Source organism: Amycolatopsis sp. NPDC098790 (assembly GCF_044759945.1).
GTDB lineage: Bacteria > Actinomycetota > Actinomycetes > Mycobacteriales > Pseudonocardiaceae > Amycolatopsis.
On record NZ_JBIWAI010000010.1, the window covers coordinates 1 to 57671 of the forward strand.

At 66.7% G+C, this 57671-nt stretch carries 46 protein-coding genes and 4 pseudogenes (1 of these 50 running past the window's edge); 28 read left to right on the forward strand and 22 right to left on the reverse strand.

The genetic code is table 11. From position 1 onward, the window contains the following. Positions 1-644 precede the first annotated feature (644 nt). Complete coding sequence (locus ACIQWX_RS47720; RefSeq protein ID WP_400886236.1) at positions 645-4427, forward strand: tetratricopeptide repeat protein; 3783 nt, start codon at positions 645-647, stop codon at positions 4425-4427. Beyond that, complete coding sequence (locus tag ACIQWX_RS47725) at positions 4420-4788, forward strand: hypothetical protein (RefSeq protein ID WP_400886239.1); 369 nt, start codon at positions 4420-4422, stop codon at positions 4786-4788. The genes ACIQWX_RS47720 and ACIQWX_RS47725 overlap by 8 nt, the downstream gene beginning before the upstream one ends. Before the next feature lie 165 nt (positions 4789-4953). Here ACIQWX_RS47725 and ACIQWX_RS47730 read toward each other — a convergent pair whose 3' ends face one another. The 3 genes from ACIQWX_RS47730 to ACIQWX_RS47740 form a co-directional block, all read right to left on the reverse strand. Next, entirely contained in the window at positions 4954-6300 is a 1347-nt protein-coding gene (locus tag ACIQWX_RS47730) for a hypothetical protein (protein WP_400886240.1), read from the reverse strand. Positions 6301-6476: 176 nt separating this feature from the next. After that, on the reverse strand, positions 6477-6809 hold the full coding sequence (locus ACIQWX_RS47735) for a helix-turn-helix domain-containing protein (RefSeq protein WP_400886243.1): 333 nt from the start codon (positions 6807-6809) through the stop codon (positions 6477-6479). After that, a complete protein-coding gene (locus ACIQWX_RS47740) occupies positions 6806-7876 on the reverse strand; it encodes a tyrosine-type recombinase/integrase (protein WP_400886245.1) in 1071 nt (356 codons plus the stop codon). Before ACIQWX_RS47740 ends, ACIQWX_RS47735 begins: the two co-directional genes overlap by 4 nt. Before the next feature lie 238 nt (positions 7877-8114). Here ACIQWX_RS47740 and ACIQWX_RS47745 point away from each other — a divergent pair. After that, positions 8115-9242 (forward strand): annotated as a pseudogene (locus ACIQWX_RS47745) (DNA ligase D); the annotation flags it as partial. 308 nt (positions 9243-9550) lie between these two features. Here ACIQWX_RS47745 and ACIQWX_RS47750 read toward each other — a convergent pair. Continuing rightward, positions 9551-9919 (reverse strand): hypothetical protein, encoded by a 369-nt coding sequence (locus tag ACIQWX_RS47750; protein ID WP_400886248.1) that lies wholly within the window; start codon positions 9917-9919, stop codon positions 9551-9553. A gap of 277 nt (positions 9920-10196) precedes the next feature. Between ACIQWX_RS47750 and ACIQWX_RS47755 the strand changes: the two genes are divergently transcribed. Together ACIQWX_RS47755 and ACIQWX_RS47760 are read left to right on the forward strand one after the other, a co-directional pair. After that, entirely contained in the window at positions 10197-10727 is a 531-nt protein-coding gene (locus tag ACIQWX_RS47755; RefSeq protein ID WP_400886251.1) for a YrhB domain-containing protein, read from the forward strand. Positions 10728-11062: 335 nt separating this feature from the next. Continuing rightward, positions 11063-11842 carry a class I SAM-dependent DNA methyltransferase gene (locus tag ACIQWX_RS47760; RefSeq protein ID WP_400886253.1) on the forward strand — a complete coding sequence of 260 codons (780 nt, stop codon included), beginning with the start codon at positions 11063-11065 and terminating at the stop codon, positions 11840-11842. Positions 11843-12130: 288 nt separating this feature from the next. On the opposite strand, the gene ACIQWX_RS47765 is transcribed toward ACIQWX_RS47760, so the two are convergent. Then, complete coding sequence (locus ACIQWX_RS47765) at positions 12131-12967, reverse strand: ANTAR domain-containing response regulator (protein ID WP_400886256.1); 837 nt, start codon at positions 12965-12967, stop codon at positions 12131-12133. Between the two features lie 754 nt (positions 12968-13721). Here ACIQWX_RS47765 and ACIQWX_RS47770 point away from each other — a divergent pair. After that, entirely contained in the window at positions 13722-14132 is a 411-nt protein-coding gene (locus tag ACIQWX_RS47770) for an STAS domain-containing protein (RefSeq protein WP_400886258.1), read from the forward strand. A gap of 41 nt (positions 14133-14173) precedes the next feature. Here the strand turns inward: ACIQWX_RS47770 and ACIQWX_RS47775 are convergent, their stop codons facing one another. From ACIQWX_RS47775 to ACIQWX_RS47785, 3 genes are all read right to left on the reverse strand, one after another. Next, on the reverse strand, positions 14174-14407 hold the full coding sequence (locus ACIQWX_RS47775) for a hypothetical protein (protein WP_400886261.1): 234 nt from the start codon (positions 14405-14407) through the stop codon (positions 14174-14176). Positions 14408-14434: 27 nt separating this feature from the next. After that, positions 14435-14671 carry an isoamylase gene (locus tag ACIQWX_RS47780; RefSeq protein ID WP_400886264.1) on the reverse strand — a complete coding sequence of 79 codons (237 nt, stop codon included), beginning with the start codon at positions 14669-14671 and terminating at the stop codon, positions 14435-14437. Positions 14672-14955: 284 nt separating this feature from the next. Continuing rightward, the gene (locus tag ACIQWX_RS47785) at positions 14956-15228 is read right to left on the reverse strand and encodes a DUF1883 domain-containing protein (RefSeq protein WP_400886267.1); all 273 of its coding nucleotides are present in this window, start codon (positions 15226-15228) and stop codon (positions 14956-14958) included. Between the two features lie 598 nt (positions 15229-15826). On the opposite strand from ACIQWX_RS47785, the gene ACIQWX_RS47790 reads away from it, so the two are divergent. Then, positions 15827-16192, forward strand: coding sequence for a hypothetical protein (locus tag ACIQWX_RS47790; protein ID WP_400886270.1), 366 nt, complete (start codon positions 15827-15829; stop codon positions 16190-16192). Between the two features lie 1013 nt (positions 16193-17205). On the opposite strand, the gene ACIQWX_RS47795 is transcribed toward ACIQWX_RS47790, so the two are convergent. After that, positions 17206-17577, reverse strand: coding sequence for a hypothetical protein (locus ACIQWX_RS47795; protein ID WP_400886273.1), 372 nt, complete (start codon positions 17575-17577; stop codon positions 17206-17208). 797 nt (positions 17578-18374) lie between these two features. Between ACIQWX_RS47795 and ACIQWX_RS47800 the strand changes: the two genes are divergently transcribed. Next, positions 18375-18707, forward strand: coding sequence for an SAM-dependent methyltransferase (locus tag ACIQWX_RS47800; protein WP_400886275.1), 333 nt, complete (start codon positions 18375-18377; stop codon positions 18705-18707). 383 nt (positions 18708-19090) lie between these two features. Here the strand turns inward: ACIQWX_RS47800 and ACIQWX_RS47805 are convergent, their stop codons facing one another. Beyond that, positions 19091-20212 carry a hypothetical protein gene (locus ACIQWX_RS47805; protein ID WP_400886278.1) on the reverse strand — a complete coding sequence of 374 codons (1122 nt, stop codon included), beginning with the start codon at positions 20210-20212 and terminating at the stop codon, positions 19091-19093. Continuing rightward, on the reverse strand, positions 20205-20555 hold the full coding sequence (locus ACIQWX_RS47810) for a hypothetical protein (protein WP_400886280.1): 351 nt from the start codon (positions 20553-20555) through the stop codon (positions 20205-20207). The genes ACIQWX_RS47805 and ACIQWX_RS47810 overlap by 8 nt, the downstream gene beginning before the upstream one ends. Positions 20556-21021: 466 nt before the next feature. On the opposite strand from ACIQWX_RS47810, the gene ACIQWX_RS47815 reads away from it, so the two are divergent. After that, positions 21022-22215: a hypothetical protein gene (locus tag ACIQWX_RS47815; protein WP_400886283.1), complete on the forward strand. Its 1194-nt coding sequence runs from the start codon at positions 21022-21024 to the stop codon at positions 22213-22215. A 435-nt stretch (positions 22216-22650) separates the two neighbouring features. Here the strand turns inward: ACIQWX_RS47815 and ACIQWX_RS47820 are convergent, their stop codons facing one another. Further along, positions 22651-23175, reverse strand: coding sequence for a hypothetical protein (locus ACIQWX_RS47820; RefSeq protein WP_400886286.1), 525 nt, complete (start codon positions 23173-23175; stop codon positions 22651-22653). Between the two features lie 177 nt (positions 23176-23352). On the opposite strand from ACIQWX_RS47820, the pseudogene ACIQWX_RS47825 reads away from it, so the two are divergent. Continuing rightward, positions 23353-23775, forward strand: a pseudogene (locus ACIQWX_RS47825) (hypothetical protein); the annotation flags it as partial. Positions 23776-23974: 199 nt separating this feature from the next. On the opposite strand, the gene ACIQWX_RS47830 reads toward ACIQWX_RS47825, so the two are convergent. After that, positions 23975-24370, reverse strand: coding sequence for an Imm7 family immunity protein (locus ACIQWX_RS47830; protein ID WP_400886289.1), 396 nt, complete (start codon positions 24368-24370; stop codon positions 23975-23977). Between the two features lie 227 nt (positions 24371-24597). Here ACIQWX_RS47830 and ACIQWX_RS47835 point away from each other — a divergent pair. From ACIQWX_RS47835 to ACIQWX_RS47850, 4 genes and pseudogenes are all read left to right on the forward strand, one after another. After that, positions 24598-25590: pseudogene (locus ACIQWX_RS47835) on the forward strand (aldo/keto reductase). 402 nt (positions 25591-25992) lie between these two features. Beyond that, on the forward strand, positions 25993-26580 hold the full coding sequence (locus ACIQWX_RS47840) for a TetR/AcrR family transcriptional regulator (protein ID WP_400886290.1): 588 nt from the start codon (positions 25993-25995) through the stop codon (positions 26578-26580). A gap of 241 nt (positions 26581-26821) precedes the next feature. Next, positions 26822-27604, forward strand: coding sequence for a zinc-binding dehydrogenase (locus tag ACIQWX_RS47845; RefSeq protein WP_400886293.1), 783 nt, complete (start codon positions 26822-26824; stop codon positions 27602-27604). Positions 27605-28238: 634 nt separating this feature from the next. Then, entirely contained in the window at positions 28239-28634 is a 396-nt protein-coding gene (locus ACIQWX_RS47850; RefSeq protein ID WP_400886296.1) for a DUF4279 domain-containing protein, read from the forward strand. A 552-nt stretch (positions 28635-29186) separates the two neighbouring features. Here the strand turns inward: ACIQWX_RS47850 and ACIQWX_RS47855 are convergent. Both ACIQWX_RS47855 and ACIQWX_RS47860 read right to left on the reverse strand, forming a co-directional pair. Next, positions 29187-29639, reverse strand: a complete 453-nt coding sequence (locus ACIQWX_RS47855; RefSeq protein ID WP_400886298.1) for a barstar family protein — start codon at positions 29637-29639, stop codon at positions 29187-29189. An 11-nt stretch (positions 29640-29650) separates the two neighbouring features. After that, positions 29651-33421 (reverse strand): hypothetical protein, encoded by a 3771-nt coding sequence (locus ACIQWX_RS47860; protein WP_400886300.1) that lies wholly within the window; start codon positions 33419-33421, stop codon positions 29651-29653. 254 nt (positions 33422-33675) lie between these two features. Between ACIQWX_RS47860 and ACIQWX_RS47865 the strand changes: the two genes are divergently transcribed. From ACIQWX_RS47865 to ACIQWX_RS47890, 6 genes are all read left to right on the forward strand, one after another. After that, positions 33676-36042: an FG-GAP-like repeat-containing protein gene (locus tag ACIQWX_RS47865; protein ID WP_400886302.1), complete on the forward strand. Its 2367-nt coding sequence runs from the start codon at positions 33676-33678 to the stop codon at positions 36040-36042. 221 nt (positions 36043-36263) lie between these two features. After that, complete coding sequence (locus ACIQWX_RS47870; protein ID WP_400886305.1) at positions 36264-38009, forward strand: arabinofuranosyltransferase; 1746 nt, start codon at positions 36264-36266, stop codon at positions 38007-38009. Between the two features lie 434 nt (positions 38010-38443). Further along, complete coding sequence (locus tag ACIQWX_RS47875; RefSeq protein ID WP_400886307.1) at positions 38444-38611, forward strand: hypothetical protein; 168 nt, start codon at positions 38444-38446, stop codon at positions 38609-38611. 370 nt (positions 38612-38981) lie between these two features. Beyond that, entirely contained in the window at positions 38982-39350 is a 369-nt protein-coding gene (locus ACIQWX_RS47880; protein WP_400886310.1) for a hypothetical protein, read from the forward strand. Positions 39351-39656: 306 nt separating this feature from the next. Next, a complete protein-coding gene (locus ACIQWX_RS47885; RefSeq protein ID WP_400886313.1) occupies positions 39657-40007 on the forward strand; it encodes a helix-turn-helix transcriptional regulator in 351 nt (116 codons plus the stop codon). Between the two features lie 149 nt (positions 40008-40156). Further along, a complete protein-coding gene (locus ACIQWX_RS47890; RefSeq protein WP_400886315.1) occupies positions 40157-40507 on the forward strand; it encodes a hypothetical protein in 351 nt (116 codons plus the stop codon). A gap of 90 nt (positions 40508-40597) precedes the next feature. Here the strand turns inward: ACIQWX_RS47890 and ACIQWX_RS47895 are convergent, their stop codons facing one another. From ACIQWX_RS47895 to ACIQWX_RS47910, 4 genes are all read right to left on the reverse strand, one after another. Continuing rightward, positions 40598-40828: a hypothetical protein gene (locus tag ACIQWX_RS47895; protein ID WP_400886318.1), complete on the reverse strand. Its 231-nt coding sequence runs from the start codon at positions 40826-40828 to the stop codon at positions 40598-40600. 304 nt (positions 40829-41132) lie between these two features. Continuing rightward, the gene (locus ACIQWX_RS47900) at positions 41133-43316 is read right to left on the reverse strand and encodes a hypothetical protein (protein WP_400886320.1); all 2184 of its coding nucleotides are present in this window, start codon (positions 43314-43316) and stop codon (positions 41133-41135) included. Next, positions 43313-44734 carry a PrsW family intramembrane metalloprotease gene (locus tag ACIQWX_RS47905; RefSeq protein ID WP_400886323.1) on the reverse strand — a complete coding sequence of 474 codons (1422 nt, stop codon included), beginning with the start codon at positions 44732-44734 and terminating at the stop codon, positions 43313-43315. Before ACIQWX_RS47905 ends, ACIQWX_RS47900 begins: the two co-directional genes overlap by 4 nt. A gap of 3 nt (positions 44735-44737) precedes the next feature. Continuing rightward, positions 44738-45532: a hypothetical protein gene (locus tag ACIQWX_RS47910; protein ID WP_400886325.1), complete on the reverse strand. Its 795-nt coding sequence runs from the start codon at positions 45530-45532 to the stop codon at positions 44738-44740. Positions 45533-47155: 1623 nt separating this feature from the next. On the opposite strand from ACIQWX_RS47910, the gene ACIQWX_RS47915 reads away from it, so the two are divergent. The 7 genes and pseudogenes from ACIQWX_RS47915 (at position 47156) to ACIQWX_RS47945 (ending at position 54816) form a co-directional block, all read left to right on the forward strand. Further along, a complete protein-coding gene (locus ACIQWX_RS47915; RefSeq protein ID WP_400886328.1) occupies positions 47156-47917 on the forward strand; it encodes a hypothetical protein in 762 nt (253 codons plus the stop codon). A 179-nt stretch (positions 47918-48096) separates the two neighbouring features. Beyond that, a complete protein-coding gene (locus ACIQWX_RS47920; RefSeq protein WP_400886330.1) occupies positions 48097-48717 on the forward strand; it encodes a hypothetical protein in 621 nt (206 codons plus the stop codon). Positions 48718-48803: 86 nt separating this feature from the next. Further along, on the forward strand, positions 48804-50300 hold the full coding sequence (locus ACIQWX_RS47925; protein ID WP_400886332.1) for an ATP-binding protein: 1497 nt from the start codon (positions 48804-48806) through the stop codon (positions 50298-50300). Between the two features lie 373 nt (positions 50301-50673). Then, positions 50674-52710, forward strand: a complete 2037-nt coding sequence (locus ACIQWX_RS47930) for a ParB/RepB/Spo0J family partition protein (RefSeq protein ID WP_400886334.1) — start codon at positions 50674-50676, stop codon at positions 52708-52710. Between the two features lie 147 nt (positions 52711-52857). Beyond that, positions 52858-53814: a PP2C family protein-serine/threonine phosphatase gene (locus ACIQWX_RS47935; protein WP_400886337.1), complete on the forward strand. Its 957-nt coding sequence runs from the start codon at positions 52858-52860 to the stop codon at positions 53812-53814. Further along, a pseudogene (locus tag ACIQWX_RS47940) lies at positions 53811-54281 on the forward strand (bifunctional DNA primase/polymerase); the annotation flags it as partial. The gene ACIQWX_RS47935 and the pseudogene ACIQWX_RS47940, both read left to right, overlap by 4 nt. A 115-nt stretch (positions 54282-54396) precedes the next feature. Further along, complete coding sequence (locus ACIQWX_RS47945; protein WP_400886626.1) at positions 54397-54816, forward strand: hypothetical protein; 420 nt, start codon at positions 54397-54399, stop codon at positions 54814-54816. A gap of 162 nt (positions 54817-54978) precedes the next feature. Here ACIQWX_RS47945 and ACIQWX_RS47950 read toward each other — a convergent pair whose 3' ends face one another. From ACIQWX_RS47950 to ACIQWX_RS47960, 3 genes are all read right to left on the reverse strand, one after another. Then, a complete protein-coding gene (locus tag ACIQWX_RS47950; protein WP_400886339.1) occupies positions 54979-55404 on the reverse strand; it encodes a hypothetical protein in 426 nt (141 codons plus the stop codon). Between the two features lie 520 nt (positions 55405-55924). Next, positions 55925-56188, reverse strand: a complete 264-nt coding sequence (locus ACIQWX_RS47955) for a DUF397 domain-containing protein (RefSeq protein ID WP_400886342.1) — start codon at positions 56186-56188, stop codon at positions 55925-55927. 149 nt (positions 56189-56337) lie between these two features. Next, the gene (locus tag ACIQWX_RS47960) at positions 56338-57198 is read right to left on the reverse strand and encodes a helix-turn-helix domain-containing protein (RefSeq protein ID WP_400886345.1); all 861 of its coding nucleotides are present in this window, start codon (positions 57196-57198) and stop codon (positions 56338-56340) included. Positions 57199-57431: 233 nt separating this feature from the next. Here ACIQWX_RS47960 and ACIQWX_RS47965 point away from each other — a divergent pair, with 233 nt between their 5' ends. After that, positions 57432-57671 carry the start of a hypothetical protein gene (locus tag ACIQWX_RS47965; protein ID WP_400886347.1) on the forward strand. Its footprint extends 1404 nt past the window's final position, so the window shows 240 of its 1644 coding nt (coding positions 1-240); its start codon is at positions 57432-57434; its stop codon lies beyond the right edge, outside the window.

The following is a 57671-nucleotide window of genomic DNA, read 5'->3' on the forward strand; positions in this document are numbered from 1 at the left end:
CCAGCGCAAACACGGCACAATTGGGCCAGTCGGGTTACCGTCGAGCCAGGCGACGATCCCTCGACCTCGGGAGGCCGGCCATGGCTGCGCGTGCCGTCTCTCGCGTGCCCGACTGGGTCACGCCGATGCTGGCCAAGCCCGACGGCGGCCAGCTACGAGCCGGGCCTGAGTGGGCGTATGAGTACAAGCTGGACGGAACCTCGTAGGTTCATGGATTCCTGGAGGGCGATCCTCTGGAACCCGGTCGCAATGACCGCAGGACTCTGGCACCGGCACGCAGGTTCGCCTGTCTAGTCGACAGCGAGCGAGATCATTAAGAAACTTCGCGGTCTTAAGACATTTCGCGCGCGTCAGCGCTCGGCGAGAACGAAGACCTCGCTGCGCCAGACCTCCCTGGTCGCGGGGTTCGTAGGCCAGGCGCCCGGAGGATGTCCGGCTGCTCAACATGTTGCGTCGACCGGGATCAGCTCCGGCTCACCGGAATCGCGCCATTTGGCATGAGCAGAGAGTGCTCTACGCTCAGCTGGGCGTGTGCCAGAAGCAGACGATGATCACGTTCCCAGCCTCCCGGGCGGAGCAGCCGACGGACGTGCGCAAGGTAGCGATCGGCGCCTTCCGCGCGATCAGCGGCATAGACAGCGTGTTTGCCTGCCGATGCCGATGCCGATGCCGACGCCGCGGCCAGTATATGTTTGAAGCTGCCGGCCGAGGTAACGCAGCGTGGATCACAGGCGACTGCACGCTGTGAGAGGGGCTCTGATGTCACGATGGCGAACCGCCTGGTGGTCGACCTTGACGTAAACGGACGCGTGGCGGTGTCCACGTGGTTGGAAGGTGAGCTTCCCAGCGCAGCTACAGAGTCCGCAGAGTTTAGGTGGCCGCTGGATGCCGATGACTCCGAAGATCTCCGCTGGTACCTAGAGGATTACCTTCGAGCACCGTTCGGCGTTTACGAGGACCGGGGCAGCCAGGTCGCCGATCGTCTACCGGAGTGGGGCGAGGCGATGTTTTCTGCTCTGTTCGGGACGGGTCCGGCACGTGACGCCTACTTCGCCGTTCGTAGCCGCGCTGTGCGACCGGGTGCAATGGAGATCATTCTGAGATCAGCCGCGCCCGCTTGGTTGGGTTTACCCTGGGAGCTGTTGAAGGACCCCGGCTGGCCCACGCCAGTTGCACTGGACGGGGTCGCGATCAGCCGCAGTCTACTGGTCGCGCAATCGGCACGTGCCTTCGCCGCGGAAGGTTCGAAACTGCGGGTATTGATGGTTATTTCCCGGCCACGCGGAACCGACGATGTCGGCTATCAGATGATCTCTCGTCCCCTGCTAAGTCGGCTAGCTGCGGTTCATGGCGACATCGACTTGGCGGTGCTGCGCCCACCGACACTGGAAGCGTTGGTCGAGACGTTGCGAGAGGCCCACGCGGCGGGCAGCCCCTTCCAGATCGTGCATTTTGACGGCCATGGTGTGTCCGCCGACGCTCTCGCCGGAGTCGGCGCGCCGGGGCGCGACAATCAACGGGCGCGCGAGGGTGCGTTGTTATTCGAGAAGCCCAATGGTGGCGCCGCTATGGTGCCAGCGGCGCTAATCGGGCAAGTGCTGGGCGAGGCCCAGGTACCGGTGGTAGTGCTGAACGCCTGCCAGTCTGGCGCGGTCGGAGAACAGCTTGAGGCGACGATAGCAACTCGCCTCCTGGCAGGAGGTGCATCGGCGGTCGTGGCGATGGCCTACAGCATCTATGCGGTGGCAGCAGCCGAGTTTATGACTGCATTTTACGAGCGACTGTTCGCCGGCGACACGGTCAGCGAATCGGTAGTGGCCGGCCGTGCTCGGATGGCACGTCGCCCCGACCGCCCCAGTCCGAAGGGGGAGTTACCGCTCGCGGACTGGGTAATCCCGGTACACTATTTACGTCGTGAAGTTCACTTTCCGGACTTGCGAATCCAACCTGCAGCACGCGTCGGGGAGTCCCTGGATGTCGCGCTGGACGCGTTACGCGTCTCGCGCGCCAGTCATCAAGATGAACTGCTCGCGCCGGTGGGTGAATTCGTCGGCCGGGACGGGTTGTTCTACAGCTTGGAAGTCGCTGCCCGTACTCAGCGAGTAGTGATCATGCATGGTCCAGGCGGAACCGGCAAGTCTGAGTTGGCCAAGGCATTCGGGCGGTGGTGGCGCGATACCGGCGGTGTAGATCGCGCGGAGTGGGTGATCTGGCATTCGTTCGAACCTGGTGTCGCTTCGTTCGGATTGGACGGGGTAGTCTCGGCGATCGGATTTACCGTTTATGGGTCGGAATTCGCCCTTCAGGACCCTGCTACACGCCTGGCGTTGGTCCACCAGTTGCTGCGGGAACATCGGTTGCTAATAGTGTGGGACAACTTTGAGTCAGTCTGCTCGATGTCCGACTCCACCTCAGCTACGCCACCGCTGGACGCCGCGGCCAGAAATGAGCTTCGCGAGTTTCTGCATAGAGTTGCGGCCAGCGGTCGCAGTGCCCTGCTGGTCACCAGCCGTACTCCCGAGGCCTGGCTGGGCGACCTGCGCCGCATTGAGCTGGGCGGCCTTAGTCCCAAGGAAGCGGTGGAGTACGCCGATCAGGTACTGAGTCCGTTCCCGGCGACGTTACCACGGCGTGCGTCTCGTGCATTCGCAGAGCTACTAGAACAGTTGGAGGGGCATCCGCTGAGCATGCGGTTACTGCTCCCGCACCTCGACAACACCGATTCGGCCGATCTCTTGGCCGGTCTCCGCGGATCTCAGCCACTGCCCGCAGGATTCGATGATGATCGCACGACGTCCCTGTCGGCATGCATCAAATACTCCATCAACCACCTCGATCTCACCGCGCGTCGGCTGCTAGCCGCAGTCAGCCTATGTATCGGCGTCGCCGATGCAGACATCTTAAGCCGGTTTTCTAGTGATGACCAAGTTCCCGACCGTTTTCGTGGTGTTGACGCTCACGGCTGGACATTTCAACTACGACGGGCAGCCGCGATTGGAATTCTTACAGAATTGGGAGAGGGTATGTATGGCATTCATCCTGCCCTGCCTGCTTACTTGGCCGAGCAGTGGCACTCGGAGGACTCCGGCGACTACTCGGCGAATCGTACGGCAGCCGAACGTGCTTTACTCAAAGCCTACACTGAACTTGGGGCCTGGCTGAGTCAGCAGGTAAAGTCGGGTGACGCCGCACTGGCATACCAAATCATCGGTCGTCAGCGGAGAATGTTGGGGTACATGGTTGGACTTGCGCTGGAACAGGGCCGGTGGTCAGAAGCGCAGGCTATTCTTGAGCCAATGAACAGTTTTTGGATGCGTGGCGGCCTGACTGTAGAGGCCCGCGGCTGGTTCGACCGTACCCAGCTTGCCTTAGAAGAGGTCGAAGGAAACTCGCCCTCACTCAACCAGCCCGCTGGTGCACTTTGGCTATTCGCGACCACTGCGTATGCCTATCATCTTCAGATAGGGGGAAACCTAAAGGGCGCTGAGGCAAGTTACATCGAGATCCAGAAAAGACTACTCGCAAAACCTGACTCGCATCAGCAGCGTTGGCGGCTTGCAAGCATCTACTATCAGCTTGGCATGGTGACGCAGTTGCGTGGTCAGTTGGATGAAGCTGAGGAGTGGTACCGAAAGTCCCTAGCCATTGCGGAGGACTTGGATGATCGAAGTGCGAAGAGTTACGCGTATCATGAACTCGGCATGGTGGCACAGTCGCGTGGTCGGTTGGATGAGGCCGAGAACTGGTACAAAAAATCCCTCATCCTCAAAGGTGAGCTGGGTGATCGGCCTGCGATGAGTAGCTCGTATCACCAGCTCGGCACGGTGGCGAAGTCGCGCGGTCGGCTGGATGAGGCCGAGCTGTGGTATAGAGAAACGTTAGCAATTGCGGAGGATTTGGATGACAAGCCTCGGATGAGCTACTCGTATCACCAGCTCGGCATGGTGATGCAGAAGCGTGGTCGGTTGGATGAGGCTGAGGAGTGGTACAGAAAATCCCTCGCCATCAAAGGTGAGCTGGGTGATCGACGCGGGTTGAGTAGCTCGTATCACCAGCTCGGGATCGTGGCGCAGTTGCGCGGTCGACTGAACGAGGCCGAGCGATGGTATCGAGAATCTCTCAATATTGACGAGGAGTTAGAGGATCGGCCAAGGATGGCGATGGCCCTTGGGCAATTGGGTCTTCTCGCTGAGCAACGAGGCGCACTCCGGGAAGCGCTTCAGTGGATCGTACGTTGCGTAGCTTTGTTCAACGAGTTTCCGCATCCAGAAACGGGCCCGGGTCCGAAGCATTTGATTCGACTGACAGACCGACTTGGAATACGCACCTTAGTGGAAGTTTGGGCTAGTGTGACCGGAGTAACCCTACCGATAGAAGTTAAGAAGTTCGTTCAAACCAGTGAGTCCGTGAAGGAGAGCAATGAGTGACAAAATGCCCGACATCGATGGACCGGTTGAACGCGCAGCGCACGCTGCAGCACGCCGCATCGCATCGGGTGGTCAAAGACTGGAAGCCGACGTAGCGGCCGCCTTATACGCCCGCGATGCGCGACCGACGCCGGACCAGTACTTCGATCCCGTGACGCTCGGCTCTCTGATCGTCAGTATCGCCACTCTCTCCTGGACAGTCTATAAAGACATACGTGCCAAGGCCTTGGAGCCCAAACACGACACAGTCACTCGACGCGTCCGCATCGAGCTTCCGCCTAGTGAGCAAATTTCACCAACCGACCAGGAGCGAATCCTAGACATCGTCGTCGAAGAAATTCTCAAGGAGACTGACGAATAGGATACTGCTACCCGTCTATCGTTCAGTCGCATACCGCGTCCCCCCGACCCATGCGTCGTTTGCTCATGGGCAGTAGTGGACATCCAGCCTTCGTCGCTGTGATCGGGTTCCGCACCGTAGATCTGGAACATGTTCTCGCGGTGTTCGTGTGCCGGCTGCGCCGTGTCACGCGCTGGTGGGGTCTGCGGCGAAGCGGTCGGGGTGGGCTGCGCGGACGTAGCTCACCGCGGTGGTGACGCCGAGCCCGAATACGCGCATGAGCTGGACGGGGTCAGCAGTGTGGTGGGCCTCGTCGAGGATGCGGTCGGTGCGCAGTTGCCGCGCAGTGATCCCGAGCTGCCGGAACGGGGCACCGAGGCCGTACCGGCTCATCGGGACTTGCTCGTGCGCGGTAAAGCGGGTGATGAGCAGGTGCGGGTTCAGGCTGAGCGGCCAGCGCTCGTGTCGAGTTCGTAGCCACTCGGCCATCAAGCGGGCGACGAGTGCGTCCAAAGTGAACGTGAACGGCAAGCCTCCGCGTTCGACGGCAATCGTGCCGCGTGCGGCGTCGTAGTGGCCTAGTTTTAGTGCGCGTAGATCCTCGATACCCAGCGCGTGGATTGCGACGAGCGCGACAACCAGGCGGGCGCGTGGGTCGGTGAGCCGGTCGAGCACGCCACGCAGCTGGTTGAGCGGCAGCGGCCGCGGCAGTCGTTGCGGCTGTCGTGCGGTAACCGTCTGGGCAGGGTCGGTGAAAATGCAACGCTCCCGCTTCAACCCGCGAAACAGCGACCGCAGGGCGATCCGCACGTTCGCAGACGACTTTCCGCGGTGCTGCCGCACGGCGTCCTCGACGTCTTGGCGGACGACCGCGCGCAAGGTGCCGTAGCAAGCAGCCCACTCGCGCACGGCGGGCTCGGCGAAGTTGAGGTAGGTGGCCACAGTGGACCAGGTCACCGCGACGGAGTGACGGCGGCCTTGTCCGCGCAGCGCTGCGATCCAGACGCCTACGTCGCCTTGTACCCCCTCGGGTAGGTTCGCCAGGCGTGCGTGCACCCAGCGCTCGTGTCCGTCTGGTGTGGCTGCAGCGGTTGCCGGGGCAAACATGCCGTGTTCGGCCAGCAGAGGGAAAAGGCGCCGAGGGCTGACTCGGCCGTGGCACGCTGCGATCGCTCGTAGCTCGGCCTCCGGCACAGCAACACCCGGTCCGAAGTGGAACGTAGCGATTCTTAGCACATGCCGGAAGTACTGACGCGTCTTGGTCGTCCAGCGGTGAGCCTTCGCCTGCTCGACCAGCGCCTGCTCGAGCGCCGGATCGGTGTCCCGCAACTGCGGAAGGGCGCCGAGATCGACGCGCGTCCAATCTCGTGTCAAGCCCGGTAGCTCCAGCTGTAGTTGCCCCGGAGGTGGTGCAGCTGAGGCGATCGGAGGAGTGACGTTGTCGGAGGGGAGCGGGCCGACGGGCTGCTGATGGTGCAACCACAGCTGTTCACCGAGACCGCGCTGGGCCATGTCCAGGCGTTTCTGCAGCATGCACCACCGGCACCGACCATGGTGTAGCGGCTGGCGCCGGCCACAGCGTGAGCAGTCTCCCATCGGATGAACGCTGCGCCACTCAGCGCACGTGCGGCAGAACACGCCTCCGATCCAGACGTGCCAGGCGCCGCAGGTCGGGCAGCTGCGCGCCGCTCTTGCGACTTTCATTGCGCTCAGTTCGGCGGCAGCGGCCGCCGCTGTCCGGCGCCGCGAGGCCTGACGACCGGCGCGCCGGCAGCAGGGCGCTCGCCGGCGGCGCGCGCCTCCTTCTCCGTCTGCGTCGCCACCTGCTCGGCTTGCAGCAGGTCCCCGACCGAGCAGTCCAGGGCCGCGCAGATCTTGTCGAGGTCGTCGAGCCGGACTGTGACCGGTTGGTTAGACCACAGCGCGGCGACCTTGCTCAAGGACGGCTCGAACCCGAATTCGGCGAAGGCTTTCATCAGCTGCGTCGGACGCCAGATGTCCCGTTGTGCGGCGACCATCCTCAGGTTCCACTTCACGGTCATGCCTCCAAGCTCAGCCGCCGGACGGCGCGGTGGGTCGAGTTCAACATGGTCAACTCGGGATCGGAACGGGCGGAAGCCAGGTACCCGACAGTGGTGCTAGCCCAGTCGTGACCGAGCAGCTTCTGTACATCCCACAACGGCATCCCGGCTTCGTAGTTGTGCGTGGCGCACGCATGGCGCAACAGGTGCGGGAACAGATGCTGAACCGGGCCAGAGAGGTAGTTCTCCGACGCTACGCGCAGCGACCGGCGAAATACGTCCGCTCCGACGGCTGGGGCCACTAGGACGTTCAGCGCGGCCACCTGCCGGGCGAGACGCTCCGAGGGCCACATCGGCGCGGCGGGATGGTCGGGGTCATCGGGGAATTCGCCGCGGATGTCCTCGATGTACCACGACAACAGCTCGCGACCCTCGGCGAACAGAAACGCCTCACGCTCTCGCGGACCGGAGCCGCGGGCACCCTTGCCCTGCACGACGAACCGGCCCCACTGGCCGAGATCCCAATGCACGTCGAGGATCTTCATGGCGCACAGCTCGTTCGCGCGCACGCCGGAGATGTACGCGATCTTGGCCATCACGTAGTCGCGCACGGCCACCGGGTACTTGCGCGCTCGCGGCAGTTCCTCTCGCCACGCGGCGAAGAACTCGTCCATGGCGCGGCGTGACGGCGGAATCCGCAGTGCGAAGTCGCCACGGTGGTGCGGCCGGTTGAACTTGTCCACCGGCGACTCGACGGTCACGCCGAATCGTCGAGCGATCTCGCCACGGTAGCGCTGCTCGAGGAAGGCGAAGAAGCTGTCGATCTGGACGATCTTCTTCCTCGTCGTCGAGTGCTTACGCTTCCCGGGCCCGGCGAAGTAGTGGTCCAGCTGCCGTGAAGTAAGCCGCCATGGCACGCAATCGAAGTGCTGGCATACCTCCAGCACCGGGGCCACGAGCCGGTGCAGCGTTCCCGGCGCCAAGCCGGCAACGTCGCGGGCCCAGCTGTACTCGGCAACCGTGTCGTGGAAGAACCCGATCTCGTCGGTGACATCACGCCGCGCCGACGCCCGGCTCTGCAACGTCACGACGTCGCCCAGTTCCGGCGCGCTCGGCTCGTCAGCTTGATCAGCTGTCAGCAGCGTGGACCGCCGAGTACCAGAATTTGACACAAGCAGGCACATTAGAGTAGTTACTCCTGAAATCCAAGAGTTACTGCTGAGATCCGGCGAAGTAGAGCGGACACGGTCGAACCGCTCCGGACCTGCGATACCAGGTCGGGCCCGTCGCTGACGCTCGGCGCGAACCCGCCGGGACTCCACCTGTTACCGGGCCTGCATGCAGATCGCTCCCGACGGCACCACCGTGCTCACCAGCCGCAACGGGATCGACTTCACCCACGAGTTCGCCGACCTCGCCGGCGTCCTCGCCCCCGCCCTCGACGGCCAGGCCGCGGTGCTCGACGGCGAGATCGTCGTCTACAACGACGCCGGGCAGATCGACTTCGGGCTGCTGCAGGAACGCCGCGGCCGCTACCAGACCCACCGCAGCTCACTCCGCCGCGACCAGCCCTTTGACGACGTCCCGATCCGGTTCCTCGCCTTCGACCTGCTACAACTCGGCAGCACATCGCTGCTGCGTTAGCCCTACGAAGAACGACGCGGCTTGCTGGCCGGCCTGGAGATGCCCGACCCGTACCGGATCTCGGTCGTCCGGCAGTTCACCTTCACCGATCTGGCCGCCGATCGCCGCACCCCACAGGATCTGCTCGACCATGTCGCCGCCACTGGCCATGAAGGGCTCGTCGCCAAGCGCTTGAGCGCCCCGTACGTGCCGGGCAAGCGCCCGGACTACTGGTGCAAGCACGCCTTGATCCAGACCACCGAGGTGATCATCTGCGGGTGGCGGCCCGGGCAGAACCGGCTGTCGGGCAGCCTCGGTGGGCTGCTGCTCGGTGGCCACGACCCCGATACCGGCGACCTGGTCTACATCGGCGACGTCGGCACCGGCTTCAGCGAAGCCGAGCGCGCCCGCCTGCTGGCTCAGCTTGAACAGCTCGAGCAGCGCAAGCACCCCTTCGCGACCACCCCGCCTCGGGAGGACACCGCCCGCGCCCACTGGGTCAGGCCCGAGCTGGTCGGTGAGGTCGTCTACCGCCAGTTCACCCGCGGCGCCGGACGGCTGCGCCACACCGCCTGGCGTGGCCTGCGCGACGACCGGGTTCCCGGCGAGGTGCGCGCCCCGCGCGCTCGCGAACGCGTCGTCGCCGAGACAGCGCCAGCACCCACCCACCGGACGGCCGCCGCGCGGAAGCGCTCCTCGACGAGCACGCCGGCCGCGGCGACGGCGTCGATCGGAAAGAAGATTCCCGTGCAGGCCGGGAAACGGCGTCTGACCTTGTCCAATCTGGACAAGCCCTTGTACCCCAATGGGTTCACCAAGGGCGAGGTGATCATTCACCGGACTAGCCATCAAGGTGCCAGAACTCAGGTCGGCAGGCGCGCCTCGCGAGCGGTCATTTCTCTCGAGTTGCCACCCTCCCAGATCGACGACCTGATCTAAGTCGAACGCGCGATAAGCGGCCATGAGAGTGCGTTGCTGACAGACTTCGAAGGCTGGCTTGTAGCACCTTCTTGGCACGACCCTGCGGTGACGTCGAGGTAGTTCTCCCGAGCGCGACTTCGAGCCATTCACCGACCTGCTCCCGTGGAGATGCGACCGGGGGCCGTTGCGTCCCGGTGACGCGCCGCGCGGTGAGGATTTTAGCCGCCGTAGAAGTCTCCGAGCGAAGTGCGCGCGTAGGACACCAGCAGGTCAGTGTGCCCGAAGTCGGTGGGCAAGCATCCTCGGACGCCGTCGAGCAGTTCGCCGAACCCCACGGGCGGGCTCACAGTGTGGGCCAGCGGATGGCGTTCGCGCAGCTCTTTCATCAGTTCGGCGATGTGGATGACGGCCGCGTCGGCGTCAGTCCGCCATAGCCAGGCCAACACGGACCCGAAGGCCTCCGGGGGGCGCGCAACGCCGTTGCGGCCGGCGGTGCGGAACCGGTCGATCAGCTCGGTGGCGGTTCCGGTGATGCTGGCTTGCCTGAGAGCTGTGACGATGGATCGTGGAACCACGACGGTGTCCATGCCCCGATGCTGACATCGCGGCCGAGCGGACGGCGGGAGGCTCGCCGGGGCATCAGCGGCACAGGCGAGAGCCAGCCCGAGATGCCGGCGGTCGTAGGTTTCGATCACCGACTTCTGGATGGCGCGTCCGTCATTGGAGCATCCGCTCTTCGGCATGAGCGAGCACCGGAGGCGATTCTGCGGCGGATGCGCGCACGCCCCGCGTCCACCTGTTGAGCTGCGGGGTTGATTGTGGCCGGGGGCGCGTCGCCCGCGCTCTGTCCCATAGCCTGCTGCCATGGTGTCGAAGGCGTGGGCCGTCCAGATCGTGGAGCGGCATCTGGCCGGGTGGCTGGCACAGGGCCAGCCGAGGATGGTGATCATGGACGTCCGTCCACACCGGCTTGGCTGGCTGATCATCAGCCAAAGTGAGCGCTATGTACGCACCCGCGAGTTCATTGACATGGTGGTGGGCCACGGGCCTTTCCTGGTCGACGGGGTGGACGGCAGCCTGCACACGGTGCATGCGACCGCTGACCTGGAGGGCGGTGAGTGGATCGAGGACTATCTCGAGCAGGTTCGCGGGCTCGAGCGCGACGACTCCCTACGGTCTCGGATCACTGAGCTGCTCGATTCCGGTCAGCGACTCGACGCACTCAGGCTTGTGCGTGCGTCCGCACCCGACCTCGGAGCACAAGGCGCCAAGGCGTACGTCGAGGCTGCCGCAGCCGGCGCGCAGGTCCCCGAGCACGTACGCGCTCACTTACCGCAACCGCCAGTCAGGCGCCGGCTGTGGTGGCGTCTGTCGGACCCGAACCCGGAGCCATGACTCGCGGGATCCTTCCTTGCGTGTGGGTCCCACAGGCAGGGGCGGATGCTCATTGGCAGACCGGCCAAGCTCAGCGATGAGGCCGACTGCGTCACTACGCGGTCAGCGGCATGAGCGGATGTCCGCGCGTCACGAGGCTCGCCTCTGCCATCCAGGGACGAACGTGCTCGGCGCTGCCGGCTCACTCGCCTGCTCGGCGGTTCTGGATACGGGTAGCCAGCCGGTGGCTGGAGGCCGATGCCGGCATCGGAGCGAAAGTGAGCAGGCGTTGTGGCCGTACCAGACGCCGAAAATGGGGTGAGGAGCACACGAGCGCGGGCGTAGCGTTCACAGCCGTGATCAGCGAGGCGAACACGGGAGACGACCCGAGGGACGGCTGGTTCCCTGAGAGTGTGGCCGCGGGCTACGACGCCCCCGGCGGTGCGAACGCACCCGAGGTGGTCACGCCTGCGGTGGACGTCCTCGAAGACCTGGCCGACGGCCCGGTACTCGAGTTCGCCGTCGGGACCGGGCGGATCGCCGCACCAATGGCCGCTCGCGGCGTGGCGGTGAGTGGCATCGAACTGAGCCATGCGATGGCGGCGCGAATCGCGGGCAAGGCGGGCGGCGACGCGGTCGAAGTCACGATAGGCGATATGACGACGACGCGGGTGCCCGGTCGGTTCTCGCTGGTTTACCTGGTGTACAACACAATCAGTAATGTGCTCACCCAGGGTGGGCAGGTCGACGTTTTCCGCAACGCGGCCGCGCACCTGCGTCCGGGCGGATTGTTCCTCGTCGAGGTGGGTCTGCCGGACCTGCGTCGCCTACCGCCCGGGCAGGACACGGTTCCGTTCACGGTGGCGCCCGGCAGCGGCGGCGGGGGCTATGTCGGGTTCGATCAGTACGACGTCGTCACGCAGCAGTTCACGTCGAACCACGTCACCGTGTCACCGGACGGAACGGGGCGCTTCCGCCGTATTCCCTTTCGATATGCCTGGCCGGCCGAGATGGACCTCATGGCGCGCATAGCTGGGATGAGCCTGAAGTACCGCTGGGCGGACTGGGACCGCTCCGAGTTCACCGCTGAGAGCACCAAACACGTGTCGGTCTGGGAGACAGACCTGAGCACGTGATGGCTCGTGCGTGACGGCCGAGTCCGCCGTCGGCGGCCGCGTTCGACGCCACCTCGGCCGTCCGCTCTTCGGCATGACAGGACGTTGGCTTGTGTCCTTCGTTTGGTTGACCGCTGTCGTTCACGGAAGGGACCGGTCTCGCCGGAGCCGAGCGACCGTGTACTCAACTGCTCATCCTGGCGAGTCGGCGATGACCGGCACACCAGGTCAACGGGACCGGCAGGCGGCGATCAGGCAATCCTGTAGGCGACGGCGCCGTTGTGGAGGAATTCGCCTCCGCGTGGGCGATCAGGTTCCAGGCTGCAGCCTCGAGGACTGCTCGGTGATGACAAGGTGCACGAAGTCGGCGGCGACGTCACGGAGTTTGACGTTGGTGTTCTGCGACTGGGTGATCAGCCGTTGCATCGCGGCCTTCTCGTCAAACTTGTGGATGAGCATGAGCATGCCCTTGGCTTGCTCGATCACGCTGCGGTGGCGCATCGCGGCATGCAGGTTCTCGGCGAGGGAGTGTGCCTGCCGGTAGCGGCGGTCGGTCCGCAGGGCCGACTCGACGCTCAAGATGTACAGGCGCAAGGTGGTCGCGTCGAACTGCTGATAGCCGTGCGTTCCGAACCCGAACAGGTTCAGCGCGCCGCGTGCGCCGTCCTCGACCTGCAGCGGTGCAGCCAGGAAGCTGCCGACGCCATGTTCTTTGGCTTCTCGAACGAAGTCGGGCCAGCGTCCGCCGGCTTCGGCGATGGTGACGCGCACGACGTCCTCGATCCGGGCGGCGTCGAGGCAGGGCCCTTCCCCGGTGCTGTACTGGGTGCGGTCCAGCAGGACGGCTCGCTCGTCGGTGCTGGCCGCGGTGGTCGCACGGCCGTCGGTGAGGGTGGTGATGCTGGCCATGTCGGCGTCGGGCACCAGCCGCACCGCCTCGGCGCACACGGTGGTCAGGACGTCGTCGGTGTCCGGCGTGTGGTCGAAAAGTCCGGACAGTTCGGCGATGGTGGCGCCGAGCTCGTCGAGCCGGTGGGCGAGGTCGTCGTTGTCGGCTGCCACGGCGGGCGCCTCCGTCCCTGGACGGCGAGCGCACAAGACGGCCTCGCCAGCGGTGTTGGGGGAAGACAACCGCTGGCCTTTCAACGGGTCAACAGCACCCTACAGCCCCGCCCGCAGAGATCGAAAAGTCGTGTTTGGCTCTTCAGCTGCCGGGTAACGGCAGGACACGGCCGGGAACTCCAGCGGGATGTTCCCGGCCGAGGTCTCGCCGGCTCCAGAAGAGAGGGCCGGCGGGACCGACCTCCAATCGGACTCCGGCATACTCGCCCGGTGACCCCACCGTTGCGCGACGTCGAGCTTCTGTTCTATCGATGCGCAACCGATGACTAATGCGTACCCGGGCTCGTGCGGACGTTCGGCAACGACAAGCTGGGGTGGATTGTGGCAGGCGCGTGCCGCCGTCCGAGCGAAGCCACCGGACGAGCGTCGTTCCCGCATCGGTTGCCGGCTAGGGTATCCGGTGGCTCGGCCATCCCCTCCCCCCTCGGTGGCCGAGCCCCTTCCTTTGCGGCCAGGCACCTTGCGAGGTCGTTATGGCGATCGCACTTGGGGTGTTCAGCGGCGAGCGCTGGATGCATCTGTTCTCTTGGTGGCGTGTCGCGTTCCCCGATTGAGTGGTGCTGCAGTTGGGCACGTCCCACATGTCCGGCGCCGCGCCACGATGCGGTAGGCGGACAACCAGTGATGACGTCTCTGGCGGCCTGCTTGCAGTCACGGGGTGCGAGCCTGGCGCGGTTCAACGCAGCAGCCGCCGAAACCCTCGGCCATGCCTGCCGGCGGTGGTGAGGCGGCCGACGCGATATCTCGGCGTTCCGCCCGTTGGACGAGGAGGGACACCATGTTCGACTCCGTTGCCAACTGCACGGACGCATGCGCCCTCACTCTTGGCCAGCGCACCCACATCCGGACGGTACCGACGTCGGACCACACCACCATCGCGGTCAGCGGCGATGTCGATCTGGCTGTGACCGCCGAGCTGCATGACCAGCCGCACCAAGCCCTGCGCCAGCGTCCCGCATCGTTGCTCATCGACTTCGCCGATGTCGGATTCTGCTCAGCCGACGGGCTGTCGGTGGTGCTCGATCTCGTCACCACCGCCCACGCCGCCGATGTTCCAGTCGCGATCATCACCGATCAGCACGCCGTGCTGCGCCCGATCCGCCTGCTGGAACTGGACCACGTGCTGCCGCTGCACCGCGATCGCGTCGACGTCGAAGCCTGGCTGTCGCTCCTGACCCGACTACGCTGACCGAACCAATCGGCTCTCGCTCCCGAAGTCGCGACGACGAACTACTGTTGCCCTCGAGCGCTGCTGGTCACGTGCCCGGCCCGTCCGAGAGCGTCCTGCTCGCGCTTCTCGATCTCCTCGGTGTGGGTCACCGGCGTGCCGCCGACCGCCGGGTCGGACCCGGTGGCCGTTCGGTCGTCGTGCCGGCAGTGGACGGATCTGTCAGCGCTGGACTGCAGCGGCCCGCGCGGCACGGTCATCTGGTGGGTGACGTTCACCGTCTCCGGGGTCGGCACACTACGGCACCGAGACGGACTCCACCGTCACGGCCGCGTCGCGCCGGGGTCGCCGACCCGGTCAAGCACGTCCGGATCATCGGGATCGTCGAACCAGTGGCCGTTCTCGCCGAGGTAGCGAAACTGGACCGCCACCCCGGCGGCGACCTCCACACTGGCGGAGCGGCGCCCCGTGGTCCGGGGTTCGAGGTGGTGCTGGCCAGGAACCCAGTTGTTGAACGAGCCGACGACGCTGACCCGACCGGGCGGCTCGTCGGCGGGCAAACTGAAGACGATGCGCCTGGCGCCGTTCCCGTCACGGCCCTGACAAATCTTGATCACTCGGCGGCAGCCCTCTCGGTGGTGTCGGCGGAAGACCCAGACACTCGACGCTGAGCACGTCCATGATGCCATCGCGTGCCTGGGAAACGCACCCTCGCAAACTCGGTGATCACCCCATCGATAACCCGCGCGGCTCAGAGGCAGCGGCCTCGACCAACCGACACTTCCCGTGTCGGACACACCAAACGCGCATTGCTGCAGGTGGTCGCGTTCGCAAGGCGAGTGGCTCACGCGACGATCGTGACCTCGGCTTGGAAGCGACTCGCTGTCAAGCCTTCGGTGTCGACAGCGACGTACCAATGCCCATCGACTGGGATGGTGATGTCGAATGGCCGTATTGTCGCGACTCCGCCGATCATGCGGTAAGCGATTCTTTTCGCGTATGCGTCGATGTTGGCTTTCGTCATCAGCCGGACGTTCGCCATGACGTCCAGGTTGACCCGGACGGTGGTGGCTCTGCTCAGCCAGCCGAGATCGAACACTGTCACGTCTGATGCCATGGCAACCTCCGGGAAGACGAAAGTCCTCCTCCGCTCGGCTTTTTCAACCGGAGGCTGGGCGAAAGATCACGCCTCAATAGGGTCGAGTCCGCTGAATCCACTGTTACAGCACCGAACGAGTGGGGAATTCACGGTCGAGTACGGCCACGTCTTCGCCGGACACCCTCGGTGCCTCTTGGGCGTGCCACGACGCTGACCGCGAGTGGTTCGCCGGATCGGGACTCCGCGTTGGTCGACGACGGCCCACTAACACCGATCCATGCGCCCGCTCGGGGCGTGCAGTGCACCGCCGGTCGCCAGACAGCCGCTGTTTGACCGAGTCCTCGCGGATGGTGCTTGGACGCCGTCGGGCTGACCCGGTTCTTACCGGGTTACCAATCTTCGTGGTCAAGCTGCGCGGCTACGGTTGGGCGCACCCTTGAGCCGTCAAGTGTCGCGTGAGCCGGCATGAGGTCCCGTGGCATCTGCTGCCCGCGGCAGTGGTCGGAAGACTCGTACCGCGAGACGGCTCGCAGTGGCTCGACGAGGTCATGATCGGGTTCGGCCGTTCGCTCCCGGCTGCTACCGCAACGAAGGCAGAAGGCGAGATGGTGCTCGGATGGACGACGCCTCGAACGAACCCGGCGCAGCCGCGGGCGAGTCCGCCCACCTCGCCGCCGAGCGCGTGAAACGCGCTTGCCGACGACGAGCGGACTTCGCCGCCCACCAGCGATCCGCTAAGGCCGACGCGCGAAACCAGGGCACAGATTCTGCGCTCCAGGAAGCGCAGCGTCGGGAACGAGCCGCGCATACCCGATCAGAGGCAAGATCAGGTGGCGCGACGAAAGGCTACGATCGGGCCGCTGTCCGACGCGACGACGCCGCGCAGGGCGATGGCGCGGCTGCGCAGAAGCATCGCCGCAAGGCCGAGGAGCATCGATCCGCCGCAACTACCACCCGCCAGCGCCCCGAAGACGTGATCTGAGGCGGCAATTCGCGGGAACCTCACACTGATTGGGTCGCGAGAGCACCGAGCCGGTATCCGTTTGTCAGATCGAGAATCGTCGCGGGCGTCCAAGTCGATCGCAGCCAGCGAGTGCAGCGCCTCAACACTGGCGCCATATCGCGGTCGTCAATGCGCTGACGGGAAATGGAACCGGCGAGACGAGGCCGTCTCCCGGCTGCGGGCTTCGGCTGGATGCAGTCCCACCGGTTCCTTCCCGTGGCGCTCCGTTCCGAGGCCATCGGAAACGAGCCCTGCGCGAAGACTATCGGCCAACCAGGCGCCCTGCTCCCATTTATCGGGTGGTTGCGCCCTGAACACATGAGCGATTACTGTCGTGCGCCCACGCCCACGCCCGCGGGAGTCCGGGCGGCTCCGAGCCTTCCCTGAGATCCGCTGATTCGGAGCCATTCCTGTGTCCGCCGGCTTCTCCACCGGACTGCGTCGCGATCTGCATGCCGCAACGGACACGAAGTCGCCTTGCTGCAACAGATACATCGAGGGCTCGGGCCGGCGCCGTCGGTCCGAGCACACAAGGGCCGGGGCGAAACTGCTTGCTGCGGCCAGCTCGACACAGGAGCGGTCGGCAGGATCTTGCGCGCACATTCATTGCGGCGCGTTCGCCGGCAGGACAGGCGAATCGCCGGCGCGCGGCAGGCTCCGCACGCCAGCGTTGTCCAGTGTCGCGCTGCACGTGCGGTGGCGGACTGGTGATTGCCGCGGTGAGTGTGAGCTACCGGTCGGGCATGGGAGGGATCTTCTGCGGTTATACCGATTCAGTCTCGCAGGAGATGGGACCGGCGCACGTCACCAGGTGCGTGGCCGGTCCCACCCGTGCCGGCGTCGCACGAGGTCGCGGCGTGCCCAGAACGGGGAACCGGAGTGTGCAGCTCGCTCCCGGTTCCGGGCACGCGGTACGACGCTCGTTCGCGACACCGGGTCCGCGCCGCCAGCCGGCTTCCGCACACACAACGGGCGGCCGCGGCGCGGGAACTTCAGTTGCCCTGGCTCGTGCCGCCGTCGGCAACGGCGCCCGAGGCGCAGTTGTACGGGTTCGCACCGTCGGCCTCGTTGGCACCCGGCGAGAGGATCGGCACGCCGATGCCGTTGAGCGAGTGCTGGATCGGGACCTGCACACCGAGCACGTTGACGTTGTTGCCGCAGATGCCCGGGGTGACGTTGACGTTGTGCAGCAGGTCGGTGTTGTTGAGGTTCAGCAGCCCGACCTGGCCGTTGTAGTCGTAGCCACCGTGGTGGTGACCGTGGTGGTGGCTGTGTCCGTCGGGCGTGTCGGCGGCGGCGACACCGCCGGCCAGGAACGCGCCCGCGGCCATCGTGGCCACGACGAAACCAACCTTTTTCAGCATGAGTTCTCCTCGAAATATGCAGTCTTGATGACCAAAGCGGCGGCGAGGTGTGTTCTCCGCTCCGTGCGATCAAAAGATACTGATGAACCGACTGCGACTTGGGATGCGATCCACCATCGTGTAGCCATGTCAAGCCTTTGACCGCAGGGCATATGCCCCATTCGAGTGCCCGTCCGTTTCGGATGCACGACACCGAAGTCGCGTTCCTGAATCTCCCTGCTACGTACCTCGTTGCATCCACGGTGTTGCGCCGGGTGGTCAGCGAAGTCCGGCGATTCGTTGATCGCCGGCTCGACGCGAAAACTCTAAGAGGTCACCGGAACAGGAGAGAAGGGTGATCCATCGCGTCCCGGACTCACCGGAGAATAACAACTTGACCGAGGCGCTCGGAGAGATCGCCCCTGTGCTGCAGGCCGAACCGGATGCCGACACCACATTGGCCGCGATCGTCAAAGCCGCGGTCGACCGCGTCGACGGTGCACCCTGTGCCGGCATTTTACTCGCCCACCGTAACGGTCGGCTCCGCACAGTCGCGGCGAGACAGCGAGCGGTAGTCCATTTCTGTCGCGGTACCGACCGGTGCGACGCTCGGTAGCAGGATCTACACCCAAATGGCCGCACGTTTCCCGGCGCTCACCCTTCTCCTGCTCCTCGAACCCACTGCCTGTGGAAGCGGAGGTCCAGTGAACCATTCTTTCGTGTCACGGGCGAAGTGCTCACAGACGTTACCGAAGTTGTTAGGCTGCCAGCCGGCGCGAACTTATTCTGCTTTTCACGAGATGCCGGAGGTGCTCGGCATGACACTCGCACCACCGCATGGCCTTTTCACCGCCCGGACGTGGCGGTTTCCGGTCGCCTCTCCGGCGCGAATCCACAACGCCGCCCACGGCGGCACCGACAACTACCAACTCGACCGCGAAGCGCTGGCAGCCCTGGAGCAGACCGCGCCCGGCTTCACCGAACTGCTGCGCACCACCCGCGACTGGCACGTCCGGGTCGTGCGCCGCCTCGCCACCAGCGGCATCGACCAGTTCCTCGACCTCGCCGCCGGCCTGCCCCACGCCCGCGACAACACCCACCAGATCGCCCAGCGCCACAACCGCGACGCCACGATCACCGTCCTCGGGTGACCCCGCGTCGGCCACTCGGCCAGATGTCGCTCCACGACCTGGACGGCCCACGCCTTCGACACCATGGCAACAGGTTATGGGAAAGTACGTGGACGCCGCGCCGCCGGTCACAGTCAACACCGAGGCTCAACGAGCGGACGCGGGACGTGCACGCATCCGCCACAGACGCGCCTCCGGTGCTCGCTCATGCCGACGAGCGGGCCCCACATCTCATGAGCTGGCGCTCGACACGCAGACCCACCGGGCCGCCGGTCGAACAGCTCCCACAGGCCCTCACCGCGCACACCACGCGACTGCCGGATCGGCACGGATGCTCAGCTCGTTGCACCAACATCCGCTGCCGACATCAAGTGTACAACCTGACGAAGAGGTGACATGAATTGTCAGAGGCGGTACGCGGCGCAGTCTACACGTAGCTGGTCGTACTCAGTGGTCTGCCGTCCTTCGACCGTCGGACGCGGGCCGAGTGCGTCGCATCCAGGAGGCACTCGGTAGACGATCCGGTAGCGAATCAGGCGGATGGCGGTGTCCAGCCAGTCAGGCCAGTCCCGCCCGGCTATGCCGCATCCCAGAGCGAGGTCCAACCAGAGAGGCAGCACTTTTCCGCCGTCGAGGACGGGATAGAGGTAGGCATCGATGTTCTGGTACAGGTCGCGCTCAGCGTGTTCACCCCGCTCGGCGCGGTGCTGGAGCTCGGTCCTTTTCTGCGAGGCGGTATCCAGGTCGTCCTGTGCCCGGCGCGCATCAGCCTTCACGTGAGGAAGCACTTGAGCGAGACGCGTTGCCTCCTTTCGGTTACCGGTCCACCGCTCCAACAGCTGGGCCAGCGCCCTTCTGCTCGTCGTCGGATCCACTATGGTCATTTGACGAGCGGCCGTGACGGCTTCGCGCAGATGGCGCCGATACGCGGCGTCCTCGTCGCGGTACTGTTTGATCCGGGCCACCGGCTCCTGGGTGTCCGTCTTGCGGCGCAACTGATGCGCTGCCTCCCTGCCCTCGGCCACCAGCACGCCGAGTGCGGCCTGGCCGGCCGCCCAATCGTCGATCTCGGCCCTCATTCCCGGCGCCTGGATCATACTGATCTGCCGTTTCAGGACAACGCACTGGCGCTGTGCGCTTTCCGCATCCTTCGCGACTGAGGTCACCTCTTGCCGCAACGCGGCGAAGTTCTTGTCCACAGAACTGCTTTGCTCGTCGAAGAGCGTCTTCCACGACTTTCCCGTCTTGTCGAGCCTGGTGTCTACCTCCTGGATCCGTTCGCTGACCGCGTCGGCCAGTTTTCGCTGCGATTCGGAGACGAGCGCTCTAGTACTGTTCAGCTCGACCCGCAGTTTTTCCGGTTCAAGCGCGACGACCTGGATCGCGTTCTCGAACATGGCCACGACTTTGATGAAAGATTCCTTGATCGGGCCGGTGATCCTCGGGTCGGAGATGCGCTGGACGCCCAACGCCCATTCGTGCAGACGGCGCATCGTGCTCGTCAGCTCGTCGCGGCCGTCAGACACGTCGGCCTCCCACGGCCAGCAGGACGGCGCCGGACGTCACGGCCACCACTGTCATGACGAGCAACGCCGCGTTCCACCCACCGAAGACCGCCAGCGCCAGGAACACCAGGCCGGCCACCAAACCGGCCCACCCGCCGAGCCGGCACAGCCGGGTGGCACTTGCCTTCGCCCGGCGCCGCTGCAGTTCTCGCAGCGCGTCCTCGAGTTCGTCGGCGACCACGGCGAGGTGACCGAAGTCCTTGGTCTCCTCGTCGATCTCGTCCCAGCGACCGAGGGCCTGCCGAAGTTTTTCCTGCAGTATCCGAATTCTTTCGAAATCTTCATGGGCCTCGTTGAGCTGCATGTGGCGCCCCCGGCTCGTCCTTCAGGGTGAACATCGAAATATACGCCCTGAAGGCGCGGCGCCGGTTTTTGTTGCTTCACCGATCCACTGGTGCAACATTGGTGGCGTGACCCCACCGCGGCGAGGCAGGCCGAACACCGTCCCCGACGACATCGAAAGAGATCTTTTCGGCACCGTGTCCAACCGGAGCGCAGCGCGGTGGCTATTGCGGACGTGCCGGACGCACTCGCCCGATCCGGCTCTGTCGACGGTGCGCGGGTTCGCCACGGCCCTTAACGGGCCCTCCCGCCCGGGCACGGATGCGAGCACGATATCCCGCTGGGAGCGGTTGACCACGAGGATGCCGGCGGCGGCCGTCGCTCGCTACGAAAAACTGTGCAACCTGCCGGCAGGACAACTCGCGGCAGTCTTGACGAGTTTGGGCCAGCAACCGCACCGCGCCGCCTTCGACCGCACGACGCCGGCCGTGCGATCCCGCATGGCGGACCTGCTCGACCGGTGTTTCGGTGCGGACGAACTGAGCGGCGTCGACTGGCTGGAGCTCATCGAGTTCCTGGTCACCTCCCAGAACCTGTTGCCGACGCGGCACTGGCACCTGCTGGCGACGCGGCTGCTCACCGAGATGTCCGTCTCCGTCGGCTGGCACTACCTGCACCGCCTGACCGCCCTCCACCGCCTCCACTGCCACCCGGAAGCCGGCCGCGTGCTCGTGCCGGTGATCGCCGAGTTCATCACCTCGCGGTCCTGCCAGGTGATCGCCGATCCCCTGGCCCTTCTGGCGGCCAGTCCGCAACCGTCGGCCCAGCCGGTGCTCATGCGGCCGCTCCGGTGCCCGCCCGACGAGCACCACCTGCGCGCGGCGATGGTCGCCTGGTCGGTGCGCACCACCCCCACGTCGGACGACGTCGTGCGCCGCATCGCCGCCGCGGCCGCCGGGCACCTGCTCGACCCGGGACAGCCGCCCGCGGTGCGGCGAGCAGCGGCCGACCTCCTCGCCACCTGCCCCGCCGACCGGCTCGACACCGGTGTGCGCCATATCCGCCGGGGGCTGCGGGTGGACCAGGACCTTCGTGCCGTCCTCAATCACCGCGCCCTGATCACCCCCACGTCGAACGCCTCCGTGGTCACCACACTCGCCAAAGCCGTCCAGGACGCCGACGACGACGGCTCAGCTCTCCCCGGTCTCATCCACCAGGCGTTGTACAGCACGAACAGCGACGCGAAGGTCAACGCTGTCAACGTGCTCGGCGCGTCACCGTTCCGCGCGACGCTCGTGGCGGCAGCCTGCCGACACCTCGCGGAGCTGGACAGCACCCGCCGGCCCGACGACGTGGCGGCGCTGGCCGATCTCGTGGGCAGTCTCGGCGACGCCACGCATCGACAGTCCCTGGAGTCCGTGTTGACCACCCCGGCTCCCGGCGCTGTCGTCGCGGCCGCCGAGGGACTGGCACACCTACCCGGTCGTACCGACTCCGCCACCTGGCTGCGGGTCTTGGCACTGCACCAGAGGCCGGACATCGTCAGAGCGGTCGCCTACGCGGCCGGTATGAACCAGGACCGCGCGACCCTCTGGACCCTGCGTGCCGACGCCAGAGTGAGCCAACGAGTGACGTGGTGGCTGCACCTGCCGGTAGCCGCCCAGCGCAGTGCGCGCCGATGACGGCCCGCTACTGCCTCGCGAGCGCCCAAGGCATAAGTTTTCCGGCGAGCGCCCGGCTGAACGGACGCACCAGATCCTGCAGTAACGCGTCTCGTGGGCGACGTGGACCCCCCGGCCTGCCCCTCCACATGAAGCTCGCCAGCGGCACGCTCGTGCCGTTGAGCGGCGGTAGGGTGACTGGATGGAACCGGAGGTGCGCCTGCGCCCAGCACCGCCCGCTTCCACCTCCACGTCATCGCTCGCTACGCAGGAGACGGCTGGACCATCAAGGCCGAGTCCCCCGGAACGCGAGAGGTCGCTCCTCGACAGCGCCGCGCAAGCGATCAAAGACGCCATCGCGTCGACGGACTGACGGGCGACTTCCGCTCATGCCGCTGAGCGTGCCTCCAGCCAGCTAGAGCGATATATGCCGGCTAAAGACTGACGGTGGCGACGTCAGGTGCTACGGCGCCCGACCGCGAGTGCTCGTGCGCGCTCTCCGATGCGTCCCGGGTCGACGCGGTCCGCGAGGCAGGTGCGGTGGGCGATCACCGTATGACTGCCGGGACCGTCATTGCTCCGGACATCCATAACCAGGCCATCTCCGCCCGCGCTCAGGACCGCACGCCGACCGCAGAAGTCACACGGCCAGCCGAACGACTCCAGATCCTTGGGCCGGATGCTCAGCCGAACCCACGCGGGAGGCGACCACCGCCGGACCTGCTCGACCACCGCGTCGATCTCCGTGCCGACCGCCGGGAACAGTGACCTCAGTTCCTCGTCGCCGACGGTCGTCCGGCTGAACTGCTCGATCATGTCCACCGAGGCACCCACCTGGTCGTAATCGGCAATCTGCGCGATCACGCCCCACGGGTGATGGCTGAGCACCGTGGCGCGGACGCGTTGACCGGCCATGATCGGCAGGCTCGCGGTCTCGAAACGTTCCATGGCACCGCCATCCTCGCCAAAATCGGCGTCCATGTCCAGAACAGGCTCCCTTGTTCTTCCGGTGAATCCAACAGATGTAATGAACTCCCGCTCCCCGGCGACATCGTGCTCGTGTCACATGGTGCGCTCCCCGGTGAGCCGGGGCCGATCCCGGTCACGGTGACGCGGTGGGTGGCCTGACTCCCTTCCGGTGCTTGGCCGGCAGGCTTCGCCTCCACCGGGAAGGTCTGGCACAGCGAGGTCTTCGCCCACGCCGAACACTGGCGTACCCGGGACGTCTCAAGCGTGCAGTTCGCGGCGGCCGTGCTGGCCTGGGGCCACAGGATCCACGGGTACGGGCCATTCCGGACCGGCCGAATCCTGGCCCGGGAGCCTGCTGTCGAACGGCTAGAAGCCTCGCTCGGCAGACTTCGTCCGGACGCCGTCAACCCGGCCACGCTCGGAGACTGCTACGAGCGGTTCACGACCACCGCAAAGCTCCCCGGCCTCGGAGCGGCCTTCTTCAGGAAGCTGCTCTACTTCGCCGGCTACCGCCGAGCCGAAGGAGGGATCCAGCCATTGATCCTGGATCGGGTCGTGGCTAGCCGGCTGCCCGCATCGGCCGGGCCGGCCGGGAAGTACCGGACAGCCTGACGAGTCGACACCTGGCTGGCCTACCTGCGCTGGGCGGCGGACCAGTCCACCCGTCCCGAGTTCGGCGACGAACCGGACCGCGTCGAGATGGCGCTCTTCACCGGCTCCTCAACACCCTGACTTCTCGCCCACAGCTTCAAGGTCGTGGCGACTGCCGCTACGCCCGCACGTGCCGACGAGCGGACGCGCGTCCGTCGGGTCAGCTCGCCTCCGCATCTTCCAACGTGGGGATCACAGGTGACAAAAGGTGGTCGGCGTGCTCAGTGACCATGCCCCGGGCCAGTCGGAAGACACGGAAGCTCAGCATGTGCTCGGGATCCTCGTCGTCGTGGAGGTACAGCAACCCATATGACCCGGGGGCGAGCTGACCGACCTTGGCGAACAAGTCGACCACCTCTGCTCCGTGCTGCCCGCGGCGATTCGGGTTCCCGCCCAGATGAATGTAGTAGGTGCCGTTCATCGGCTGGAAATCCATCAACGCGTATCCGGCGAGCTCGTCGACCAGGGTCCGGATTTCGTCGAGACGAAGGGGTGGTTCGTCATCGAGCGCTTCGGCAGTCGAGCGAAGCGTTATCCACCCGTGGTACTCGAACATGCCGAGAGTCTAAGAATTCAGGCTGCCGGGCCGCTGCACGTCGACCGCAGACATCCGCTCATGCCGCGGTGAGGTCATCTTTCGAGGTTCACTCACCCGCGCCTGACCAGCCGGCGGGAAGCCGGCCCTCCGGCTTGACTTGGAGCGCGCTCCAGGCCCTAGCGTCGCAGGCGTTCGTCAGCCTCGAAAGCACCGCCCGGTCCGCCGGGCAGAAGGAGTGTCCGCCCATGAACTCCCGAACCACGCTCGGCTCGCCCGGTCTCACCGTCAGCGCGATGGGCCTGGGGTGCATGGGGATGAGCGAGAGCTACGGCGCCGCCGACTGGGACGGCGGCCTTGCCACCATCGACCGGGCGTTGGGTCTGGGCGTCACGTTCCTGGACACCGCCGACGCCTACGGCACCGGGCACAACGAGGTACTGGTGGGCCGGGCCATTCACGGCCGCCGCGACCAGGTACAGCTGGCCACCAAGTTCGGCATCGACCGCAGCGCCGGCGACCGGGCCCGCCGGATCCGCGGTGCCCGGGACTTCGTGCTGCGCTCGTGCGATGCCTCGCTGCTGCGGCTGGGCGTCGAGGTGATCGACCTGTACTACGCCCACCGCCCGCCCCAGGACGTGGAGATCGAGGAGACCGTCGGCGCGATGGGCGAGCTGGTCGAGGCGGGCAAGGTCCGCCACCTGGGCTTGTCCGAGGTCGACGGCGAGCTGCTGCGCCGGGCGCACGCGGTGCACCCCATTACCGCGGTACAGAGCGAATTTTCGCTGTGGACCCGTGACGTCGAAGCGGTCACCCCGGTGATGGCCGAACTGGGGGTCGGGCTGGTGCCGTACTCGCCCCTGGGGCGGGGGTTCCTGACCGGCACCCTCGACCGCTCCACACTCGGGGAGAAGGACTTCCGGCGCACCAACCCCCGTTTCACCGGGAAGGCCGGCGAAGCCAACGAGAAGATCGCGCAAACCGTGCGCGAAGTGGCTGACCGGCTCGGTGCCGCCCCGGCCCAGGTGGCGCTGGCCTGGGTGTACGCATAGACCGAGCGGCTCGGGGTAGCGGTGGCAACCATTCCGGGCACCCGCAACCCCGCCCGGCTGGAACAGAACGCGGCCGCACTGGAGCTGGTCCTGGACGCCGAAGCGCTGGCCGGGCTCGACCCGCTCAGCAGCCAGGTGACGGGCGAGCGCTACACCCCCGCGCACACCGCCGAGGTCGCGAGGGGCTGAGGTGGTTCGAGGTTGGCCGGGGGGCTCGACGCGCGCCGGCGATCTCACCGGTCACGAACAACGAAACTCGTGCCGTGCGAACACCCGCTCATGCCGATGAGCGCGGTGATGCGGAAACCCCGACACCTCCCGTCGAGGCGTGAGTTTCCCGGACCCGGCCCGGCTCGAACGGGCAGCCACCCCCACCGTGCGACGGGCAGGACGCACCCTTACCGGGTAGATGCGCCTTGGGCGGGCTCGTCGCGATGGTAGGTCGGGGGCACCTCCCACAGCGACCGGATTTCGCCACTGGTGAGCACGACGCCAACCGCGATGCCGAACCGTTCCCCCGCAGCTTGCAGACCGGGATCGAACGGAGTCCTTTCGATACGAAACTGTAGCGTAGCGGAAGTGAGGTGCGAGGTGAGCGCGTCGGAGTCCAGCGGCACGACCCGGCCCTCGGCGATGGGACGGCCCCGGGATTCGCGCCGTGACCTGGCCATTCTCGACGCGACACTGGCACTGCTGACCGAGGTTGGATACGAGCAGCTCTCGATCGAGGCGGTGGCCGGGCGTTCCGGGGCGGCCAAGACGACGATCTACCGCCGGTATCCCGACAGGGCCGCGCTGGTCGCCGCCGCAGACGAGCACCGGGCGCCCGCGGAGCCTCCACAGCTCGCGGGAGAAGATCTCCGGGAGGACGTCCATTCCCTGGCGGCATGGCTCGCGCGGAGCATCTCCGAACAGGACGTGGGCCTGCTCGGGGCCGTGTTCACCGGCATGCGCAACGACGCGCGGCTCGCCCAGGCGATGCGGCGGATCCTGCGGCGGGACCAGACCGCGATGACGGACGGACTCGAGCGCCTGGCACCCGGGGTGGCAACGCTCTTCGCCGAGGTCGCTCCGGCGCTGATCGTGCATCGCGTCGTGGTCGTGGGCGAGCCGTGCGACGCCGCGTTCGTCGAGCATCTCGTCGACGACATCCTCCTACCGCTGCTGCGCCGTACCTGAGCGTCCTCTCCGAACCACTCGCAAAACCGGGAGACACGATGAAAGCCGTACGCTACGACCGTTCTTCGGGCTCGACGGGATTTACCTCGCGGACGTCCCCGAGCCCGTGGCCGCCCGGGCGAAGTCGTCGTGCGGGTCGAGGCCGGCGCGCTCAACCCCCGGGGCGCTGCCGGCGCTGCACGGCAGTGCGTACACGCCGGGCCGCGATCTCGCCGGGGACGTCGTAGCAGTCGGCGCCGACGTGCCCGGTTTCACCGTCGGCGACGCGGTGCTGGGCAGGCTCCAGAGCTGGGACGCCCACGCCCAGTTCGTCGCCATCCCCGCAGACCAGCTGGTCGGCAAACCGCAAGCCCTCTGCTGGGACGTCGCGGGCTCGCTCTACACCACACCGATGGCAGGCCTCGGCGCCATCCGGGCGGTCGAACCCCGGCCGGGCGAGACCCTCGTGATCTCGGGCGCATCGGGCGGCGTCGGATTCACCGCCGCCCAGCTCGCACTCCGTGCCGGAGCGAGGGTGATCGGCTTGACCAGCCGCGCCCATTTCGACCTGCTCCGGCACCACGGCATCGAGCCGGTCCAGTACGGCGACGGCGAACAGGAACGGATCCTCGCCACGACCGACCGAGCCGATGCCTTCATCGACACCGTCGGTGGCGGCTACCTCGACCTCGCTCTCGGCCTCGGCGTTGCGGCAGACCGCATCAACACCGTCGTCGACTACCGCGGAGCGAAAGAGAAGGGCGTCAAGTCCGTCGGGACGACCGATGCCGGCGGCCTCCCGGCGCTGGCCGACCTGGCCGCCCTCGCCGCGACCGGCGACCTGCACATCCCCATCGCCGCAACGTTTCCACTGACCGCCGTGCGCGACGCCTATCAAGCCTTGGCCGACCGCAAAACCCACGGGCGCATCGTGCTGCCCCCCAAGATCTCGCCTGAACCACCCTCGTCCCACGCCGCGCTGCCGACGCGGTCAGATCGTGTTGCTCATCGAGTTGGCGGCACGACCTCCACAACGTCGGCATGACCGACGATTCTGGCTCCCTCGTACACCGACAGCCGCAAACCCGAAGTGACCGGCGGCCAGAGATCGGGCACGAGCGGGTGAAGCCGCACCATCGCCTGTTCACCGGGCGAGAGCGTCTTGACCACCTCCAGCGTCAAAGGTGCGTCATGGCTGTCCGGATGGAGGTCCGGCGGGAAACCCCAGTGCGACCGATATCCGGAGCGGATCGGGCTCTGGCGACCACCTCGCCCCGCGGTCAGGAGCCGCAATCGTGCGCGGATGTACCCGCGCTCGGGTTCAGCCGCTGTCCACCGACTGTGCTCACTCTCAGCACTCATACCAAGACCATGTCATCCGTACCAGTGGAACTTCGAGCCCCTAGGACAATTCTTCACTGATCAGGGCTGCGGCTCGACCTCGAAAACGAGTACGGCGTACCCACTGGAGCGACCTCAACCCTCCCGACGTTGGCCCCGGAGGTCAGCCATCAGCCTTCGCCCGACCTTTGCCTCGATTTTCGTTCTGGACGTAGAAACTGATCCCGGCTGTCTCGCCGGTCAGCCCCGGTACCGACGCCCGGTCATGCCGAAGACAGCGTGAACGGCTCACATGTATTGCCTCGCGGCAGAGGGGCCTGGCGCGCCATGATGCCGGGATGCGGACAGGTGCGACGTTTCGGCTCACCAGCGATCACAGCGGAAGTGCTGCGGCTGTAACTCGGTTTCTCGACCTAGAGCCCTCGCAGGCATTCGAGGCCGGAGACCAGGTAGGAGGCCGTTCGAGCGCCACCCGCCGCGGATCGCTGTGGCTGCTCTCGTCGAAGCTGCCACCCAGCAGCGAGGTCACCGATCATCTTCACTGGCTTCTCGACCAGCTTGAGCCGAAGGCTGACGCCTTATGGCAGCTGACCGATCGAGGGTATGTGGCCGACTGGTTCTGCCTGGCGGCATCACAAGCGACCGAACACGCCATCGAACTCGATCGATTGCTTCTTCGCCGGCTGCTCGCGCTACCAGGTGACCTGCTCCTGGACGTCACGGGCGACGACTGACGCCAACAACCGCTCATGCCGATGAGCGGACCTCGTGTCCCTTGCGTGTACCGCAGCAACCTAGCCAGACGGCCGCTAACAGAACGCGTTGTAAGCACTCAACGACGGACGGAACCGGCCGCTGAATGGTCGGCGGAGGAACTCGCAACTGCACACCGGTCAATACGCCCCCTGATAGCCAAACGAGCGACGCAAGCCCGGCCTTACCCGAACCCCGACCGTGCCGACCTGCGATTCCGCCGCCGGAGGACATCGCCCACTTAGACGACTAGAGCCGGAGCCGACCGACACGACGGTGCCCCCGCAGGTAATCGCCCCTCGCGGAATCAAGATGCCGCCTAGATTGCGTTCCGCACCAAACAAACTAGTTGACCACACGAGGCTCACCCGGACAACTGATTCCGCGCCGCTCGGGCGAAAGCGACGATACAGACGTGACGCCAACGCCTCACGCTGCCCACCTAGACGAAGAAGTCTATCCCAGCGGCTCCACTGAAAGTAAAGCCAACCAAAATCAGTTGGCTAAATATTATAGAGCTCAAGCTCAAGATGCTAACCAATAATTCCCAGCTCTCCCCGAATCTTATTGACGTCCGCCTCCGGCGCCAAGCAAATTGTCCGGAATGAAATTTTCGAACCACCCGGCTTATTCAGAGGATTTTCCCAATGCTTAGCCGCTCGATCCAAGATTTGAAAGAAGTCCTTCCGGTAGCTTGCATCTTCAGCCAGCAGGTGCGACACGTTTTCAACGATAACCAAGTATCGATCTGCAGGCAGCCACGAAAGGTCGCGCAAGCAATCAGAGAGAGCGTTCCAATTCCATCCAAACCAAGTCGGGAACTTGAAATCGGTGGAAATCTGATCGAATACACCATCAGCATCCACCGCCTTCGTGCCGCTGACTCGTGCAGCAGCAAGGAGACCCGAGGGCGGCAACGCATCGACGATCGCCAGCTTTTCACTATCAGGCAGTACGGTTACACCCGAAGTCAGATCTTTCCACATTGTTGAGTTCCTCATCGTCCGGGTCGCGCCACAATGAAGGTCTGATAGTGCGTCGGTGTGTAGTAGATCGACCCGTCGGATCCTGTCACTATTCGTTCACCACCAGGCTTCGGATTTTGGGCTGATTGTACCGTACCCCACTCGCGATAGGTGATCGGGTTTCCCTTGCTGTCGATCAGCGGGAGTCGGTACGCGGTGCTTCCCGGCCTGCCGTTCTCGTAAGTTCTCGGAACAATCGGACCCATGTGCTGCGGGCCCGCGCCCTGTGCTTCAACGCCATAAGTCTCAATGTCGTTGATTACGGCGCGAGACTCACTGGGGATCTCTGTCGGTATCCAGCCTCCGAGACGCGATGGATCTCCGAGTATGTCACCGACTCGGCATCGGCACCCGCGAGCGCCAGCAATCGCGTCCCCGACGATGTTAGCCTCGGTAAGCTCTGTGTCGACGAACAGATCCTCGTAGATGCCGCCGATTCGCGCCGTAACTAATGCGTCGCCGGTTGCGATTGCCATCCAGGAGATAAAGACTGTGCCTTCGGGGATGATCGAGAGGGCCAGCACACCGCAGGGTTCGAACGCCGCACAAAGTGCGAGACCGAGAACACCTCCTTCTACGGTGGCCAGTTGACCATAGATGGCACTCAGTTCATTGAGCGCTTGCGCTGCCGTTGTGAAGGCGAGGTCAGTGGCGAAAGTGGGACTGGTTTCGGCGTCGATGCACGCATTTTTGAACGCCTGTCCCATGTTGTCGGTGTGCTGGCAAAGCGAGTCGTTGCTGAACGCCTGCATCACTCTATCGGCGTCGGACATCTGCGCGAATCGTATGCATTCGTCGTAGCCGATGCCGCCGGGAAGATTCTTGCAGTGCAGCAGGAGGATCGCGTTTGCTTCCTGCTTCTGGCGCTCCACCGTGGCGAGCGCTGCCGACACGGCGTCGTTTGCGGCAGTCCTTGCCTTGTCCGCACTGCCTCCGGCTGCCAAAGCCGCGTTGAAGGCGTCGCGGGCCGAACCGTAGGCGTCTGCGGCCATCCGCGCGGCGAGATTCGCTGAAGAGTTCGCCCACGCTGCTGACATCGCGGCACTGCGTGAGGACGTGCGCGCAGACGCCGCGGCTGCGTTGGCGGTCGCGGCCGAGTTCGCGGCCCGCGTGGCGGCGTCTTGAGCCGCCAGAGCAGACTGGTGGGCCTGTTGAGCGAAAACAGCTGCTTGCTGTCGGTCATTATCCGCTTGCTGAGCGTAGCCAGCAGCCTCGGCAGCCGCTCCGCGGGCTGTGGCGGCGACCTGTTGGGCCAGGTCCGCGTTCTGCGCCGCGGTCTGTGCAGTCTGCATCGCTTGGGCGAGGTAACCCGAGACCTGGGCGTCGTGAGCGGCGCTGTCCTGGTCCTGCTGGATTGCGGTGTACTGCCCAGAGACGACGAAGTCGTGGGCCATCGCCGGGGTGCCGTCGAGCGCAATCTGGGCAGCTGCGCGCAGCTGCGGTCCGCTGGTCTCGGCGGCGAGGATCTGATTGGCCTTGATCCGGTCGTCGTTGACCGCCGCGGTGGTGTTATCGGAACCGAGGAAGCGCCGAAGAGCCTGGTCGGTGTCGGCGTCCAGGGCCTTTTGCGCTGCAGCCTCTGTGGCCAAGTTTCCGGCTTGCTGAGCAGCGGCGAGGATGCGGTCCACCGCTATTCGGTCGTCAAGCTCCCGGCCGGGGTAGTCCTGACTGCGCAAGAACGCCTGAACGTCGGCGTCACTTCCGGCCAAGGCGGTGTCGGCTGCCTTCTTGAATCCATCGGTACCGGTACGTTCGAGGTTCATCAGTGTGACGCGGTCGTCCTGGCCGGCGGCGATGGCGAGGCCTGTGCGGACGAAGTCCATCGCGATGACGTCGGGACCGGCGAGCGCGTTCTGGGCGGCGGCTTGCGTCCACGGGCCACCCTCGGTAGCCAAGGCCAGAGCAGCCTTGCGGGCGTCCGCCAGGGCGAGAGCCGGATCAGTGCCGGATGCGGTCGCTTCGTTGATCAAGCGGTTCGTCTCCGCAGCACGCAGATCGGCCTGGGCTTCGTTCCAGCGGTCGGCGATGGACACTTGGTCGGCTGCAGCGGCTACGCGGAGTGCGAGTTCGTCGTCGCGTTCGGTTTCGGCGGCGAGGCGGGCGGCGTCGGCGGTCCTGGCTGCGTCGTAGACCTGTTTTGCCTGATTGGCTGCAGTGATGGCGGCTTGGGCTGCCTGAGTTGCGGCGTTTGCGTGGGTGGTGGCGAGGTTGGCGGCCTCGGTGGCGTTGTGGGAGTGGTTGGCAGCATCAAGCGCAGCCACCGCAGCGGCGTCGGCATCGGTGGCGGCTCGTTCGGCCGCAGATTGCGCGGCGTAGGCAGCAGTAGCTGCGGTATCGGCGAAGGCCGTGGCGGCTTGGGCCGCGCGCGTCGCGCGGGCAGCGTTCGCCGCCGCACTAGCCGCAGCCTGCCGCGCCTTGGCAGCTTGAGCCTTCGCGACCGCGGAGTTCTTGCTGGCAGCTTCGGCGGCCCGTGCAGCTGCTGCGGCATTGTTCCCGGCAGAGCCGGCTGCCGCGATTGCATCCTTGGCTGAGGTGACTGCATCACCCGCAGACCTGGCAGCTGCAGCTGCGTCTCGGGCGCCTTGAGCGGCCGTGCGTGCCGTTTCTGCGGCCTGGCGGGCGGTGTCGGCATTTTTCGCGTCGGTAGCTGCCGCGGCGGCGGAGTTGTATGCCTGGGACGCTGCCTCTCCTGCTCTGGTCGCTGCGGTCGCAGCGCGGGTGGCAGCGCCGGCGGCGACGCGGGCGGCGACGCTGGCGGCGTTCGCCGCGCCCACCGCTTCCCGCGCGGCCGAGGCAGCCTTGTCGGCGGCATCGGCAGCCTGCACGGCCGCGGCGGAGGCGGCGTTCGCGTCATTGTGCGCGTTCGCGGTCGCCGTTGCCGCCGCCTCGGCGGCTTGCTTGGCCAGCTGCGCCTCGGTCACGGCGCGGGCCGAGGCGTCCTTGGACGCCTGTGTTTCTCGCGCCGCTTCCTCACCTGCGTCTTTCGCTGCCCCGGCTAGCTGGGCGATCGTGGACGTCTCCAGGTCACGGGCTTCGGCGACCTCACGGTCGTGATTGAGGAACTGGGCGTAGGCGTCGGTGGTGTCGGCGTCGAGTGCCCGCTGCGCGGCGGCGCGGGTCTCCGGCCCTCCGACGGCCAATGCCTGATCGACCCGGATCCGCTGGTCAAGCGCGTAGGGTTCCTTCCACCCGGTGTCCAGGAAGTCCTGCACGGCCTCGTCAGTGTCGGCGTCCAACGCCGCTTGTGCAGCCTTTTGCAGTTGGGGACCACCGACGGCGAGCATCTGGTCAACGCGAATCCGTCGGTCCAGACTTGAAGGCTGCTGCAATCCGGACGCCAGGAATGTGGAAATCGCGGCATCGCTGGTCGAGTCGAGGGCCTGTTGGGCTGCATGCTTGACGGTCGGGCCACCCGAGGCCATGATCCGATTGACACTGGTCCGGTCGTCGACCTTGCGGTCTTGCGGCAGTTTGACGGTCAGGAAGGCCGTGATGTCGGCGTCGGTCCCGATCAGCGCCGTCGCCGCATCTGCCTTTACCGTGGCACCACCTAACCGCCACAGCTCCAAGACCCGATCGCGGTCTGTCATCGGCGGTGCTGGAGTGTTCGGCGGCGGCTCAGAGTCGGCCAGCGCTGTCGGCGCCATTAGCAATCCTGCGAGCAGCGTGATGACCATCAAGACCAGCCCGACGACCACCCGGGTCGGCTCTTGGCGCGCCAACATCACCCAGTTCCCCCTCATTTGAACCAAAGCTGTACGGCCGAATGGCGCACACAATTCGCGACAAGGCCGCCCGGTAGAGGCAGCGTCGTTCACGCTAGCTACCCGTCATCCGTCGGAAAATATGGCATAGATCACTCTCATTTTCGGTAAAGAGCTCCCCGCTTTATCCGATACGTCCGGCGGTGCATGCCACAAAAAGGCGCACGTAACGGACAGATAGGACATCGATGAGAAATCGATCGAAGGCCCTACCGAGCATCTTTGCCGCCGTCGTGGCAACGACGCTCATCGGCGCGGCGGCTCCTGCCATGGCAGACGTCGCACCAACGGATCTGCAGACCGCGCCTGTGGAGGATTTCGCCTATCCCGGCGCAGCCGACATCCTGGCGAATTACGGAGTCACCCTGATTTCAGGGGACGGCCATCTGATTTTCGCGGATTGCACCACGGCACCGGAGGGCAATCTTGGCCTGATCCGGGTTCGGACAACCGATGACCCTGTCACCACACTGAACAAAACCATCTGCTTCAAGGCCCTTGCGCCCACAGCTCAGCTCTCACTGAAAGTTCCCGCAGTCTTCGAGATCCGCGGGGACGGTCAGGTGTCGGGGACGGGACACCAAGTGACTGCGGACTTGACCACCGACACTGGCCAGCACACCTCCGTCGCGGTCAAACCCAGCGGGAGCACCCCAGTCGGAGTCGGGGCAAACCCCACCGGCCAGCCGACCACTCTGTTGCAGCTCGTCGTCACCGGGGTCTTGCCCGACCCCTCACAGCCGACAGATCCCGGATCCGGCAGCCCGTCGGGCACGTCCGGCTTCGCCGCAAAGATCAACATGGACGGCCGGGCCTGCAGCGGAGCCCTGGTCGAACCGACCCTCGTCCTCACCGCCGCCAGCTGTTTCCCCGAGAACCCCCAGGGCGGGACGCCGGCCAAGCAGACCACCGTCACCGTCGGCCGGCCCGATCTGTCCGGAACCGGCGGCCACGTGGCCAAGGTGACCAGTCTGATCGTCCGGTCCGACCGCGACGTCGCCCTGGCCCGCCTCGACACCACGATCACCGACGTCACCCCGCTGCCACTCCCGGCCACCGCAGGAGCGCCCGGCGCGACGGAGAATCTCTCGATCGTCGGCTTGGGCCGCACGCAAGACGAGTGGGTTCCGAACCAGGCCCACACCACCCAGTTCACGGCGCCCTCCACCACCGCGACCACCCTGGGACTCGAAGGCGTAAACGGCGCAGACGCCTGTAAGGGAGACAACGGCGCGCCGGTGTTCCGCCAAGACAACGCCGGCAAGCAGGTCGCCGTCGGTGTGGTCACCGCGTCCTGGCAGCACAACTGTCTCGCCGAGAAGGAAACCCGGCAGGGCACAACCGGGACCAGGGTCGACGACCTGGCGAGCTGGATCCGCAACCAGGCGATCGTCGGTACCGCCAAGGCAGTCGGCCACGGCGTCACGCTGTCCTGGACGCCGCTGGCCGCCTCCGACGACGCGACCTACTCGATCTACGCCAACTCGGCTGGTCCGGCGACCAACAGCGCGACTCAGCTCATCGGCACCACGAAGGCAGCCACCTTCATCCACTCGGCGACCGCGCACAAGACGTGGTCGTACCTGGTTGTCGCCTCGACCGGTGGCGCCAGCCCTCTGTTCACGGCGACCACCGGGGCGCGGTCTCTGACCGATTTCACCGGTGACGGCAAGGGCGACATCGGCACGTTCACCCGAGGTTCCACCGGAGACGTTTTCGTGGCGTCCTCGGATGGGACGAAGTTCACCGGCACCAGCGCGCTGTGGCACGACCGGTTCTCCGTCGGTGTCGAGATCCCGCTCTCGGGCGACTTCAACGGCGACGGCAAAGCCGACGTGGCAACCTTCAGCCGCGGCAGCACCGCCGACGTCTACGTCGCCCTGTCCGACGGCACCAAGTTCGACGGCAACGGCGTGATGTGGGACGACTATTTCGCCGCTAACAGCGAAGTACCTGCTGTCGGGGACTTCAACGGTGACGGGAAGGACGACATCGCCACCTTCACCTTGGGCAGCACCGGGGACGTCTACGTCGCGTTGTCGGACGGCACCAAGTTCGGTGCGAGCGCGCTGTGGCACGGTGACTTCGGCTACAACGCCGAACAGCCTTATGTCGGGGACTTCAACGGCGACGGGAAGGACGACATCGCCGTCTTCACCCGCGGCACCACCGGTGACGTCTACGTTGCCCTCTCCGACGGCACCAAATTCGTCGGCAGCGCCCAGAAGTGGCACGACGACTTCGCCTACAACACCGAGACGCCGGCGATCGGCGATTTCAACGGCGACGGCAAGGACGACATCGCCGTCTTCACCCGCGGCACCACCGCGGATGTCTACGTCGCCCTCTCCGACGGCACCAAGTTCGTCGGCAGCGCCCAGAAGTGGCAGGAGTACTTCGCGGCGAACGACGAACTGCCGGGAACCGGCGACTTCGACGGCGACGGCAAAGCGGACATCATCACCTACACCCGCGGCACCGCCGGAGACGTCTACGTCGCCCTGTCCACCGGCACGAAGTTCGACACGAGCGCGCCCTGGCACGGCAACTTCGCTTTCAGTCCCGAAGTTCCCGTCCCGCGCGCGATCGCGATCCAGTAGGACACTGCGGGCCCGGCCGGAGGTCCGGCCGGGCCCGCAGACCGGTTGATAAGCTGCGCGCCGAGCGACGAGTGATCATCTGCTGACATCTGACCGGTAAGACGGCATCAGCGGAAGACACATCTCGCAGTCGCCAGGTCCGCTTCGTGATCCCCATGCAATGCGGGTGCTCAGGACGGCTCAACCAGGCATCACCCACCGGCATGAGGAGCGTTCCGCAGATGAGCACGGTCGTCGACGACGCACCCGCCCCAGCGAGCGAGACCCCCGAACCCGGCACTCGACGGGCCACGCGGGGCACCTGGCTCCTGCTCGGACTCACCGTAGCCGTGTTCGCGGTCCTGGCCTGGAACCGGCGCTGGATGAGCGACGACGGCATGATCGTCTTGCGCACGGTCCGCCAGATCCTCGCCGGCAACGGTCCCGTCTTCAACGCCGGTGAACGCGTCGAGTCCAACACCAGCACCCTGTGGACCTACCTGCTGGTCGCGTTCGGCTGGATCCCCGGCCTGCGCCTCGAGTGGCTCGCCGTTATCCTGGGACTGCTCTGCTCCATCGGCGGCCTCCTGCTCGCACTCGACGGCACCCGACGACTGGTCAGCACCGCGCGTTCCGCGCTCGTCGTCCCGGCTGGGGCGCTTGTGCTGGTCGTGCTGCCGCCCTTCCTCGACTTCGCCACCTCGGGGCTGGAAACCGGCCTGATCACCCTGTGGCTCGGCTCCACCTGGTGGCTGCTCGCCCGCCACGCCCGCCGGACACCCGCCTGCCCGGTCACGGTTACCGCACTGGTCGTCGGACTGGGCGTGCTCGTCCGGCCGGACCTGGCGCTGTTCAGCGCCGTGGGCGGCATCGGACTGCTGGTGCTGGAATGGCGAGGCTGGCGCCGCGCCCTGCTGTGGATCGCTGCGGCCGCGGCTCTGCCGGTCGCCTACCAGGTCTTCCGGATGGGCTACTACGGCCTGCTCACCCCCAACACCGCCCTGGTCAAGGAAGCCTCCGGCGCATTGTGGAGCCGCGGCTGGGACTACCTGACCGATTTCACCGGGCCCTACTACCTGTGGATCCCCCTCGTCCTGTGCGTGCTACTCGGCGGCATCCGCCTGTGGCGAACCCGGGTAGACCGGACGGTCGCGGTCGTCCTGGCAGTGCCCCTGATCGGCGGACTGGCCCTGGCCACCTACGTGGTCCGGGTCGGCGGAGACTTCATGCACGGCCGCATGCTCCTGCCCGCACTGTTCAGCCTCTTACTTCCTGTGCTGGCCGTGCGGCTGACCCGGGCGACTGCCGTCCCCATCGTCGCGCTCGCGGTATGGGCGGTGATCGCCGGCGGGTGGCTGCGCACCGACACCGACCTGACCGGGCTGGCGAACGACACCATCGACGTCGCCGACGAACGGGCCGCCTACGTCGCCGCCAGCCACCACGAACACCCCATCCTGGCCGAGGACTTCGACGAGTTCACCGCGATGGCCGGCCCCATCAACGCCATGCTCGCCACCGGGCAGGAACCGGCCGTGCTCGTCCAGAACAAGCAGGGCGTCTGGCACCGCTACCCCACGACCGACGGACGCACCATCGTCCAGTTCTTCAACATCGGCGGGCCCGGCCTGCTCCTGCCTCTGGACGTGTGGGTGCACGACCCGATCGGCCTGGCCAACCCGACCGCCGCTCACTCCACTCCCTACCCGGAACGCCGGATCGGTCACAACAAATACGCAGGCAGCGTCTGGGACATCGCCGAGCTGAGCAACGAAACCTCGACCGAACTGACCCGGTACGGCGACGTCGTGGACACCAGCGTCGACGCGATCCGCGGCATCTTCGCCTGCTCACCTGATCGGGAAATGCTCGAGTCCGTCCGGGCGCCACTGACGCCCGATCGCTTCTGGCAGAACCTCATTCACGCCGTCGGACGCAGCAGCCTGCGCTACGACCACGACCCCCGCCAGGCATACCGCTGCAACTGATACCTCGGGTGGAGGACTTCTGGAAGAACCGGGTGCAGGTCGCCTCACACCTCAACGCACTCTCATGCCGACAAGCGAACATTCGACGCCACCGCAGGCGGTACCGAAACGGTGAGGCAGCATTGCATCGGTTGCACCCCTGTCGAGGTCCGGGCGGATGGTCCTGGTTGTGTGGTGATCGGATCCCAACACCCGCTCGCTGTCGGCAGTGGCGACCTCGGGCAGCGATCGCCGCTCCAGATCACTCGCCTCCTGGTAGGCGCCGACCAGATTATTCTGCGAGAGTGGAGTGCTCGGGTGGTCGGGTCCCAGTCCCGATGACCCCGGCGGGATCCGCCGATGTGGACATAGAACGGGCAATTCGCGCCTGCGCTGTGAGCACGGCCCGCATTTGTTGCGAATCGTGCTTGCGCAACACGAACACAGTGGCCATGGTGGCACTCAGCGTCGTGAAGATCGCCGGTAGCGCAACCTGGCCGCGGATACCCAGCAGGACAGCTCCGCTCAGCAGGGCGATGATGACCCGGGTGATGACCGGTGAACTGGGCAAGCACGACCGCACCGCCGCCGCGACCCTGCACAAAGTCCTCGCCGCCGTCTGAACGCTCTCCGGTCCCCGCCCTCGCTCGCTGTTCCGGCTCACGAAAAGGACTTCTGCCATGAGCACCAGCACCATCACGCCGATGGCGTGCGGCACGGACGGCTGCACGAACACCGGTCACGGAATCTCGATCGCGGTGTCGCGCCCGAGTATCTACCGTTGTCACGACTGCATCGCCTGCCTGGACGCGCTCGCCCCTCGCTGGATCCGCGGGTTGACCGACGAGCGTGCCTACGCCGACCGCAACACCGAACTCGGGCACCTGAACGCGACAGAACTGCGGGAGCAGGCCGTGCCGGCCCTGGCCGCGATCAGCGAGGCGCGGGAGGCGTTCACGATGCTGGCCGACCTCGTCGGCCCGGCGCTGGCCCGTGACGCGGTCAACCGCGATCGTCAACGCCGGCGACCACGTCATCGACTGCTCCGTCACCAACTGGTGGGCCGCCTACCGCTACCCCGAGCACCACCCGCGCACCGCGCCGGCCCGCGCGGCTTACCAGTTCGATCACGTCTGGACGGTGCGTGTCGACGGCCGCGCTGTCGGGACCGTCCACCATGTCACCGCCGGCGTGCTCGACCGCTACGAACCCCGCAACCTCACCGGATCCGTGCTCCGTCCCGACCTGCCCGACGACGAGCAGCCCCGCTACGACTCCGTCCACGCCGCCGCCGACGCCCTCATCGCATGGACCGCCGATCGCGCGCCCGCACCCGATGCCGTGGCTCCCGGGCAGCCGTGACCTCGCGGTGTCGTGCGGCCTCAATCACGCGACCAGGTCCCGCGACACCGGTCAAGGCCACACCTCGACACCTCGACGTCCGGCCGCAGGCACGAGACCTTGACCGGCGCCACGGCGGGACCTGGGTGACCGCGGTCGTCCGCACACCACCCCCACGCGAGGCCACCTGAATGAACCGGGAATCCCCGAGCGGCACGCCTTCCCCCGGGCGAGCCGGCTCGCGGTTCGGGGCTGGCCGGGCCAGCGCACGCGCCGCGCTGCCCGGCCAGCCCCCTCGCCTCGCCACCTGCCATCGGAGATCCGAGCATGTCCCAGCCAGCCACACTGACCGCTACCGAACAGGAAGTCCTCGACGACGTCGCCCGCGGCCTGAGCAACATCCAGATCGCGCTCAAGGAGTTCCGGTCACACGAGACCATCCGTACCCACGTGAAGAACATCCTCGCCAAGCTGACGGCCCGCAACCGCGCGCACGCCGTCGCTATCGCCTACGACACCGGTATCCTCCGGTGCCCGCTCCCGCACCTGCCGACGACGCAGGCGATACCGCGGCGGGTGTCGCCGCCGGGCCACGCCAGGTGCGAACCCGGGCAGCCGGGTCGGGCGGCGTCCGCACCTGCTCGTCGCAGCGTCCACCACGGGCGAGGGCCGCAATGACCGAGCCGGCGCTGTCTCGCTCGAGAACCTGCGCGGTCGCCGTCCGCTCGACGTGGTGTCCTGGGGTGCCGGTGTGGAAAGCTCCGCCTACCTCACCGAAATCCTCACCAACCCCACCCGGCACGGCGTCGCCCCCCCAGAATCTGGTCGTGCTGCACGCCGTCGTCGGCTCGGAGTTCACCGACACCCTCACCTTGTCGCAGCGGTTCATTCTGCCCCTTCTGGCCGATCGCGGTGTCCGGCTGGTTCAGCTCTCCCGCCGCGGCCGCCACGAGCGCGACGGCATCGAGATCCCCGACGACTCCACCACCCCGAAAGTCATGCATCACACCGGGCCATGGACGCTGGCGCAGCACAACACGATCATCGGAATCACTCCGCAGCTGTCGAGTCGACGACGCTCTCTGCAGTTCAAGGGTTTCGTGCTGGACCGCTTTATCCTCTCGGACTTCACCGGCCGCCCGTACCGGCATGTGATCGGATACAACAGGGACTTATGATGTGGGTTCGTCATCTGTCCACTGTCCATGGTCTAAGAAGATCGTTCGCAGTGACCGCCGGCGCATATGACGGCCCCAGCGCCGCGTCTGTCAGGAAGCGTCTTCCTCGTCGTTGGTGTCGACTTCGGGTTCGTTGTCGACTTCGGGTTCGTTGGAGTAGATCCTGGACTGCACCTTGACTGCCAGCCTCGAGACCTTCTCCCATTCGCGCTGCGACCCAAGAGCGTGAGCGACTCCTGCGTCCGGAGCATCACCCAGCTTCATGAGCAGCGTCAGAGCGTCGGTGAGGTTGCCAAGGAGCTGGCGCCGCAGGGCTGCCATCCGTTCAAGGACAGTCTTTTCCTCCGCGCCACCGTTACTTTATCGTTCGCCCTCCTCCTCGGCAGCCCTCTCGGGATTAGAAAGTCAAATTACCGTGCACTCACTGAGACGACGAAGTGGCGCCTGCATTATCACGAGCAATCCCATCCTCCTTGCCGGGATCGACATCGTTCACAGTATATCGATCGCCTACGCTCTGATCATCTTTCTTATCGCTCTTAACGGAGGGATGTTCCGCGACACCTCCGACTGATGCCACGCCGCCTCTTTCGTATTGCGATTGCTTCTCGATCTTCTGCGCGAATCATGGCCACTTCAGCGGGAGGTCGGCAGTGGTTCCGATATCGAACCTCATGACCTCGCATCCGTCATACTTGGCACTACCCAGGGCGGCGGCTCTGCGGATCTCTCTGATTCTATCGGGATCGGTGATGCCTTGAGCGGCGATGTACTCCTCGGCCGCGAGAAGGGCAGCCTTCTGGGCGGCCATGGTGAATTGACCCTGGGGGATTCCCCCGCCGTCGTGCTCGACGAGCGCACGGACATAGAAGGCAGCCACGCGATTCTTGTCGAAGGCCCCTTGGAGTTCGTCAAGAACCTCACCATAGAGCTTGGATTTGACCATCGCATCGATCACCGCGGCGAAATTCTCCCGGCGACCTTGTTCGTAGTCTTTCCCATCCAACCCCTGCCGCTTTCCCAGTGGCGCGCCCGGCCCCTTGTTCTCAAGGAGGACAAACCCAGCAGTCGAGCCAGTGGGCGCGATGACCTGATAGATGGCATCGAGGACGTCCCGGCCACTCAGTTTTCCCTCCAGCACCGGAACGAGCCGGTGACCGGGACTGAGATTTCCCTGGAGAACCGACGCAGCGTGCGTACCGCCGATCATTCCCAGCATCTCACTCACCTTGGTGATCATGAGGCTCCAACCACTCAGGTCGAACTTGTCGACCGCCGCACCCGGCCAGCGGGAGTCGGCGACGGTCTGACCGAGGACCACCTGCCGAAACGGATCGATGCGGTTCATCAATATGGAGTTCCGTCGCTGGCTGAGAAGGTCACCCATCGGCAGAAGCCCCTTGTGCGCGGTCGCGCGGTCGTGGTGCAGAACGATTCGTGCACCCTGCGCGTCCTTCACGTAGAGGGCTTTGGCAACGTCCCGACTTCCGACCTTCACGTGAACTATTCCGTCGCTGCCACGTTCGATCACCGGCAGAACATGGTTTCCTAGAAGAACATTGCGCAAACGAGGGATCGTCCTGTAAATCCAGGTGTCGCCCATCTTCTTGTAAAACCGGCCAAAGATTTGGGGGCCTATGACGGGATGGTTCAGGTAGTAGACCAGCATTTCGTTCCTGCTGGCGGTGTCGTCCATGTTCCCGAGGACGCGGAGCAGGTCGTTCACATCGATGATCGACTCCTGTGCCAACACGTTCGCGCCAGGGGGCGTGTACACGTCGGTCACTTGGCCCGGGCGCGCGGCCGCCTCTGCCACCGCATCGGACCGGACATCGTCGGTGACCACGGAAGTAGCGGTATCGATCATGGCATCTGTCGCGTCGGCCGCGGTCTCCGCCGCTTCCACCAGTTCCCTCGTCAGTGCCTCCGCCTGCGCACCGACCGGGGTTTGGCTCAGCTCGGCTGCCACCCGGTCCACGACATCGGCCTGGCGGGTCGCTTGGTCGACCGCTGTTCGAGCTGTCGCCGCCAGATCAGCGCTCCGTGTTCCGGACGGGGCAGCGCCGGCCGAGGGGTGCTCGACTCGACGGGCACCGTCGACCGTGCCCGTCGCGCGGCCCGGCGCATCCGCGGACGTCGCCGCGGGAAGTGGCTCGAGAGGCGCGGACCGGTTCGCCGAGCGGTCGGTAGCTATCTCCTCTGCGCGCACGACGTTCTCGGGCGCCACGCCGTGGTCTGGCGCCTGCGGAGGGGCGGCAACGACGGCGGCGATCGCCGCGATGTTCCGCAGGGCATTCGCGGTCATGGTAGCGGAGTCAACGGCCCGTTCTCCCTCACCGCGTGCTGCCGCGTCCGCGGCAGCGTTGGCGTGGGCGATCGCCTGATTCGCCGCCTCGGCCGCTCGAGCCACCTGCTGCAGTGAGGATGGCGTTCCCGTTGGGAGGCCCGCCCCGGGCTGGGATGTGCCGGTCACGCTGCGCGGGGTGGTCGCAGGCGCGCTCGCTGCGGGTGCGGCCGTGGTGACGACACGAGCCGTGCTAGCGGACACGCTGACTCGGGCCGCAGCCGCACCCGCCTTCGCGCCCGCGCTGAGGGCCCTCGCTGCAGCCGCCACGGCCGCGGCCGCGGCCGCGCCACCCACGGCGACAGCCCCGACGACCGCAGGCGGGGTGGCGCAGCCCTGGGGTGACGCGGGCTGGCCCGCCTGATAGGAGATGCCGCACGCCGAGGCGACCGCCGGATGCAGCAGAACCTCGAGCAGGACGAGCCCCACGATGGCCAGTACACGGGGCACTGCTGCGGTGATCATGCGGTCACCTCTGTCAGGAGTTTGTCGGGTTCGCTGGCCGTCCGCGCAGGACCGCTCTTGAAGTCGAGCACCCGTTCACGCAGTGTCTGTTCGTCGGGACTGCCCGGGGCGACCTCGTCGCGGGTGCGGTGCCAACGCAGGGTTGCCAGCTCGAGTTGGGCGGCGTGCAGCTTTCGCAGGTGGCGGGCTGCGCCGCGACCCTGTCGGCGGAACGTTCGGTAGCGCAGGAAGAACCGGCGTGCGGGGCTGAGCAGTATCGGGACCTCCTGCTCGGTGACCGCACCGTGCCCCGTGCGCGCTTCAGTGGCCAGCTCCACGGCGATCGCGCTGGCCTGGGTACGGTTGCCGCGCCACGACAGGAGTAGGTACAACACGACGAGCGGGCCCTGCAACAGGACGATCGTCATCGGGACTCCCAGCAGATCCCGCAGCCATACGTTGTTCCCGAACAGGTGGTGCCGCAGATCCGTGGTGTGAGGCTGCAGGGCGTTGTTGGCGAAGTGGGTGCCGGCGGCGGCGAGCAGGCCCGCGAACACGACCACGATCTTCTGCCAGCGTTCGCGCAGCTGGCGGGCCGCGCCGATGCCCGCGCCGACGAGCGCGGTGAACGCGACGTGGGAGGCGAACAAGCCGACGGACTGGCGGCCGAAGTACTGGTAGGCCGCGCCATCGAACACCGACATGTACAGCACGGTCTCGCTGAAGTTGAACCCGAGGCCGACCGCGGCACCGACGACGATCCCGGACACGACGTCGTCGATGTGCCGCCGGAACCCGAAATACAGCATGGCGATACCCGCTGCCTTGCCCAGTTCCTCGAAGAATCCGGTGTTGAGCGCTCGCAAGGTCATCAGCCGTCCCACGGTCGCACCCGGTTCCTGGAGCGCGACGCCCAGGTCGAGCAGGTAGGCGGCGCCGTACTGGTAGAACCAGGCGCTCATGGCTGAGGCGAACCCTGCCGCGATCAGACACCCCCATGCCAGTCCCGCGAGCGGCACCCAGCAAGTCATCCGCCGGTAGTGCTGCATCTTGGTCAGCGCCCACAGCGCGAACGCGGTGCTGGGGACGCAGATCGCCGTCGCGCCGAGATTGCGGGCCAGGACGACCACGGGTGTGATCACGAACGGGGCGAGCAGCACCCCCGCGACCGTCAACTGCCACACGCCCGCGCCGCGACCGGCCCCCTGCCGCTGCCGGACGAGGCCGACCAGCGACACCACCGCCGCGACTCCCCAGCTCACCAGGACGCACGCGCGCACCAGCGTGAACATTTCCGTGGGCGGCGGCGCGACGAACGTCATCCACGGTATCGGGCTTCGCAGGTCCGGCTTGACGAGGTCGAGCAGCAGGCCATGCCCATACGCGACGGACAACGCCGCCGCGACAGCAAGAATCTGGTTCGCTGCGCGGGTGCCCATTGATCAGTTCCCTCCCGGCAAGGTCGTCGGCCAATCCGGATAGGGCACCCGAACCATCGGCAGCACCGGCGGGCGCGGCAGTGCCAGCGGCGTGTCCAGTGAAAACGACAGCAGCAGACCGACAGACAAGATCACCAACCCCACTCCCCCACACCGCACCATGAGCCGGAAATGAGGTGCGCTCTCGTACCCCGACTGTTCCCGCTCTTCCTGCTCCGGACGCCGTCGCCGTGCGTACGCCACCATCGCGCTCAGAACGGTCACCGCGACGAAACCGATCGCAAATAGGAAAGGCACCACCCCGCTCCCGCCGCCGAGCGCGTCGTAGGGAAGTTCGGACGGCCTCGCCGAGCACAGAACCAGCCCTCCCAGGCCACGGCTGGTCTCACTGGACAGCACGTGCCCGTCGATGGCGATGCCGCAGCTCACGTACAGCGTCGGCAGCGGAGGTAGCAGGCCATCGGGCAAGTCGGGCAACTCGGCCGGTTCGGCCACCACCTGCACCGTAATATCCATCGCCGAGTTGAACTGGCCTCTCACCCGCTTCTGCCAGATCGGCGACCTTGACGACTCCTCCCGGGAGTCCATGCCCGCCCCGTGGTACTGAATCGTGTAACTGGGTAACGGCCCCAGCACCTGAACGGCGTACTCGACGGAATGCTGCTCCCACCCGTCTCCCGTTCCGCAGCCGGCAGCCAGCGCAAGCAGAACGGCTACCGCACCGACGGACCGCAGCCGGTGCGCACACCGCCGGCCGCGGCGCGGACCAGGACTGTTCTGGCGCCTCCACGCGTCCATGCAGGAAGTATAACGACGCCGATGTTCCCGATGTCCCGATCGCCGCAACTCGTTCGTCGAACACCTTGATGGCGCAGCAAATGTCGATCTCTCTCAACGCGACGACGACAGGCTGTAATCGGGCCGTCTCCTGTTACTTGATCTTAAGTGTCAGCGAAGCAGGCGTCGGAGCCGTCGGCGGGATTTGAGACGTTCCTTTATTCAGGCAGTTCGACCCGGTCCTCGACAGCGGCAAGCGTTGGCTGGTGATGGATTTGCTGGACGTCCTCAACCTCGCGGAGATCATCCACGAGGAAGGCTCGCTGCCGGAGCCGTTGGTCCGTCGTATCGGCGAGCAGTTCGCCGGCACCGCGGGGGTACGGCGCGCAAGAGGTCGCGGACTGGGCCGCCGCCACCACGGCGTCAGATGTAGCGGTATTGACTGCTCAGCTGACCCTAAGTTCATCAGGAATACGTAGTTAGTTACGCCAAGTCTTCGGGTCTCCAGCGAGAAATACTCCTCGATTGTCCTCGGGCGACCAGGGCGTATGCGATCCCAGCGTGACACAAAAAGAGCGGTGTCTACATCCTGGACCATTAGGATCATCGCGTTCACGCCTTCAAGTGCAGGTGCTTCAATATGACTTGGGAAACGCAGTCACTTTTGGATCGAGCAATCTGATCTAGCGTAACTTATAATCGGCATTCTTTGATTTGCGGCAAACGCAAAGCCTTTCGACCTAAACCTGGCGGCAGGCCAGGACGGTCGGCGAGAGCCGAACCCCGACCCCGGCAGGGCCACCGAGGCGGCGTCTCGCTCGCGGACCAGATCCGCGAAGCGGAGCGCAAGGGCGACCACCGAGAGGCGTTGCGGCTGAAGACCGCCCAGCTGCTCGACCGTTCCAAGACCAGCCGCTGAAGCGTGCGCCCGGGTGCCAAGCGTCGAAACCGCTACAGGAGTGATCACTGACTACCCGGCATCACCGGAATGCTCGACACATTCAACAGCCCGAACTATGTCGGGATCTGTTCGGCGTTACGCCGAACGACACCCCGCCGCTGTCCTCGATCCGCGGCCTGATCGGCGGCCAGTCGACCACAGCACGATCTTCACCTGGCAGCCGACGACCTGCGCGACCCGGACGCGAATCGGCAGCGCCTGGAGGGTGCCGACGCGCCCGCGCCCGAGGCCCGCAAACGGACCAACGCCTTCAACGTGGTGGAGATCCACCAGGAGGCGCTGGCCATCAGTGCTGCGGCTGTTGTCGGCTACTGACAGCATGATCGCGCGTCTGCCGGCCGCGCACCGCCGCCTACGTCACCGGTGTCGGCCTATTGGTTGCCGAGGAGCTGCATTCCCCGTGCTATTGGTACACCGCGCCGTTCTTCCTCGGCCAGCGCGCGTTCGTTCTGAGCGCCCTCGGCGACCGTATTGCCGCCGGCGTGGACGTTATCGGAGTGGGCATCCCGCCGTCGCGAACTCGCCGCGTTGACCTGATAGCCGGCTGGTGAATCCGGATAGGACAGTCCAAACCCGTGGGGTTCCGGAGTCTCGTCGCCGTCGCATAGCGGGTGTACAGTGGAAGAAACCGAATCTTGGTGTGACCTCCCCATGCGTCGAGTGGCGTGAGGACGGTGGACACGATGACGCTACTGCGGCAGAACCGCGAACTGAAACGGCTCGGGATCTGGAACTGGTCCCTACCCGCCTTCGCCGGGAAACTACCGGACGGCCGTAACTACAACGCCTGCCCCTCGGCCGGGGTGTGCGCACAAGCGTGTTACGCCCGCAACGGAACCTACCTCTTTCCTCAGGTGAGAGCGCGGCATCAGGAAAATCTGCGCTGGACCTTGGACGACTTGCCCGGCTGGCAGCACGCGATGCTGGATGAGCTGTCGCACAAGCGGTTCATCGACGCGTGGGTGCGGATCCACGACAGCGGCGACTTCTACTCCCGCGGTTACCTGTCCGCGTGGCTGGAGATCATGCGCGCCCGTCAGCGTACCCGGTTCTACGCCTACACCAAGGAAGTGGCGGCCTTTCGGGAGCTGGTCGAGCCTAATCCGCCGCGGAACTTCTGGTGGGTCTACTCCTACGGCGGCACCCAAGACTCCACATTGGACCCTGCAGCAGATCGGGTTGCGGACGTTTTCCCCGATGAGCAGTCGATCGCGGCCGCGGGCTGGCATTCGCAGGAGGACTCCGACTTACTGGCCGTACTCGGGCCGACACCGGTTGGGATCCCGGCGAACAACATCGCCCACTTCAAGGCCCGCCAAGCCGGGCGCCGCTGGAGCCGCTGGCAAGCCGGCGTCGATGCCGCACGCGCCGCCCGCCGCACCAGCGCCCGGTCAACCGCAGCGCCCGGCGTTGACCGGCCGGACACGTCCGGAGGCCCACGGTAGCGCTGCCCGGGACCACGGCGGCCGCCTGCTGCCTATCGGTGCCGGTCAGGTGCAGCGCCGCCGTGGCCGCGGTCCGCGCTGTCACTGGCTCCACGACGTGCCGCCCGGGGTCGCCGGTGCCGCGATCGCGGCACCGGCGACCGGACTGCACACCTCGCGATCGAAAGGAAACCCCGGAGATGTCGAACGACTTGATGCCGTATCTGCGCGCGGTCGCGGAGGTGATCGGTGAGCCGTGGCGTGCCGCCACACCCCGCTGTGTCGGTGAGGACGCCGCGCTGATCGGTCCGGAAGGCGGGTGGATCAGCGTGACCGTCGCGTCGGGCGCGGCGCGGGATCGGCTGGTTTTGGAGGCCTGGCTGGACTCCGAGCTCAGTCCCCACCAGCCCACCGGAATGGTCCGGCCGTCAGCGACCGTGGCGCGTACCCGGCCCGCCGCCGCGGTCGGCAAAGACCTCGCCCGACGGCTGATCCCCAACGTGGTCGAACTGATCGACGCAGCGAAAGACCTGGCACACCGGCGCGCATGCGACACCGCCGACCTCTCCAACCTTCTCGCCGCGATCGGCGCGGGCTTCGGCACGACCCCGGCCGCCGGTGCGAACACCGTGTCCGTCGGTGCCTACGGCCAGCCGCTGTTCGCGACCGCGCAAGTGCTGCAGCCGGTCTGGCGCGACCGCCAGCGCCGGGTCCGGTTCAGCATCGACGCCACCGTCGAGAACGCGCTCGCCCTCGCCGCGCTCGTCGGTCAACGCGCCGCCGCCCACACCGCGCCCGCCGCGCCCGACACCTGCTGCTGACCTTCGGCGCCGCAGCCGCCGCACGCCCCGACTCCGGCGCCCTACCGGCGCCGGAGTTCCTTTCTTATCTCTGGAAGGACGAAGTCATGGAAGCCCGTACCCGTGTAGTCACCCTCGACGATTCCCAGGCCCGGATCGTCGACATCCGCGCCGACCTCAGCGTCGGCGACGCGGGGCTGCGCGTGCACGGCCTCAGCCCGACGGTCTCGCGCGAGACCCGCGACCGGGTGCGCGCGGCCATCCGCAACAGCGGCCTGTCCTGGCCCGACGGCGGCGTGCACCTGACCGCCTCCACCGCACACCCGCGCTCCGACGTCGATCTCGCCGCCGCGGCCGCCGCACTGCTCGTCACCGACGCCGTACCGGTGCGGCGGCTCACCGCGACCGCGCTGATCGGCGAACTCGGCCTCGACGGCACGGTCCGGCCCGTTCCCGATGTGCTGCCCCGCGCGATCGCCGCCGACGCCGGATTCACCCACCTGGTCATGCCCACCGCCAACACCGAAGAGCTCAGCCACGTCCCCGGCCTCACCCTCGTCCCGGTCGCGTGCCTGGATGACCTGGTCACCTGGCTGCGCGACGAACCCGCCCCGGCCGCGCCGCCGGAATCGAGCGACCGAGGACGGTCACGGCCATCCTGGAACCCCGACCTCTGGGACCGGCTGGCGCCCGCGGCGGTCCGGGCGGCCGCAGTCGCGGCCGCGGGCGGCCACCCCATCCTGCACGTCGCGGCCCCCGGCACGCCGATCCTGCTGCTGCCGCAGTTGATCTGGACCCTGATGGCCGACCTCACCAACACTAAAGTCAGCGACGTCAGCACATGGCATTCCCTGGCCGGCGAACCACTCCCCGACAGCGCAGGCAGCACCCAGCCGCCCGGTGTTTCCCTGCGCCCCGACGACACGATCGCCTCGATCGTCGGATCCGCCAGCCGGCCGGGATCGCTGACCCTCGCCCACCGCGGTGTCCTGACCGTCGAGGACGTCCCCGACTTCTCCACCCGCACCATCGAGGCCCTCCGCCCGGCACTGCAGAACGGCGCGGTGACCGTCGCACGCGCCGGCCGCAACCGCGCTCTTCCGGCGGCGGCTCGCATGGTCTTCACCGCACGAGACTGCATCTGCGGCAGCACGCGGACCGAGGACTGCCGCTGCACCACACAGCAGCGTGCGTGGTATCTCGCGCGGATTCCGCTGTGGTTGATCGACCGCATCGATCTGTTCGTCCGCCACGTCACCGTCGCCGAGTCCGACTCGCCGCTGCCGTCGCTGGAATCGCTGCGAGACTCCGTCGCCCTGGCCCGCGAACGAGCACGCAGCCGCTGGGGTGCCGCACCGGAACCCGGAACCGAGATCAGCTACACCCAGGCCGTCGCCGACCTTCCCGACAAAGCGGCACAGCAGCTGGACGACGCGGTCCAGGAGGGCCGGATTTCGACCCGCACCGCTGCGCGCTGCCTGCAGCTGGCCTGGACACGCGCCGACCTCGACGACCGACCGCACCCGGACATCACCGACATCTGGCTGACGCTCGCACACCGCGACGGAATGCTCGGCCTGCTGCGGAACCCGTCTCCGCGCTAGCCCCACAACGGAAGAAGAACGTCCACTCCATTGCGGCAGTGTGCTGGTGCCTATGGAAACAGATCGTGAGCGAAAAGAGTTGCTGCGCTGAGAAAGCGGGCACGGGTGTTCCGGTCGGGCCGACGCACTCTAGCGGAACCTGGCGTCAGCGGAAGCCCGCCCGATCACGACGTCGGCGGCGGATGGGCAGGAAAGGGGCGGGCTTGCCGCCGACGCGGCGGCCCCGCTTGGGCGAGTGCGTCCCGACCGGGACGCCCGCACTCCGCTTCTCCATCACCGCGACGCGGTAGTGGAGAAGGAGGTGGTGCGGGGTTCGTGGCCGGTCACCGGATTCGTCTCCGGTGACCGGCCGGCCCGTGCAAAGGAGCCCTTCGTGACCAGCACGATGGATCTGCCGACCCAGCGCGACACCCCGGCGTCCACACCGGACACCGACCTCCCCACCAACGACCTGGGCGGTGCCGTCACCGTCGACACCGCCCCCGACGGCGACACGTCCTCCACCGACGTCGAGGAGAACCCGCTCGACGAGCTGTCCGACGAGGACCGAGCCGCGCTGCACGCGCAGTGGGACGCCGAGATCGACACCATCATCTGGGCCAAGCCGGACGAGGTGCTGCTCGCCGAGAACGTGCGCACCGAGAACGCCGAAGCCGACGAGGAAACGACCGCGAACTTCAAGACCCACGGCGTCAAGACCGCGGTCAACGGCTACCGCGACTACGACACCGGCGCCATCGTGGTCGCCGAAGGCCAGCGACGGGTACTCAACTCCCGTGAAGCCGGCTGCACGGTGCCGATCTGGATGAAGACCCCGCCGCCGGCCGACGAGCGCAAGGCCACCATCGAGCGGATCATCAACCAGTTCATCGAGAACGACCCCGCCCTCCGCAAGCCCCTGACGCTGGCCGACACCGCTCGCGGCCTGCAGCAGCTCGCCGCGTTCAACCTCAAGCCCGCCGGAATCGCCCGCAAGCTGGCGCTGGGCAGGCAGGGCAAGGCCTACGTCGAGAACGTGCTGCAGGCCGGGCAGAGCGAGCTGGCGCTCAAGGCCGCCGAGCGCTACGACCTCGATCTGCTGCAGGCCGCGGTCATCGCCGAATTCGACGAGGCCGGCGACACCGACACGGCCAAGGAGCTCATCCTCACCGCGCGTACGGCACCGAACAACTTCGCCCAGCTCGCCGAGCGCAAGCGCACCGAACGCGCCGACCAGCAGCGGCTCGCAGCCCTGACCGAGGACCTCACCGAAGAACTGACCGCCGCGGGCGTCACGATCTTCGACACGAGCCTGCCCGACAGTCACGGGGACGCCCGCTCCCTGGACCGGCTGCGCCCCACCCCCGAGGACGAGCCCAACACCGAGCTGACCGCCGAGGACCACGCGTCCTGCCCAGGACACGGCGCCTGGATCGAGACCGACCACCACGACCAGCAGGGCAACCAGATCCCGGTGGCCGTCTACGGCTGCGCCGACTTCCTCGCCCATCGTCACGCCCTCAGCCACGCCCCGGCCGGCCGCGCGGACTTCACCCCCGCGGCCGCCGACACCACCAGCACCGGCACATCCGTCGACCACGAGTCCTCCGACGACGAGGACGCCGCCGAGCAGGCGGATGTGATCGCGGCCGCGCGCGCCGCGCAGGCCGCCGAGGAACTCGAGCGTCAGAAGGCGCGGATCATCCGTAAGTGGGTGATCCAGAACAACAAGGACTGGGACGCCTCGCAGGCCCCGCGCCGGGAATGGCTGGCCGGGCTGCTGCAGCGCAAGACCGCGCCGCAGGGCGCGCAGCTGTTCCTCGCGCTGCAGAAAGCCCACGGCGGCTACGAGCTGCGGCGCGCGTTCGAGCGCAATCACCCGATGGCGATGAAGCTGATCGGCCTGCCGGTCGGTTCCACCCTCTACGACCTGATCGGCAAGATCGGCAAGGCTCCCACCGCGGGGAAGGCCACCCTCTACGACCTGTTCCTCACCCTCTGCGCGATCGAATCCGACATCTCCCGCAACACCTGGCGCAGCCCGTGGGGCTCGGCACGGGCGTACATGGCCGCAATCATCGGCTGGGGCTATCCCGCCTCCGATGTGGAGCGGAAGGTGATCGACCCGGAGACCGAGCAGGACGTGATCGCCGCGCAGCTCGGCGACCTCGCCACCGACGCCATGAGCGACGGCGGCACGACCGGCGAGTGCGGCGAGGCCGACGGTGCCGAGGCCCCGGACGACGACGTCTCCGACCACACCGAAGTCGAGGACCCCACCACCGGGATCGACGCCGTCGACGACGACGCGAGCGCGGACGGCCAGAGCGACACGGCGACCGACCACGCCGATGACGCCGCCGGCACCGATCAGGAGCCGGTCGAGCAGGACACCGAGGCCGGGGTGGAGCTGATCGGCGCCGCGGTCTAGCCGCCCGGACCGTCGCCGCACCCGTTTCTTCGCCCCGGGGGCGGCCCGCGCAATGCGCTGTCGGGCCCGCCCCGTTCTTGTCCACCCCGTCGTCCTCGCGTCCCGCCGGGCTCGCCGCCAGCCCCGCGCGTGAACGGAGTCGCTTCGATGTATCCGCACCTTCCGCCGGTCTTCAATCACATCCACCGCACCAGCACCTACGCCGCCGGGCACCATCTCATCTGGCCCCACGCCCTGCTACCGCCCGGCCCGTGCTGGACCCACGCCACCTGCCGCTGCGGCTGGGCCGAGATCGCCGAATCCCACCGCGACGCCCGCGCCCTGGTCCGCGACCACCGCCGCGACGCCGCCGACCACTCCGCTTACCTGCCCGGCAGTGCGCTGCGCATCGGCGATCGCACCCACCAAGCCGACGCCACCGGCACCCACGTCTCCCGCGCCGGAGCCCGCCACGGCTGGGCCGTCGCCGACGGCATCGGCGACTACCCGCTCGCCGCCCACGCCGCAGGCAGCGCGGCGGCAACCGCCGCCTACGCCGCCGCCGACCGCGGCGCCGTCGCCGGGCTGCTCGCCGCCACCGCCACCCTCGCCACCGTCCACGGCGGCGACACCGTCATGGTCGTCGCCGCCCCGCTCCCACCCGAACCACGTGACGGGTGGGACATCGCGTGGGTCGGAGACTGCCGCGCCTACGAATACGACCCTCTCGCCGACGTCCTCACCCAGCTCACCCTCGACCACACCGACGGCCCAGAACTCCGCGACAGCCTCGCCGAGCACTACCGCGACCGTCCGGACGAACTCGAGGAGCTGGCCGCCCGGCACGACAACGTCGTCACCAGCTCCGTCGCCACCGCGGATCACGGCTCCCTCGGCCACGTCACCACAACAGGGCCGCGCCGACGGTTGCTGCTGACCAGCGACGGCGTCCACAAACCCGTGCCCCACGCCTCCCTGACCCGCGCCTGCCGCACCTTCAGCGACCCGGCCGCGTGCGCAAACCGGCTGACGCTCGCCGCGCGGTACTTCGGCGGCACCGACAACGCCGCCGCCATGGTCATCGACCCCATCCCGGCCCCGATCGCCGCTGAACTGGTGCCATGAGCACGCCCACGACGACCGCGCGGGCAGCCACGCTCCTCACCCGCGCCGACGGTCTGCTGGGCGCCGCGCTGGACGCCGCCGGGCGTGGATGGCCGGTGTTCCCGCTCGCCCCGCGCGGCAAACGGCCCGCCATTCCCAACTGGCAGCAGCGAGCGACCTGCGATCCCGACCGCATCCGCCGCTGGTGGCGCCGCCACCCGAGGCACAACGTCGGCATCGCCTGCGGCCCGGCAGGGCTGCTCGTCCTCGACCTCGACGCCGCCCACGGATCGATCCCCCTACCGTGGGCCCGCCGCGGCGTCGCCCACGGCCGCGACGTCCTCGCCCTGCTGGCGCAACAGGTCGGCGAGCCCGACCCGGTCGACACATTCTCCGTCGCGACCCCGCGCGGCGGCGAACACCGCTACTTCGCCCGGCCACCCGGGTCGCGGCTGCGCAGCACCGTTGGCGGACGCGGCCGCGGGCTGGGCTGGCACGTCGACACCCGCGGACCCGGGGCGCTCATCGCCGCCCCGGGGTCCCTCGCCATCGTCCACGGCGTCCCGGTGGCTCTACGCCATCACCTGGGACCTTCCAGTCGCCGTGCTGCCCAGTTGGCTCGTCCGCGCTCTCACCCCGCCACCAGCACCCCCACCGGCAGCGCATCCGCCACCACCGCCGCTGCCGGGGACCAGCCGCCGGGTCACCGCCTACGTCCAGGCCGCCGTCACCGCGGAGTGCCGCAACGTCGCCACCGCCACCGCCACCGCCACCGAAGGCCACCGCCACATCGCCGTCTACGCCGCCGCAGCAGCACTCGGGGAACTGCACGGCAACGGCTGGATCAGCGCCGCCGCGATCACCCACCACCTCACCAACGCCGCCCGCCACCACCTCGGCGTCGCCGACTTCGACGCCCGCGAACTGACCAGAACCATCCGCGATGGCATCGCCGCCGGTCGCGATAACCCCCGCATCCTCACCGACCGCCCGGTACCTCGACCGCGACTCGCCATCCGCTGAGAAGGAGCAATCCGTCGTGCCCGACACCACCGCATCGGATCCTGCCGCCACCTCCGGCACCCAGGAGCTGGTCTGGCTCTGGCAACGGCAACCGGACAGCACCGACCTGGAAAAGGCCCTCATTCCCGCCCACCTGGTCCCGGCGGGCTGGCTGCCGTCGCTTCAGCACCGCAACACCGAAGGCGACCGCGTCGACTTCGCCTGGGACGGCCAGCAACGGCCGGGCACGGTCGTGCAAGACCAGGGCATGTGCGTAGCCATCGCCGGCGAACGCCCCGGCTCAGGCTTCACCATCCACAAACCGATGTCCGCCCGCACGACGCCGAACCCGCCGCACCGGCCGATCTGGCCATCGACACCGCGATCGACCCGCATCCCGACCCCGTCGTCCGCCGGGAAGGCCACACCGCGACCGCGTACTGGAACCTCGGCGGCCCCGACGACAACGGCTGGCTGTCCCGGGCGCGCCTGCACATCGCCTTCCAGCCCGACATCGGGTTCGTCGCCACGCTGTCCAGCGTCGAAGAACGCGACCACGCCGGCGAACACCGCGAACGTCAGCGGCAACTCGACCCGGTCGTCGTCCATCACCACCCGACGCCCCGCCCCAGCCACTTGGTGTTCCCCGGTGCGGACAACACGGCTTTGATCACGACGAACACCGCGAGCGAGGTGCTGCTGGTGCATCCGGACGGCGCGCACGAGACGGTCTTGACGGCTGCGGACGGCCTGCAAACCCGACCGCTGCCGCGTCGACGGGACGACGTTGTACGTGGCCAATGTCGCGTACAACACCAACGTCGACCCCAACTTGCTGACGGCGAAACTGCGTTGATCTGCTCTTGGGCGGGCGGCGGCGCTCCGGAGAAGCGCTGGCCGCTCGTTCACCCAGCGCGGCAAAACACGAGTGGCTCACGAGACGCCCTGGCGGCTGTCGAAATGGCCACGGAGTGTTCGCCATTTCCGTCGTGTCGGGTTGGACATAAAGAGGACAAATCCTGGGCGTCGCACAAGAGGCCGAACGGCACACGTGCATCGGCATGTGCATTTCCGCGCTCAGCACAATGTTGTCGAAGCGCCTACCATAGATTTGCGGAAATTTTCAGTATCAGGCGCCAGAGTCGTTCCTTCCGGCCGTTGCGCTCAGTTGGCGAAGAAACTGAGCCCAGCTCGAACGGCTGACATGCAGTTCACCTGCTTGGAGTGACTTGGAGTCGCGAACCCGAATGATCGTACCGGTGAGTGCTACTTCCGTGCACTTCGGATCGTTCGTGGGGTGACAACGGGAACTTCGTAACCATGATATCCCTCGGTTTTCGACCGTAATTGCGGGTGCATCAAGTCGTCCGGTCATCAGGCCCTCCCGACCCATGATCGGCCAGGAGATCGCCCCGGCCGATGGACGTGCTTCGAGCTACCCGATGCTACCCTCTTTTGTAAAGCTTTTGGTTCCACTCAAGAAACTACGCACGTCGCCAGTGGGCCGAACTGGCGACGTGCGCCAAGTGGTGCGCTATTCGGCTATCGCTGGGAACGGATGCGCCCAATCGTGGCTTCCAGTTCGCTCGCTGGGGAACTGTGTTTCGAGCTCTTCACGCGGTCGAAGGCGTCCAGGTACCGGCCGACCTCGTCGGGATCGGTCCGGGCCAGTACCACCGCGCCGGGCTGGTCAAGGTACACGACGTGCTCCTGGCCAGGCAGGTCGAAGATCGTGAATGAGTTCTGCATCCCGTCGGTCACGCCGCGGCCCAGCAGAGCCACTTGGATGGAGACATTCGACAGGCGGTTCAGCTCACACAGGAAGTCGAGCTGCTCCCGCATCACGTCCTCCGAACCGACGGTCCGGCAGATCAGCGCCTGGTCCAAGACGAACTTCGCGTCGAGAGGGTCAGCCGCGGTCAGCAGGCGCCGGCGTTCCGTGCGCATGACGACCGCGCGCTCGGTGGCGTCCTCTGTGGCGTCGAAGGCGGCGCCGATGGCGCGGATGTAGGCCGGGGTCTGCAGGATCCCGGGGACGACGAACGATTGGTACTCGCACATGCTCGCCGCGGCGGCTTCGACCGCGATGTAGTTGATCAGCTCCGGGGTCACATACGGCCGGTGATCGTCCCACCAGGCTTTTTCCCGTGACTCGCGAGCGGCGTCGGAGAGCCGCTCGATGACCGCGAGGTCCACGACCCCGTAGCGGGCGAGCAGGGCCTTCAGGTCGGTGATCGACAGGCCGACAGTGCCGCCTTCGATGCGGATCACCTTGGAAAGAGACCATTCGAGGTCGGCCGCGACCTGTTTCTGGGTCAGTCCGGCCGCGCCGCGCAGCCGGCGCAGTTCGGCCAGGAGGCCGCGCTGCGCGGCGACGGGATTGCGTCCCCCGGGCGTGCTCAACCGCTTCTCCACTAGTCTGAGATGGTCACCGCCTGCTAGCTTATCGACGTGTGAGCCCATTGCCAGTTGCAGGTCAGCCAGGTGGCGATCTGCCGTAGGTCTCTAGTAGTACCATCTGCTACTCGCAGTAGCAATAGTTGATCTCAAGCCACACGATCGGGGCATGGCGAGTGGGTGGTCGGAACGACGACCGTGACAGACGAACGCTGCAGTCGCCGTTCTCGGTGCTCGTCGTGGTCAGAACGTTCACGGAGCTCGACCGGGTGCGCACCCTCCGGGAAGCCTTGCACCCGGAGAGCCCGCATATCAAGTTCGTCGTCGAAGAAGGGTCGGATTTCGCCCGGGGCTTGGGGTCTCACATCGAGAAGATCGGCCACCACCTCCTAACCCGGGAAGAGGCCAAGGCCACACGATTTGACGTGATCCTGGCCGCCCACGCGACGGCGGCCCTCGGCGAGCTGAACGGGTCCGTG

Coding starts and splice junctions, on each gene's coding strand:
- ACIQWX_RS47725 (WP_400886239.1), top strand. CDS start 4,420: ATGAGTGACAAAATGCCCGACATCGATGGACCGGTTGAACGCGCAGCG.
- ACIQWX_RS47730 (WP_400886240.1), bottom strand. CDS start 6,300: ATGCTGCAGAAACGCCTGGACATGGCCCAGCGCGGTCTCGGTGAACAG.
- ACIQWX_RS47735 (WP_400886243.1), bottom strand. CDS start 6,809: ATGACCGTGAAGTGGAACCTGAGGATGGTCGCCGCACAACGGGACATC.
- ACIQWX_RS47750 (WP_400886248.1), bottom strand. CDS start 9,919: ATGGACACCGTCGTGGTTCCACGATCCATCGTCACAGCTCTCAGGCAA.
- ACIQWX_RS47755 (WP_400886251.1), top strand. CDS start 10,197: ATGGTGTCGAAGGCGTGGGCCGTCCAGATCGTGGAGCGGCATCTGGCC.
- ACIQWX_RS47770 (WP_400886258.1), top strand. CDS start 13,722: ATGTTCGACTCCGTTGCCAACTGCACGGACGCATGCGCCCTCACTCTT.
- ACIQWX_RS47785 (WP_400886267.1), bottom strand. CDS start 15,228: ATGGCATCAGACGTGACAGTGTTCGATCTCGGCTGGCTGAGCAGAGCC.
- ACIQWX_RS47790 (WP_400886270.1), top strand. CDS start 15,827: ATGGACGACGCCTCGAACGAACCCGGCGCAGCCGCGGGCGAGTCCGCC.
- ACIQWX_RS47795 (WP_400886273.1), bottom strand. CDS start 17,577: ATGCTGAAAAAGGTTGGTTTCGTCGTGGCCACGATGGCCGCGGGCGCG.
- ACIQWX_RS47800 (WP_400886275.1), top strand. CDS start 18,375: ATGACACTCGCACCACCGCATGGCCTTTTCACCGCCCGGACGTGGCGG.
- ACIQWX_RS47810 (WP_400886280.1), bottom strand. CDS start 20,555: ATGCAGCTCAACGAGGCCCATGAAGATTTCGAAAGAATTCGGATACTG.
- ACIQWX_RS47820 (WP_400886286.1), bottom strand. CDS start 23,175: ATGGACGCCGATTTTGGCGAGGATGGCGGTGCCATGGAACGTTTCGAG.
- ACIQWX_RS47830 (WP_400886289.1), bottom strand. CDS start 24,370: ATGTTCGAGTACCACGGGTGGATAACGCTTCGCTCGACTGCCGAAGCG.
- ACIQWX_RS47850 (WP_400886296.1), top strand. CDS start 28,239: ATGCGGACAGGTGCGACGTTTCGGCTCACCAGCGATCACAGCGGAAGT.
- ACIQWX_RS47855 (WP_400886298.1), bottom strand. CDS start 29,639: ATGTGGAAAGATCTGACTTCGGGTGTAACCGTACTGCCTGATAGTGAA.
- ACIQWX_RS47860 (WP_400886300.1), bottom strand. CDS start 33,421: ATGAGGGGGAACTGGGTGATGTTGGCGCGCCAAGAGCCGACCCGGGTG.
- ACIQWX_RS47870 (WP_400886305.1), top strand. CDS start 36,264: ATGAGCACGGTCGTCGACGACGCACCCGCCCCAGCGAGCGAGACCCCC.
- ACIQWX_RS47885 (WP_400886313.1), top strand. CDS start 39,657: ATGTCCCAGCCAGCCACACTGACCGCTACCGAACAGGAAGTCCTCGAC.
- ACIQWX_RS47895 (WP_400886318.1), bottom strand. CDS start 40,828: ATGGCAGCCCTGCGGCGCCAGCTCCTTGGCAACCTCACCGACGCTCTG.
- ACIQWX_RS47900 (WP_400886320.1), bottom strand. CDS start 43,316: ATGATCACCGCAGCAGTGCCCCGTGTACTGGCCATCGTGGGGCTCGTC.
- ACIQWX_RS47905 (WP_400886323.1), bottom strand. CDS start 44,734: ATGGGCACCCGCGCAGCGAACCAGATTCTTGCTGTCGCGGCGGCGTTG.
- ACIQWX_RS47910 (WP_400886325.1), bottom strand. CDS start 45,532: ATGGACGCGTGGAGGCGCCAGAACAGTCCTGGTCCGCGCCGCGGCCGG.
- ACIQWX_RS47915 (WP_400886328.1), top strand. CDS start 47,156: ATGACGCTACTGCGGCAGAACCGCGAACTGAAACGGCTCGGGATCTGG.
- ACIQWX_RS47920 (WP_400886330.1), top strand. CDS start 48,097: ATGTCGAACGACTTGATGCCGTATCTGCGCGCGGTCGCGGAGGTGATC.
- ACIQWX_RS47925 (WP_400886332.1), top strand. CDS start 48,804: ATGGAAGCCCGTACCCGTGTAGTCACCCTCGACGATTCCCAGGCCCGG.
- ACIQWX_RS47935 (WP_400886337.1), top strand. CDS start 52,858: ATGTATCCGCACCTTCCGCCGGTCTTCAATCACATCCACCGCACCAGC.
- ACIQWX_RS47950 (WP_400886339.1), bottom strand. CDS start 55,404: ATGGACGACGACCGGGTCGAGTTGCCGCTGACGTTCGCGGTGTTCGCC.
- ACIQWX_RS47955 (WP_400886342.1), bottom strand. CDS start 56,188: ATGGGTCGGGAGGGCCTGATGACCGGACGACTTGATGCACCCGCAATT.